A 47,997-nucleotide genomic window follows, 5' to 3' on the forward strand; every position below is an offset into this window, starting at 1 on the left:
CGACGGTCGCGCCGCCCGCCGCGACGCCGGCGCCCACCACCGCGGCGCCCGCGCCGACCGCCGTCGCCCCGACGCCGACGCCCGACCCGAGCGAGGGCCTGCTCGACTTCCTGTTCGGAAAGGACGGGGGATGAGGGGCCGCTCGTCAGGGATCGCCGGCAACCCGGTCCTGATCGGCGCCGCGACGGTGCTCGTGATCCTCGTCGCCGTCTTCCTGTCCTACAACGCGAACAAGGGCCTCCCGTTCGTGCCGACCTACACGGTCGAGGCGGAGCTCCCGAACGCCGCCCAGCTGACGATCGGCAACGACGTCAAGGTCGGCGGCTCCCGGATCGGCGCGGTCACGCGGATCAAGCCGCGCCAGCTCGAGAACGGCCAGGTCATCGCGGTGGTCCGGCTGACGCTGGACAAGGACGCGGGCCCGCTGCCCGAGGACTCGACGCTGCTGGTGCGCCCACGCTCGGCGCTCGGCCTCAAGTACGTCGAGATCACGCGCGGGCGGTCCCGCGAAGGCTTCCAGGACGGGGACACGATCCCGCTCGCGCGCGCCGAGACGCCGGTCGAGCTCGACGAGTTCCTGAACATGTTCGACGAGGACACACGCGCGGCGTCGCAGACCAACCTCGAGGGCTTCGGCACCGCGTTCGCGGGCCGCGGCGAGTCGATCAACACCGCGATCGGCGCCTTCCGCCCGCTCCTGCGCGACGTCATCCCGGTCATGCAGAACCTGTCCGACCCGCGCACCAACCTCGAGCGCTTCGTGGTCGAGACCGGGGATACCGCCGCGATCGTCGCGCCCGCCGCCGAGACGCAGGCGTCGCTGTTCCGCAACCTGGACACGACGATGGCGGCGCTGAACGCGGTCGCGCGCCCGTACATCCAGGACTCGATCACGCGCGGCAAGCCCGCGCTGGACGCCGGCATCGAGTCGCTGCCCAACCAGCGCCCGTTCCTGGTCAACACCGAGGGCCTGATGCGTGAGCTGCGCCCGGGCATCCGCGCGCTGCGCACCGCCGCGCCGGAGCTGTCGGCCGCGCTCGGCGCCGGCATCGACGTGCTCCCCAAGACGCCCGCGCTCAACCGGCGGCTGGACTCGCTGCTGGGCGAGGTCCAGACGTTCGCCAACGACCCGCTCGTCCCGCGCGGCATCCAGTCCTCCACCGCGCTGGTCAAGTCCGTGGACCCGACGCTCGCGCACCTCGCGCCGGCCCAGACGGTCTGCAACTACATCACGCTGTTCTTCCGCAACATCGGGTCGCTGCTGAGCGAGGGCGACCGCAACGGCACGTGGCAGCGGTTCATCATCGTCGCCACGCCGCAGGGCCCGAACAACGAGGGCGGGCCGTCGTCCGGGCCGGCCAACGGGCCGACGGTCGACAACCACCTGCACACGAACCCGTACCCGAACACCGCCTCGCCGGGGCAGCCGCGCGAGTGCGAGTCGGGCAACGAGCCGTACCTCGCCGGGCGCACGGTCACCGGCAACGTGGCGGGCACGCAGCAGCCGCGCACCGAGGGCTACGCGAGCCAGGGAGACGCGCGCTGATGGCTCGCCGCCCCCGCCGCGGCCCGCGCCGCTCCGACGCGTTCGTCGGCCTGATCGCCTTCGTCGTGGTCGGCCTGGTCATGTACTTCGGGTTCACCAAGGACATCCCGCTGCGCTCGGGCTTCGAGCTGCGCGCGCAGTTCCAGTCCGCGAACTCGATCCGGCCGAACTCGCCCGTGCGGATCGCGGGCGTGGAGGTCGGCAAGGTCAAGGCGGTCGAGCCGGTCGAGGGCTCCAACGACGCGATGCTGGTGATGGAGCTCTCCGGCGACGCGCTGCCGCTGCACGCGAACGCGACGGCCAAGGTCCGCCCGCGCATCTTCCTCGAGGGCAACTTCTTCGTCGACCTCAAGCCGGGCACGCCCGACTCGCCGCGGCTCGAGTCCGGGGACATGATCGCGGTCACCCAGACGGCCACGCCGGTCCAGCTCGACGAGGTCCTGACGTCGCTGCAGAGCGACTCGCGTGAGGACCTCAAGCAGGTGCTGGACGGGCTGAGCACGGCGCTGATGTCCGAGCCGACGGCCGAGGAGGACGAGGACTCGCACGAGCTGGCCCGAGGGCAGACCGCGGCCGAGTCCTTCAACGACGCGCTCGACGACATCCCGGCCGCGGAGCGCTCGTCCGCCGAGGTGTTCGAGGCGCTGCTCGGCACCGAGCCGGCGCGCGACGTCCAGCGGCTGATCCGCGGCACCGCGCGCACCGCCGACGAGCTGGGCCGCTACGAGCAGTCGCTGCAGGACCTGATCACCAACCTCAACGTCACCACCGCAGCGCTGGCGGGCGAGTCGACGAACCTGCGCGCGTCGATCCGGGAGCTGCCGGGCACGCTGGCCGCCGCCAACCGCGCGTTCGACTCGCTCAACGCCGCGTTCCCGCCGACGCGGGCCTTCGCGCGCGAGATCCGGCCGGGCGTGCGCGAGACGCCCGCAACGATCGAGGCCGCGTTCCCGTGGATCGAGCAGACGCGCGCGCTCGTGCAGCCGGAGGAGCTCGGCGGGCTGGTCGAGGAGCTCTCGCCCGCGACCGTCGACCTGGCGCGCCTGATCGACCGTGCGACCGAGCTGCTGCCGCAGGCCGACCTGCTCGGCAAGTGCATCCGCGACGTCGTCCTGCCGGCCGGCGACATCGTCGTCCAGGACGAGTTCGCCAACGGCGTGGAGAACTACAAGGAGTTCTTCTACGCGCTCGTGGGCATCGCCGGCGAGGGCCAGAACTTCGACGGCAACGGCATGTACGTGCGCTTCCAGACCGGCGGCGGCTCGCAGACGCTCTCGCTCGGCCCCAACAGCACGAACCTCGGCGAGCTGTTCGGCAGCTTCATCGAGGCGCCGCTCGGCAACCGGCCCGCGATGCCGAGCAAGAAGCCGACGTACAAGGACGACGTCCCCTGCCACACGCAGCCGCTGCCGAACGTCAACGGGCCGCTCGGGCAGAAGTCCCAGCCGGGCGGCGGCACCGCGGTCGCGGCGACGGTGAAGTCGGCCACGAAGGAGGACAAGCTCCGGCGTGAGGTCGAGCTGAACGTCGTCCGCAAGAAGCTCAACCCGTTCGGCGCGGCGCAGAAGGTCGGGAAGACCAAGTGAAGACCGCGATCCGCAAGCACCTCCCGGACTTCCTGGCCATCCTCGGCCTGCTGGTCGTCGCGCTCGTCGTGTCGGTCTACATCCTCGACAAGCAGCGGCTCTCGCTGCCGGCGGGCGTGCCCGTCCTGGGCAAGGACTTCTTCGAGGTCGAGGCCGAGATGAGCACCGCGCAGGCGGTCACGCCGGGCCAGGGCCAGACGGTCAACATCGCCGGCGTCGAGGTGGGCGAGATCTCCTCGGTCAAGCTGCGCGACGGCAAGGCGATCATCGGCATGCGGATCCAGCGCAAGCACGACCGGATCTACAAGGACGCCTCGATCCTGCTGCGCCCGAAGACAGGCCTGAAGGACATGGTCGCCGAGCTCACGCCGGGCACGCCCGAGGCCGGGCGGATCGAGGAGGGCGGCGTGATCCCGATCGCGCAGACGCTCCCGGACGTCAACCTGGACGAGATCCTCGCCTCGCTGGACGCGGACACGCGCGACTACCTGGTGCTGCTGCTCAACGACGGCGCGCAGGGCCTCGGGTCCGAGCGCAAGGGCCGCCAGCTCGCGCAGGCCATCCGGCGCCTGGAGCCGACCGCCAAGTACGCGCGCGAGATCAACGAGGGCCTGGCCGAGCGGCGCGTGAACCTCGCCCGCGTCGTGCACAACTTCTCGCTGCTGACCGACGAGCTCGGCAAGCGCGACACGCAGCTCGCGAACTTCGTCCAGAACTCCAACGCGGTGTTCGCGACGCTCGCCGAGCAGGACTCCTCGCTGCAGGCGATCCTCCAGCGGCTGCCGGGTACGCTGCAGACGACCGAGACGACGCTCGGCAAGGTCGAGACGCTGGCCGACACGCTCGGCCCGACCCTGCAGTCGCTCCGGCCGGCGGCCCGCGCGCTCGCCCCGTCGCTCCAGAAGACGCGGCCGTTCCTGCGCGAGTCGACGCCGATCATCCGCGACGAGATCCGCCCGTTCACGCGCGCCGCGCTGCCGACGGTGAAGGAGCTGCGCCCGGCGATGCGCGACCTCGCGGCCACCACGCCCGACCTCACGCGCTCGCTCACGGTCGTCAACCAGCTGCTCAACGCCGCCGCCTACAACCCGCCCGGCGCGGCGGAGGAAGGCCTGCTGTTCTGGCAGTCGTGGCTCAACCACACCGGCAACTCGGTGTTCTCCACGGCGGACGCGCACGGCCCGATCCGGCGCGGCCTGTTCCTCGTCTCCTGCAACTCGGCGCAGCTGCTGGAGGCGGTCGCCCAGGCCAACCCGCAGCTCGGCACGCTGGTCCAGCTGCTCAACAAGCCTGCGTCGGAAGAGATCTGCCCGACCTCGACCCAGGGACCCGCCGCGGGCGGCGGCGCCCCGGCGGGAGGCTGATCGAGCATGGTCAAGGACGCTCCCTCCTTCGGCAAGATCGCGGCGATGGTGCTGTTCGCGCTGTCGTGCTTCGGGCTGCTGCTGTTCCTGTGGCTCGCGTTCGGCGGCCCGGTGCCGCTGAAGCCGAAGGGCTACCGCTTCCACACGTCCTTCACCGAGGTCGGCCAGCTCTCCCAGGAGGCCGACGTGCGGATCAGCGGCGTGCCGGTCGGCAAGGTCAAGGAGATCACGCCGAACAAGCGCACTGGCCGCGCGGACGTCGTCATCCAGCTCCAGTCGCGCTACGCGCCGCTGCCGTCGGACGCGCGGGCGATCCTGCGCCAGAAGACGCTGCTGGGCGAGACCTACGTGGAGCTGACGCCGGGCAGCAACGACGCGCGGGCGATCGCCGAGGGTGGGGCGCTCGCGTCCACGCAGGTGTCCGAGACGGTCGAGCTGGACGAGATCCTGCGGTCGTTCGATCCGCAGACGCGCGCGAACTTCCAGCAGTGGATGCAGACGCAGGCCGAGGCGATCGGCGGCAACGGCCAGGATCTCAATGACGCGATCGGCAACCTCGCGCCGTTCGCCGAGGACACCGCGACGATCGTGGACGTCTTGAACCGCCAGGAGGCCGCGCTCTCGCAGCTCGTCGCCAACACCGGCATCGTCTTCCAGGCGCTGAGCGAGCGCGACGGCCAGCTGCGGTCGCTGATCGAGAACTCCAACTCGGTGTTCGCGGCGACGGCTTCGCGGGACAGCGAGCTCCAGGCGGCGTTCCGCGCGTTGCCGACGTTCGAGGACGAGTCGCGCAAGACGTTCGAGCGCCTCGACGAGTTCCAGCGCGAGACCGACCCGCTGATCACGCAGCTGCGGCCCGCGGCGCGCGAGCTGTCGCCGACGCTGCAGGACCTCGAGGACATCGCGCCGGACCTGCGCAACCTGCTCCAGCAGCTGCAGCCGCTGATCGACGCGTCCAAGGAAGGCTTCCCGGCCGCCGAGCAGGTGCTCGAGGACACGCGGCCGCTGCTCGGCCAGCTCGTCCCGGCCACCGCGCAGCTGACGCCGGCGGTCGACTTCATCGGCCAGTACAAGCGGGAGCTGACGTCGTTCTTCGCCAACGCGGGCTCCGCGACGCAGGCCCGCGACTCGCGCACCGGCCTGCACTACCTGCGCACGAGCAACCCGCTGAACCCGGAGAACCTCGCGGTCTATCCGAACCGGCTCCCGACGAACCGGCCGAACCCGTACACCCAGCCGGGGAACTTCGACCAGATCAACAGCGGCCTGCCGGTCTATGAGGATCGCCAGTGCACGGCGGCGAACCTGATCCCGTCGGTCGTGAACACGCCGATCGACCTCGTCAACGACGTCATCGCCCCGGTGGTCTCCCCGGTGCCGACGGTCCAGCCGGTGATCCCGGGGCTGCCGCTGCCGCCGATCAACCTGCCGCCGATCCCGCAGATCCCGCTCACGCCCGAGCAGGCCGCGGCGCTCATCCCGACCGAGCTGCTCAACCAGATCCAGCAGTACGCGTTCGGGGGCGTGGGCAACGCGGGGCTCGTCTCGCCGCCGTGCCGCAAGCAGGGGCCGTTCGAGTTCGGGGGCGAGCGCACGCAGTACCCGCACGTGAACGCCCGCGACGACGGATAGCGCATGGGGGTCGTGCGCAGGCATCCCGGTCGGGTGCTGCTGGTGGCGGTGCTGGTAGTGCTCGCGGGTGCGTTCTTCGCCTCCCGGCTGTCGGTCAGCGCCTCGACGGGGTCGCTGGTCGGGGGCGGGAGCGACGCGGGGCGCGCGACGAAGGTGGCCAAGGAGCGCTTCGGCGACGACGCCGTGTTCGTGCTCGTGCGGGGCGACCTGCCGCGGCTCGTCCTGACGTCGGACCTGAACCGGCTGCTCGGCCTTGAAGGGTGCTTGAGCGGGAACGTGCCTGAGGGGGCGGCGCCTCCGGGTGGTGCGGGCTCGGCGTGCGGACAGCTCGCCGCGATGAAGCCCGTGCACGTGGTCTACGGGCCGGGCACGTTCATCAACTCGTCGGTCAACGAGCTCACCGCGCAGCTGCAGGACCGCACGCGCGAGCGGGCCGCGCAGGCCGACCGGGCGCGCGAGGCGGCGGAGCAGCTGGCGCGCGCTGACGGGCGGTCGGTGGCCGAGTCGAAGCGGCTGGGGAAGGAGGCGGAGAAGCTCGTCTACACGCAGTTCGCGTCCGAGCTGATCGCGATGAACGCCAAGTACGGGCTGAACCTGACCGGCGCGCCGAAGCTCAACGACCCCGACTTCGTCTACCAGCTCGTGTTCGATCCCGCGCGCGGGGAGCGCACGCCGAAGGCGCGGTTCGCGTACCTGTTCCCCTCTTCTGAGTCGGCGCTGATCTCGGTGCGGCTGAAGGCGGGCTTGTCGGATGCGGATCGGGCGCGGGCGGTGGACCTGGTGCGCGCCGCGGTGCGGATGCCCGAGTTCAAGCTCGACGGCGGTGGGACGTACGTGGTCAGCGGTGTGCCGGTGCTCGCGGAGGAGCTCTCGGGCGTGCTGGCGGGCTCGACGCTGCGGCTGCTGCTCGTGGGCGTGGCGGTGATGGCGCTGGTCTTGGCGCTGCTCTTCCGCGCGCGGCTGCGGCTGTTGCCGTTGGGCGTCGCACTGGGGACGGTCGCGGTCGTGTTCGGCGGGCTTGCGGTGCTCGGGCTTCCGTTGACGATGGCGTCGATCGCGGTGCTGCCGGTGCTGCTCGGGTTGGCGGTCGACTACGCGATCCAGTACCAGGCGGGCAACCGACTGCGGGTGATCGCGACGGCGGCTCTGGCCACTGCGGTCGGATTCCTCATCTTGCTGTTCTCGCCCGTGCCGATGGTGCGCGGGTTCGGCGCGCTGCTGGTCGTGGGCGTCGGCGTGGCGTTGCTGCTGACCGTCACGGCGGGGCAGGCGGTGCTGCTCTTGGCGGCGCGGCGGCGGTCCTCGGGCGGCGCCTTGGCTCGATCCTTCCGCGGGGCGGGCGATCTCGTCGACGCGGTGCGGCTGCCGCGGGTGCGGTCGGGCGGCGCGTTGCCGTGGGTGATCGGGAACGCGCGGGCGGTGCTCGTCGCGGCGGTGCTGCTCGCGGTGTGCGGCTGGGCGCTGGACTCGCGGATCTCGATCGAGTCCGAGCTGCCGAAGCTCGTGCCGCAGTCCTTGCCGGCGGTCGCTGATCTGGGCGCGCTGCAGAAGGCCACCGGCACGGCGGGGGAGATCGACGTGCTCGTCGAGGGGCGCGATTTGACCGACCCGAAGGTCGTGCAGTGGATGCGCAACTACCAGAGCTCGGTCCTGCTGCGGCAGGGGTACAGCGCGGAGCGGGGCTGCGGGAGCGCGACGTTGTGCCCGGCGCTGTCGCTGCCGGACCTGTTCCGCACACCGGAGCTGTCGGCGACGCGCGAGCAGGTGCGCGCGCTGCTCGACGCTGTGCCGCCGTACCTGTCGCAGGCGGCGATCTCGTCCGACCGGCGGACGGCGGTGCTCGCGTTCGGCGTGCGCGTGCAGTCGCTGGAGGGGCAGCGCGAGGTGATGGAGCAGATGCGCTCGCGTTTGAACCCGCCGGAGGGTGTCCGGGCGACGCTGGCGGGCTTCCCGGTGCTGGCGGCGGACGCGAACCACGCGATGAGCGATCCGTTGCGGCGGCTGCTCGTCGCTCTGGCGGGGTTGGCGCTCGTCGCGCTGGCATTGTTCCTGGTGTACCGCTCGTGGGCGCGGGCGTGGGTGCCGCTGGTGCCGATCGCGCTGGCGACGGGCTGGTCGTCGCTGGTCCTGTACCTGGTGGGTGTGCCGCTGAACCCGATGTCGGCGGCGCTCAGCGCGCTGGTGATCGCGATCTCGACGGAGTTCTCGGTGCTGCTGAGCGCTCGCTACCACGAGGAGCGGGCGGCGGGCTTCGAGCCGGGCGAGGCGCTGGCCCGGACCTACGGCTCGACGGGCGCGGCGGTGTTCGCGTCCGGCGTGACCGCGTTGGCCGGCTTCGCGGTGCTGATCGCGTCCGACATCGCGATGCTTCGTGACTTCGGGATCGTCACGGTGCTGAACCTGGCGGTGTCGCTCGTGGGCGTGCTGGCCGTGCTGCCCGCGGTGCTCGTGCTGGCCGAGCGGGGCGCGCTCGTGCCGCGCCGTCGCCGCCGCCGCGCCGTGGCCGCGTGAAGCGCCCCGGCATCCTGATCGTGGTGTTCATCGGAGCGCTGCTCCTGTTCATCACGTTCAACACGATCGTCACCGAGTCCGAGGGCTCCAAGGGGCTCGAGGCGGGCGAGGCGCTGCCGCCGTTCGCGATGCCCCTGTCGACCTCCTCGTGCGAGGGCCGCTGCGACGCGAACGTCGCCACCGATGCGGGCCAGGGCGCCGCGGGCGCTCGACCCGCCTGCGAGGTGCGCGGTCCCGAGATCCTGAACGTGTGCGAGCTGCGTGAGCAGGGCCCGTTCGTGCTCGCCTTCGTCTTCCACCCGGTCGACCGCTGCCGCGAGCAGCTGCCCGTGCTCGAGCGCGTGGCGGCGCGGCACTCTGGCGTGGCGTTCCGCGTCGTGGCCGTGCGCGCGGACGCCGGCGAAGCGCGCGGGTTGAAGTCCGCGTTGCCCGTCGGCTACGACCACGACGGCGCCGTCGCGAACGAGTACGCCGTCGTCGTCTGCCCGACCATCACCTACGTCGGCCGTGACGGGCGCGTGGTGGGGTCGACGGTCGGCTCCCAGACCGAGGCTCAGCTCGAGTCCTGGGTGCGCCGCCTTGAGTGACCTCCGCGTGGTTTGGGAGACCTTCGAGACCGCGTTGACCGGCGACCTCCGCCCGCGCTTGCGCTCGTTGTCGGACCGCGTGCCCCGTGTGGCCGAGCTGGACCCGTACCGGATCGCGATGAATCGGTTGGGGTTGGACGAGCCGACGCCGGCCGAGGCCGCATTGAAGGCGCGGTTGATCCGCGGTGGTTACCGCTCGCGCGGCGTACTCGCGGACGCGCTGCTGGTCGCGACCGTCGACACGGGCGTGGGCGTGTGGGCGACGAACGACGTCGGCCCGTTGCGCGTGGAGGGTATGGACGTGGTCGGTGCGACGCTGCGCGTGCGGGTCTTCGCGGCGCCGCCGGTCCCGGTCTCGGCGGGGTCGGTGACCGTGTTCGCGCTGGTGGTGCCGGGCGTTTCGGAGCTCGAGGTCCGCGAGGCCCTCTGGATCGTGCGCGACGCGCTGGCCGCGTGAACGGCGAGCACACCGTCGGGCCGCGTGTCAAGCACCTCGCGCTGCGCGGCGAGCCGCTTGACACGCGGCGGCCGGCGCGCTCTTGTGCGGGTGAGCGGCTGCGCCGGGGTGCGCCCGGGCGCGGGCCGAGTGCGCTCGTTCGGTCCTGATGCCACGCGAACCGCGAGTTTTGTACCTATGCGGTCGTTTTCTCGAGGTTCGCGTGGCGTCGGCCGCGCGAGCGTCGGGTTTCTGGTCGCTGCGCCCAGAAACCCAGCGCTCGAGTGCACGTGCGCACTTGGCCCGCGCCCGGGCTCGCCGGCCCCAGCCGGCTTGACCAGCCCAAGAGCGCGCCGGCCGCGTCGGGTCAAGCGGCTCGCCGCGGAGCGCGAGTTGCTTGACGCGACGCCCGACGGTGTGCTCCCCGGACGCGGCGGCGCAGCGAGACGCGTCATGCGCGGAGCTCCACGCGCGCCGAGCGCGACGGCCGCACCAAAGACGCGACCGCCGCGTTCCGGGCGCGGACACGCGGCGCAGGCCGCGCGCACCCGGAACGGTAGAGCTACGCGGCGGCGAGCGCGAGCTCGGCCGCGCGCAGGCGCAGGCCGCCCGACAGCGCGACGCGCAGCTCGTCCGCGTCGTAACGCGCGAGCTGGCCGGTCACCCAGGGGATGCCGAAGCCCGGGACGGTCATCGCCTCGGCGGTGGTGATCCAGACGTAGCCCAGATCGCCGACGAGGAAGCTCTGCACCATCGGCTCGCCGTCGAACCGGTGGGCGTGATCGGTGTTCGGAAGCTCACGAATCAGATCCACGCGCGGAGCCTCTCGGGCGTGGGCGCTCGCGTCAACGTGCCAAGGGGGCAGAACCCCCCGGACGACCTAATGCGCGCTATTCCGACTGTCGGAGCAGGTAGTCGATGTAGATCGGGCGGCGCGCGTCCAGGGCGGCGTCGTCGTGGCGCAGGACGTCCAGCACCTGGCGACTCCAGTGCGCGACCTCCTCCTGGCCCTGCGCGGCGTCCCCGTCGGCCGCCTCGGCGGCCGGGGTCTCCGACAGCAGCCGCCAGAAGAACTTCACGTCGAGGTGGTGCTCGGCGCGCTTGACGGCGCGGTCGTGCAGCTCGCGGGAGGACAGCGCGTCGAGCTCTTCGAAGGTGGTCACGGATCGGAGGTTATCCGCGGACCGGGCGCGCCGAACAGGTAGCCCTGCGCGAACGGGCATCCGAGCGCGAGCAGCTGCGCCGCCTGCTCCTCGGTCTCCACGCCCTCGGCGATCGCGTGGATGCCGAGCGCGGACGCCAGGGAGACGATCGCCGCCACGATCGCCGTGTCGCCCGGCGAGGACTCCAGCGCGGCGACGAACGAGCGGTCGATCTTCACCGCCCGCACCGGCAGGTCACGCAGCGAGGAGTACCCGGTGCCGAAGTCGTCCAGCGCGAGCCCGACCCCCAGCTCGCGCAGCGCCGCGACGTTCGCCCGCGCCGTCTTCGGCGCGCCCTGGAGCACGCGCTCCTGCAGCTCCAACCGCAGGCGCGAGGCGGGCAGGCCGCTCGAGTCCAACGCGTCCGCGACGACGGCCGGCAGGTCCGGCTGGGCGAGCTGACGCGGCGAGAGGTTGACCCAGATCGCCGGCCCGTCCTCGTCCTGCCCGAACGCCGCCGCGCTCTCATGGCAGGCCTGCAGCAGCGTCCACGCCCCGATCTCGACGATCAGCGCGCTCTCCTCGGCGACCGGGATGAAGTCAGCGGGCGCGCTCATCACGCCGCCCGGCGAGTCCCAGCGCAGCAGCGCCTCGTGGCCGATCACCGAGCGGTCGGCCAGGGCGACGATCGGCTGGAACGCGAGCCGCAGCTCCCCCAGCGACAGCGCGCGCTCGAGCGCGGCCGCCGTGCGCAGCCGCTCGCGCGCGTGCCGGCGCAGGCGCGTGTCGAAGACCTCGACCCGGCCGCGGCCCTCCGCCTTCGCGCGGTAGGCGGCGGCGTCCGCGTCGGCCAGCAACGCGTCCGGGTCCTGCCGGCCGGCGGCGCCCAACGCGATCCCGATCGAGGCGGAGAGCCGGTGCTCGATCCCGTCGACGTCGAGCGGCTCGTGGATCGCCTCCGTCAGGCGATGCCCCAGCGCGATCGCCGTGTGCTCGTCGATGTCCTCGCAGACCACGACGAACTCGTCGCCGCCGAGCCGCGCGACCGTGTCCGCCGGGCGCACCGTCGCCACGAGCCGGCGCGCGAGCGCGATCAGCAGCGCATCGCCCGCGGCGTGGCCGTACAGGTCGTTGACGGCCTTGAAGTCGTCGAGGTCGATGAACAGCACGCACGCCGAGCCGTCGTCGCGGGCCGTGCGGGCGAGCGCGTGGATGAGCCGCTCGCGGCAGAGCGCGCGGTTCGCCAGCCCGGTCAGCGGGTCGTGCAGCGCCTCGTGGCGCATCCGCTCGTCCCCGCGCAGGCGCCCGAGGGCGGTCGCGAGCACGTTGGCCATCGCGCGCAGGAAGCTCTCCTCGTCGACGCCGAGCTCACCCTCCACGCCGATCTCGCCGAACACCTCGTCACCCGACGCGATCTCGAAGACGGTCAGGTCGTCCCCGTCACCACCCCAGCCCGCGAGCACCTCGCCCGCGCGCCGCACGACGACGTACTCGAGCGCGAGCGTCTCGCGCATCCGCTCGACCGCCTCGACCGCGAGGTCACCGACGTCGGCGCCCGACAGCGCGCGCCCGCCCAGCGCGGCGATCGCGGCCTGCTGGCGCGACTGGCGCTGCAGCCGCGCCATCGCCTCGCGGTGCACGGTCATGTCGCGCCCGATCGCGAGCAGCAGCGGGCCCGCCTCGGTCTCGACGATGCCCCAGCTCATCTCGCCGACGAACTCCGAGCCGTCGCGGCGCAGGCCGTCGGCGCGGATCGTGAAGCGCAGCGGGTGCTCCGTCGCGAAGTACAGGTCCATGTTGCGCGTGTAGCGCGCCCGCACCGGCTCGGGCCAGAGCACCTGGACCGGCTGGCCGATCAGCTCCCCATGCTCGTAGCCGAACAGCGTCTCGGCGTGTGCGTTGACGAACACGATCCGCCCGTTGCGACCGGTCGCGACCGTGGCGTCCGGCAGCCCTTCGAGCACGGCCCGCAGCGCCTTCTCCCCGAAGAGCAGCCGCTCCAGCTCGCTGGATTCCGTTCCCCCGCCATCGTGCTTCTCGACATCCATCAAACGGCTCGCCGAGAGCCTATCCGGCTAGAGCAACCCCTTATCGCGCAATTGTGCGAGCGCCTCGGCGGACTTCTCGAGCTCGAGCCCCATGCCGGCCAGTACGACGGGGTCCTTCGTGAACTGGATGTCCCGGTAGTCGACGATCTCGACGCGGTTGCCCCACGGGTCGCGGAAGTCCAGTCGCGATCCCGGCTCGATCGGCACCTCGGCGGCCTCCAGCGCGGCGCGCACCGCGGCCTTGTCGTCGACGACGAGCCCGAAGTGGCGCCCGTGGTCCGGCCCCTGCTCGCGGCCCTCCGAGAGCGCGAGGAACTGGTCGCCCATGTCGATGAACGCCATGCCGGGAGCGACGCCGCGCAGGTGCAACTCGAAGAAGCGGCCATAGAACTCCAGCGCCTCGTCGATGCTGTCGACCTCGAGCGCCACATGGTTGATCCCGACGAGTTTGGAGAGCATCGCGTGATCACATCACGCGCGGCTGTGCGATGCCTCCGCCCGGACTCGCTTGACGGCGTACATGGCGCGATCGGCGGTGTCCATGAGCGCGTCGCGGTCACCGCCGTCCTCCGGGAAGACCGCGACGCCCGCCGAGGCGGTGACGGGCGTGACCGACAGCGCGAGGGACAGGCGATCGACCACCCGCTGGGCGACGAACCGGCCCGCGCCGGGCAGCGCGACCATGAACTCGTCGCCGCCGAGGCGGCCTGTGAGGTCGCAGCCGCGGACGACCGAGCGGATCGCGTCCGCGACCGCTTGCAGCGCGGCGTCACCCGCGGCGTGGCCGCAGCGATCGTTGACGAGCTTGAAGTTGTCGACGTCGAGTGCGATCAGCGCGACCGACCCGTGCTCGCGCAACGCGACTTCCAGTCGCTCCTGGAACGCGGTGTGGTTGAGCAGGCCGGTGAGCGCGTCGGTCTTCGTCCGGAGGGTGAGCGCCTGGCGCTCGCGGCTGTGCTCGCGCGCCTGCAGGAAGCCGACGCACGGCGCCAGCGCGAGCGAGGCCGCGCCCATGAAGACGCGCGCGCCGTCGGGATCGGGCGTGAGCGCGAGCCCCACGAGCGCGTAGGAGCCCAGCGCGGCGGCGTACACGATCGCGATCGAGCGCGGCGGGTACGAGAGGCTCGCGAACAGCAGCGGGAAGAGGTAGATCAGCGTGGTGGGGCTGTTGACCCCACCGTCGGCGGCGACGACGGTCGCGATCAGCACGATCGTGCCGACGTTCCAGCCGACGAAGAAGAGCTCGCGCCAGCGGCTCGTCACGATCCGCTCCATCGGGAGCCGTCCGAGCACGAAGGCCGAGACGGCGCCGACGGCGAACATCAGCGCCATGAACACGCGGTGTGGCTGCTCCCAGGTGAGCGCCACGTACAACCATCCCACCAGGCACAGGCCATAGCTGGGAACGAAGGAGGCCCGGACGGACCGTGCACGATGACGCAGCTCCGCGTCCATGCTCACCTCATCGGCCGATCAGTCAAGACCCTTAGTCCGGTCGGTCGCCACTGCGCTTAGAACTTGAAGCCCATGGTGTGTACTCCAGGTAGGGGAAGTCGGCACCCCATAAGGGCGCAATTTGCAGGGATTTTCCGGCCAGTCTCGCGCCGTGCTCCGTTCATCGGTCAGGGCGGCTTCACCCTGTAGCAATTCGGACGGAGTTACCCCGTTCGGGGGAGGGCGTGCGCGTGGACGCGACGCCCGAACGCGAGCTCGGCCTCGAAGTCGGCGTCGTCGCCGTGCGCGAACCGCAGGCCCCCGGCGGTCAGCAGGCCGATGAAGACCTCGACCACGGCCGGGTCGAGCTGGTGACCGGAGACGCGGCGCAGCTCGGCGACGGCGTCGGTGGGGGAGATCGGCTTGCGGTAGGAGTCGCGGGCGGTGATCACGTCGTAGGTGTCGGCGACGGCGATCAGCCGCGCACCGATCGGGATCGCCTCGCCCGCGAGGGCGCGCGGGTAGCCGCGGCCGTCCCAGCGCTCGTGGTGCGCGTGCACGATCTCGGCGACCGGTCCGTAGCCGTCGATGCGCCGGACGATGTTCGCGCCGTCCTCCGGGTGCTGCTTGACCGCCTCCCACTGCTCGTCGGTGAGGCGGGCGTCGGCGAGCAGGATCGAGTCCGGGAACGCGAACTTGCCGATGTCGTGCAGCAGCGCGGCGGTGTGCACCAGCTCCTGCTCGTCCTTGCTCCAGCCGAGCGCGACCGCCATCGCGCGGGCGTAGCGGGCGACCGCGGCGCTGTGGCGGGCGGTCATGCGGTCGCGCAGCGCGAGCGTCTCGATCATCGAGACGAGCACGCCGAGCTGCAGCGCGGCCAGCCGCTCCGCCCGCTCACGCGAGAGCAGCAGCTCCCGCAGCAGGTACTGGAACACGAGCAGCACGAGCAGCATCAGCGCGATCGCGGCCACGCCCGTGCGGACGTAGAGGGCGGCGACGAGCGCGCACAGCGCCGCGCTGAGGATCTCGCTCGGCAGGACCGGGATGAAGATCTTGCGGAACTCGCCCGCGAGCGACACGTGATTGGCGAACGCGTGGTGGCCGCCGATCATCACGAAGTTCAGGAGGTTCGTCAGCAGGAAGACGCCGATCACCAGCAGCGGGAACGCCGCGGAGGTCGGGTCGAGGCCGGCGGCGTCGATGATCAGCCCGCCGATCAGCGGGAAGCTCGCGAACGTCGCCAGGTTGGCGAGCAGGAGCCGGCCGGGCGTGCGAGCGCGCAGCTGGTCGGCCACGACGCTGGCGATGCCGATCGCCGCCGCGGGCGCCGGGCCGAGCAGCGCCATCGCGAGCACGAGCGCAAGGAACGAGCCGCTGATGCGCTGGCCGTGGTGGCTGACCGCGAACAGGTCGCTGGTCAGCGCGAGCGCGAGGATGACGACGACGAGCGCCGCCGGATCCCACTGGTCGGCGGTCGAGGTGAGTGCGGCCACGGCGACGGAAGCCGCCAGTACGGCGGCTTCGGCGATGACCAGCAATGTCGAGCGGGTCGACATCCGACGACCGAAGCCTAAGCCGTTTCACGCTCCTAGCGGCGAACTTGCATCCACTTGGACGCCCAGTCGGGCAGGCGCGAGCCGCCGTCGTTGAGCGGCTCGACGGCGAGCGTGGCGCGCGTATGGCGCCGGAAATGGCGGCGCAGCCGCGTTATCCCGTCGTCGCTGAGCCGGACGCGCACGGTGCGGGTGCGGCCGGACGGGATCGAGAAACGGGTCCCGGCGGTGACACGCACGGTGCGTCGTTGCACGTCGCCTTGCGTCCAGACGAGGTCCACGGTGCCCGTGCAGCGCTTCGGCGCGGTGATGCAGCGCAGCCGCACGGGGATCCGGCGGGCGAACTTCGCCTCGTCGTTCTTGTCCCCGAGGTCGACCTCGCCGCGCGCGCAGGGGCCGGGCCCGATCGCGCGGGCCATCGGCGCGGTGACGGGCGCGACGAGCAGGCAGTCGTTGGCGACGAACGCCACGTTGGTGCCGTCGACGGCGAACCCCATCGGGCTGCGCGTGCGCACGCCGAACGGGCGCACGGTGCCGTCGGGGTCGATGACGTAGGGGTGCAGGGTCGTGTCGTTGGCGAAGACGATGTGGTCGCCGGCGAAGCTCGGCTCCTGGCCCTGGACGCGGTACCGCTTGGGCTTGCGCCCGGGGCGGATGTCGTAGAGCGCGCCCGGGTCTCCGGCGGTGACCGCGACGCGCCCGTCGGGCCGGAGCGCGTACTGCCCGATGATGCCCGGAAGGTCGACGGTGCGCCGGACCGCGCCGGTGCGCCAGTCGGCGATCACGAGCCGCCGGGGGCCGAGCTCGTCGTCGCCGGGACGCGTGGCCGCGTACGCCACGAGGTCTCCGGCGAAGACCGCCAGGGCCGCGTCGCGTCCCCGCAGCGGCACGTCGTGCGGGTCGGGGTCCCGCGCGACGACGGTCGTCTCCCGAGTCGGCTCTCGGACCTCCCACGTGAACACGCGGTCGCCGTCGACCTGCTGCCTGTGCGGATACGGCGGCGTGGACGCGGGCGGCGCGACCGCCGTCCACGGGCCGAGCGGGGGACCGGTGACCATCTGGAACGTCGACGGCAGATCGCCGTCCTCGGGCTCGGCCTGGATCGTCGCCGCGGCGCGCGTGGCCGACGCGGAGAAGCGGATCCTCGCCCACGTGTCCGGCGGGCCGTCGAACGCGAACACGGGCTTCGCCGGGCCACCCGCGAGCGGGATGGCAGAGACGCGCAGCTGGTGCTCACGCTCGGTGTCGACGGTGGCGAGCAGGGCGTGGTCACCCGCGAGCGCGAAGCCGGCGTTCGGCGCGGGGCCCAGCGGCGTGGGCGTCGCGGCGGCGAGCACCGTCAGCGCGGTCGCGATCATCGCACCACGGTTCCGCTGCCGGACGTGGAGACGGTGCGGCCGCCGACCGTCGCGCGGCCGTAGACGATCACCCCGCGGTCGCGGCGGATCGCCTTCGCCAGCAGACGCCTGCCGGCCTTGGTCACACGCACCCGCACGGGGCGTTGCTCACCGACGGGGATGGAGAAGCGCTGCGCGCGCGTCACCACGGGGCCGAACCCGGCGGTGAGCCGCAGCGTGCCCTCGCACGCGCCGGGGGCGGACACGCAGCGGATCGTGACGCGCAGGGTGGACTTGAGCTTCTGGGGGGCCTGCTCGTCGAGCTCCAGCTCGGCGGGCGCGCACGGACCCGGCGCCGGGCCGAGGGCGAGCGGCGACTCGATCGGTGCGACGAGCAGGCAGCCGTTCGCGTTCCACAGCACGTGGCGCTCGTCGGCGGTGAACGAGTCCAGCTGGCGGGTCGCGATGCCGAACGGGCGCACCGTGCCGTCGGGCTCGAGGAGCTGCAGCCCGCGGTTGTCGCGGTAGACGACCCGCTGGCCGGCGATCACCGGCTGCCAGCCGATGCCCGGGATGCGGCGCGGGACGCCTCCCGGAAGGACGTCGTGGAGCGACTCCGGGCCGGTGACCACCGCGGCGTGGCCGTCGGCGCCGAGCGCGACCCAGTCGGGGAAGCCCGTGAACGTGGGCGTGGCGACGTCCGCCCCGGTGCGCCAGTTGCGGATGACGACCCGGTGCTCCTCGACGTAGGCCATGAGGTCGCCGGCGACCGTCGCGGATTGCGAGCCGCTGTCCTGATCGGGAATCGGAAGCTGGTGCACGCCCGCGGCGTCGCGCACGACGAGCACGTCCCGCTTGTCGACGCGCTCGAGCGTGATCAGGCGGTCCCCGTCGACGCTCACTGTCGGCGGGATCGATTGCCGAGCCACGATCGGGTCGACTCGCGTCCACGGGCCGGCGGGCGGACCGCTGAAGACGCGCGAGTCGAACTCGCCCCCCGACGTCTCGTACTCGACCGACAGCGCGACCCGCTGCGGCGACGCGGACAGCTCCGGCCGTGGCGTGGTCTTGCGTGGCACGCGGTAGGAGAACACCTGGCGCGGTGTCCCGCCGGTGATCGGCAGGGCGTACACGCGGAGCTCGCGCCCGCGGGTGCGCGTGAAGAACGCGGTGTCGCCCGAGAGCGCGTACGCGTCGCCACCGCCGTACAGCGGGTCGTCGACGGTCATCGTCGTGAGCGGCGTGGGAGCGGCCAGTGCGCTCACAAGCGCGAGAGTGGTGAGCATGCTCGACCCGAATACCCCGCCGGGGGCTAGCCGTACCGGACTCGGGGGAGGGCGGTAGGTCGGAAAGCCAGCAGCCTCCACGGAAATAAGGCCTCGCTAAGCCGAACATCTTGAGCGTGACCGAGAACAAGAACTTCGCCGCCCGGATGGGCCGCTGGAGCGCCCAGCACCGCAAGAAGGCCATCTTCGGGTGGCTCGCGTTCGTCGTCGTCTCGCTGGTGGTCGGCAGCGCACTCGGCGTCAAGGCCCCCGAAGACGACACGACCTACGTCGGGGACTCCGGCAAGGCCCACCAGCTCGTCGACGAGCACTTCCCGTCCGAGAACACCGAGAGCGTCCTCGTCAAGGGCAAGGATGCAGGCGCGGTGCGCGCCGCGGTCGACGACACGCTCGCCGCCGTCTCCGAGCAGAAGGGCGTCTACGCCGTCGAGTCGCCCTACGAGAAGGGCAACGAGGGCCAGCTCGCAAAGGACGGCGCGGCGCTCGTGAACTTCAAGCTGCGCGGCGACGAGACCGCGGCCGAGGAGTCGGTCGCGCCCGTGCTCGCGGCGGTCGAGCGCGTGCAGAAGGCCAACCCGTCCGTGTTCGTCGGCGAGTTCGGGATGGCCTCCGCGAACAAGGCGCTCTCGAAGGCGTTCGAGGACGACTTCAAGAAGGCCGAGACGCTGTCGCTGCCGATCACGCTGCTCATCCTCGTGCTCGCGTTCGGCGCTCTAGTCGCCGCCGGCGTGCCGTTGCTGCTGGGTTTGTCCGCGGTGATGGCGGCCTTGGGGCTCGTGGCGCTGCCGTCCCAGCTGTTCCCGCTCGGTGACGAGGCGTCCTCGATCATCCTGCTCGTCGGCCTGGCCGTGGGCGTCGACTACACGCTCTTCTACCTGCGCCGTGAGCGTGAGGAGCGGGCCCGCGGCGTGGGCCATCGCGAAGCGGTCCAGATCGCCGCCGCCACGTCCGGTCGCGCGGTGCTCATCTCCGGCATCACCGTGATCGTCGCCATGGCGGGCATGTTCTTGGCCGGCGACCAGACGTTCACCGGGCTCGCGGTCGGCGCGATCACGGTCGTGCTCGTGGCCATGATCGGCTCCGTCACGGTCGTCCCGGCGCTGCTGACCGTCCTCGGCGACAAGGTCGAGAAGGGCCGCGTGCCGTTCCTGCACCGCCTGCGCCGTCAGGACGGCGAGAGCCGCGTCTGGAGCAAGGTGCTCGACCTCGTGCTGCGCCGCCCGGCGATCTCGGCCGTGCTCGCGACCGCGGTGCTGCTCGTCATGGCCTTCCCGGCGGTCGGCATGAAGGCCGTGCTCTCCGGCACGGACGACCTGCCGCGCAACCTGCCGGTCATGCAGGTCTACGACAAGATGGAGGCCTCGTTCCCGGGTGGCCAGATCCCGGCCGTCGTGACCATCAAGGCCGACGACGTGACGTCACCCGCGGTGACCGCCGCGGTGAAGGACCTCGAGACGCGCGCCGTGGACTCCGGTCGCTTCAACGCTCCCGCGGACTTGACCGTTTCGCAGGACAAGCATGTGGCCCAGATCGCGATTCCGATCAAGGGCTCCGGCACCGACACCGTCTCCAACGAGGGCCTGGCCGACCTGCGCCAGTCGCTCGTCGGGCAGACCGTCGGACGTGCGGACGGCGTGTCCGCGGCCTACGTGTCCGGCATGACCGCCGAGACCAAGGACTACGTCGACTTCCTCAAGAGCCGCGCGCCGCTGGTCGTCGGGTTCGTGCTCGTGCTCGCGTTCCTGCTGCTGCTCGTCACGTTCCGCTCGATCGTGATCCCGATCAAGGCGATCGTGCTCAATCTGCTGTCGGTCGCGGCGTCCTACGGCGTGCTGACCTGGGTCTTCCAGGACGGCCACTTCGAGAAGACGCTCGACTTCAGCTCCAACGGCGGCATCACCGCGTGGCTGCCGATCTTCCTGTTCGTGATCCTCTTCGGCCTCTCGATGGACTACCACGTGTTCATCCTCAGCCGGGTCAAGGAGGGCGTGGACCGCGGCATGAAGACCGAGGACGCCGTCGCGCACGGCATCAAGGCCACGGCCTCGACCGTGACCAGCGCCGCGATCGTCATGGTGGCCGTGTTCGCGATCTTCGCGACGCTGAGCTTCATCGACTTCAAGCAGATGGGCGTCGGTCTCGCGGTCGCGATCCTCATCGACGCGACGCTGGTGCGGGCGGTCCTGCTGCCGGCGACGATGAAGCTGCTGGGCAAGTGGAACTGGTACCTGCCGAAGCGGCTGCACTGGCTGCCCGAGTTCCGCCACGAAGCAGCGCCCGAGCCCGCCCGGGGCTAGCGCCCAGCGCGATGCCGATGGCCACGAGCGCCGTCCCCGCAAGGTCTGCGGTGGACGGCGTTCGGCCGTTGAGGGCGGTGTCGGCGGCCACGGCGGCGATCGGCATGAAGCCGACGAGCAGGCCGGCGCGGCCGCTGCCGAGCTGCTGGACGGCGCTGAACCAGAGCACGAACGCGAACGCGGTCGTGACGACGGCGAGGTAGAGGATCGCGGCCGTGTGCGTGACGGTCGGGGTGGGAATCTGGCCTCGCGTCAGGAGCGCGAGCTGGAGCGTGGCAAGGATCGAGGTCCAGGCGGCGACGCGCATCGGGCCGAGGCGGGGCAGCAGCGGCGCGGCGAGCAGCGTGAAGCCGACCTCGCCGACGAGCGCGGCGATGGCCAGGGCGGCGCCGAGGAGCGTGACGGTGGAGTCGGCGCCGTTGACGATCGCGGCGCCGGCGACGACGACCAGAGCGGCGGGCAGCACCTGGCGGTGGCCCGTCGCGAGCGCGAGGATCACCGGGCTCGCCCCGATGATCACGCCCGCGTTGGTCGCGCCGATGTGGTCGACGGCGGCGAGTACGGCGAGGTTGAAGCCGACCATGCCGACGGCGGCGGTCGCGTTCAGCAGCGCGAGCTCCTTCAGCGTCGGCTTGCCGATCCGGCCCTTGAGCAGCGCGACCAGGATCAGCGCGCCGATCGCGTAGCGGATGAACTGGCCCGCCGTGTACGAGTAGTCCGTGAGGGCATCGCTGACGGGAAACGACGCGCCGACGACGCTCGCCGCGATCGCCCCCTTGATCCATCCGTTCATGGTCGCTGACGGTACGGTCGCACTGGCCCGGGTGTAAGGTCCAGATCGGTGTCCGAAAACCAGGCCAGAGAGCTGCTGGTCGGCCTGCAGCGCGGAGCCGGCCCACTCCAGCGCCAGGTCGAGGACCAGCTCCGCGCGCTGATCCGCGACGGCCGCCTGGTGGCCGGCGAGCGCCTTCCGTCCTCCCGCGCCCTGGCGTCCGACCTGTCGGTCTCCCGCGGCGTGGTCAGCGACGCCTACGCCCAGCTCGCCGCCGAGGGCTGGCTCCTCATCGCCCCCCGCTCCGGCCCCCGCGTGGCCGACGCGAACCTAAAGGGGTCAGACCCCTTCGCGCGACAACTGTCGCGTAAAGGGGTCAGACCCTCTCACGCGACAGATGTCGCGGTGCGGTATGACCTGCGGCCCGGGCGGCCTGATCTGGCGCGCTTTCCGCGGGCGGATTGGTTGCGGTCGCTGGGGGTGGCCGTGCGTGGGGCCGGGGACGCGGAGCTCGACTACCCGCCGACTGCAGGGTCGACGCGACTACGGGGCGTGCTCGCGGCCTACCGCGGGCGGGTGCGGGGGACGCTCGCGACGGCCGACGACGTGCTCGTATGCCTCGGCGCGGCGCAGGCGTTCATCTCGCTCGCGGTGGCGATGCACGGCGCGCGGGTCGCGGTCGAGCGCCCCGGGCACGTCGGGATCCGCGAGCTGTTGCGCGTGCGTGGACTGCAGCCGGTGCCCGTGCGCGTGGACGACGAGGGGATCGTCGTCGACGAGCTGCCCGACGACGTGCGCGCGGTGCTCGTCACGCCCGCGCACCAGTTCCCGACGGGCGTGGTGATGTCGGCGGCGCGGCGCGCGGAGCTGCTCGCCTGGGCCGAGGCGCACGACGCGGTGATCGTCGAGGACGACTACGACGCCGAGTACCGCTACGACCGCGCACCCGTCGGCGCGCTGCAGGGGCTGCGGCCGGACCTCGTCTTCCACATCGGGTCGGTGTCGAAGACGCTCGCGCCGGCGCTGCGACTCGGCTGGCTGATCGCCCCCGCCGCCTGGCACGCGCGGCTGCTGGAAGCCCGCGAAGGGCTGGACCACGGGCTGCCCGCGCTCGAGCAGCACGCGCTCGCCGACTTCATCGAGCGCGGCGCCTACGACCGCCACATCCGCCGCAGCGCCCGCGCGTACCGGCGCCGGCGCGACGCGCTGCTGGAGGCGCTCGCCGCGCAGCTGCCGGACGCGACCGTGAGCGGCGCCGCGGCGGGCCTGCACGTCGCCGTCCACATCCCGGACGCCGACGAAGCCGCGCTCGTCGCCGCCTGCCGCGCACAGGGCGTGATCCTCGACGGCGCCGCGCAGCACGGCGCGGAGCCGCGCACGGGAGCCGCCGCCCTCGACGAGGCCGCCGGCCACGGTGCGGGCGCAATGCGCATGGGCGGCGCCGCCCTCGACGGCGCCGCGCAGCACGACACGGGCGCGCCGCGCACCGCCCGCCCAGCCTCACCGGGCTCGACGCTGTTGATCTCGTTCGCGGCCGTCCCCGACGCCGCCGCCGGGCACGTCGTCGAGCTGATCGCTAGGGCGCGGGGAGCCTGAGCACGGAGTCGCCGACTTGGACGCTCGCCAGCGGTTCCGACTGGCGCCACCGGACGCGCGCGGTGACCCCTGCGACGTGCAGCGTGGCGTCGACGCCGCTCGTGACCGGGTCGTAGGTGCCGGTGCCGTTGACCGGGGCGTCGGCGACGAAGCGGACGTTGATCAGCCGGAAGGCCGTGTCGCCGTCCTGCTCGGTCGCGGTGAAATGGCCGCCGCGCAGGCCCGGGCCGCGGTTGCCGGCCGAGTAGAGCCAGCGTGCGATCACGTCACCGAAGGCCTCGGCGGCGACGGTCGCCGCGCGCCGGGCGGGCTCGCCGGGATCGGGACCCGAGAAGAGCGTGGCGGGAGCCGCGTCGGCGAACGTGAGGGGGTACGCCCCCGCCGTGTGCGGGCGCGGGATGCCGGCGGCGCAGCTGTCCTTCAGCCGGCCGCCCACGAACGAGCGGATGACGATCCGGGCGCAGCGCATCCCCTCGACCAGGTGCGTGCCGCCCTGGGAGGTGACGTGGACGGTGTTGCGCAGGACGACGGTGCGGACGTTCGCGCCGAGCGCCTGCGCGATGACGGGGGCGTCGGAGACCGGCGTGAGCGAGTCCAGGTCGCCGCCGACGATCAGGACCGGGACGGACGCCGGCAGCCGGCGGTCGGGGAGCGCGGGCGGCGCACGCCGGGGACGCGGCCAGTCCGCGCACACGTCGTAGGGCTGCGTGAAGCCGCTCACGCTCGTCCACTCGGCGAGCGTGAACGGCGCGAAGGTCGACGGCGCGGGCTCGTCGAGGCCGAACACCTGCGGGTAGTCCGCGCACGCGACCGCGAGGTAGGCGCCGCGCGAGAAGTACGCCGCCTCGGTCGGCGTGTGGCTCCAGGTGTTCGCCTGGCCGACGAGCCGCAGCAGCGGCGCGCTGTCACCGCTCAGCGCGGCGCGCACCGAGGCGTCGAGCTCGCGCAGGATGAGCGGGTCGGAGGCCGAGTCCTGGACGAGGTCCGACAGCGTGCGCGGGTCGACGCGCACGCGCAACGGCGTGCCGTCCGAGTCCTTGGTCGCCCCGCTGATGGGCGTGATGCGCACCCGCTGCAGCAGCTGGTCCAGCCGCGCGACCGAGCCGGGCGAGACGAGCTCGAGGGCGCTGCGCAGCGTCGCGGCCGACGACGCGTACCACGGGTCGGTGTCGCGCCGCGGGTACGCGGAGTCGAGCGTCACCGAGTGCAGCAGTGACGGGTGGCGCGCGACGAAGTCCTGCACGAAGTACGTGCCGTAGGAGTCGCCGTAGAGGTCGACCCTGCCGAGCTTCAGCGCGCGGATGACCGCGGCGAGGTCGTTCACGGCGTACGCGGTGGCGAACAGCGACGGGTCGCCGTAGCGGCGCTTGATCTGCGCCGCGCAGCGCGCCGCCCGGCGCGCGAACGCCGGGCCGCTCGTCCGCCCCACGTACGACTGCACGGACGGGCAGTCGATCAGCGCCGACTCGCCCGTCCCGCGGTTGTCGACGAGCAGCAGGTCACGCGTGCGCAGCAGCGGCCCGAAGATCGCGCGGTACTCGGCGCGCGTGCCCGTCGAGGGATAGCCCGGCCCGCCCTCGACCGCGACGATCGCCGGCCCGGTCGCACGCTCCGTCGCCCGATAGAGCCGGAACGCGACGTCGATGCCGCGCCCGCGCGGCCGCTCCGGATCGAGCGGCCGCCGCAGCTCGCCGCACACCGCGCCACCGCACGGCCGCACCTCGACCGCGGCCTCCGCCGGTGCGGCGAGAGCCAGGACGAGGATCGCGGCGATGCCGACCCGGTACGCCATCACCGAATCGTACGCGTCTCGAGATAGCGAGCGTTCACGTTTTGGTGATCACCACGAAGACACACTTGAGAGACCAACGTCCGTTTAGCTCCTGATCACCAAAATCCGACAGGGGAGACTGGGATGAGTCGTGCACACCGGCGCTTGCGGCGCTGGGTCGTGGTCACGTCCTGCGTGCTGGGCGCCGCGGGGGCGCAACCGGCGCTCGCGGCGACGGGGATCGGGCAACCGGGCTACTACACGTACTACACCGTCACGCCGGCGGCCGGCACGAGCGTGGGCGTCAACGTCGCCAACGGCAACCTGCTGGTCAGTGAGCTCGACCTCGACCGCGGCGACGAGGGGCCGACGGGCGAGGGCACGTCGATCCGGCGGTACTACAACAGCCAGGGTGGAACGACCAAGAGCGGTCTCGGCGCACGCTGGACGCTGTCGACCGGGCCTGACATCAGCCTGCTCGTCACCAGCTCGGGGCAGACGGCGACGTTGAGCGGTCCGACGGGCTACGTCGAGACGCTCACGCTCGAGGATTACGAGTGGGTGGCGCCTGCCGGCTTCGAGGGGTACCTCACGGGATCGTCCAGCAGCCGCTCATTCCGCCGTCCTCGCGCGAACGCGTATCGCGAGTACTACACGCACATCTTCAATGGCCCGGCCGGAACCGTCCAGCCCGTGCGGTCTCACTACGACGAGTGGGGACGTGACTTCCATGTGGCCTACGACACGATCGCGGGCCAGCAGCGAGTGACCCACTACGGGACCCTCGAGGACCAAGCGGTGCACTTCGCCTACGACAGCGCGGCACGGCTGTCGTGGATCGATGGCTACTGGCAGGGCTTCTCGCCCACGCCGGAGCGGACGTACAGCTACGACCCGATCAGCGGGCGGCTGAACGGCACCCAGCTGGTCGGGCAGACGGGGGCGACGGAGTACGGCTACGACGCCAACGGGCTGCTGAACCGGATCGAGCTCCCGGGCGGCGAGCTGGTCGAGGTCGTCTATGACACGTCGGGGCGCGTGCAGCAGCTGACGACGACGCCTCCGGGCCAGGCAGCCGAGACCTTGGCGTTCGGCTACGAGTCGGGCGCGACGCTCGTGACCCGCCCCAGCGGGCACCGCGTTCGCTACCACTACACGACCGATCTCCGCGTGACCGGGGTCGACAACGTCGACCCCGGTGGCTTCACGTGCGGGCCCATGGTGGTCGGGGCACCGCCTGAGGCGTTGGACGCGGACGTCGACGAGCCGGTCGACGGCGCGCCGTCGACGCTCTGCCCGCCGGGACAGCAGGCGTTCCCGGTGCCTTCCTTCGGCCCGAAAGACTTGCCACCCGACGACGAGGAGCCCGCCCTCGGACGGGCCGCGGCCGATGGGTGCATCAAGCGGCTACAGGATCCCACCCAGCCGTTCTACTGCTGGGCGGGCTACCGGCACAAGTTCACGAACGCCAACGACGAGGACCCGATCACGGGCAGCCGTGCGCTGATCAGCGTGCATCAGCAGACCGTCGAAGCGGCCGTCCCGATCTCCAGCGATCCCCAAGACGGAACGCGGCTCATGCACACGGTCGCGGAGATCGCACTCCATGACCGCCGTGGCAACGTGGTCGAAGTTGGATGGAAGGTGGACAGCGGCCAGACCCGGCCGACGATGTTCGTCTACCACTGGGTCCACAACGTCGGCAAGGGCTACTCCGTCGGCTGCGAGATGGCGCCCGGCTCGCCGATCGTCCTCGAAGAGACGCCGCTGCCGTTGACGTCGGCCACGTCCGGCCGCACCTTCGGGTTGCGTTACCGCCCCGCGTCGCAGGTCTCGGACGGGAACCCCGAAGGCTGGGTCGCGTACTACGGCACCAAGGCGGTCTGCACGTTCCCGACGGTCGACATCTCGGAGGACAAGCCCGCGCTCTGGCCTGCCGCCGACGAGTTCCACGACGCGCACCAGGCCGACTGGTTCGGCGAGATCACCACCGCGGTGTCCGACGAGCCGTGCTCCACGATGGGGAACGGCGTGCGCGGAACCACGCAGGGCTCGGCGCGCTTCTCGCGGGTCCGCGTCTACCGTGGCTCCACCCTCTCGACGATCCCGGAAGCGAAGCTGAACACGCTCAGCTCGGAGGCGGTCAATGACTTCTACGACGAGGAAAAGCTCGACGACGGCGTCTTCCGGTACGGCGGCGCGCCTGTGCCGAGTTGCGATTAGCGGCACGGCATCGATGCTGATCTGCGCCGCGGCTCCAGCCGCGGCGCAGGGCGCCTGCGGGGACGGCGCGCCGCCGGCGGCGCGGCTCGAGCCGGCGGTCCTGGCTGACGAGTGGGTGCAGAGCAGCCTTCGACCTCCGCGCGTGCGGATGCGCCTGGAGGGCACGGTGAGCGCGGACCGTCCCGTCGAGGCGTGGTTCCGGTACGGCACGCACGGGCTCGGGCGGCGCACGCCGCGCCAGTGCGTCGGGCCGGGCGAGAACGTTCCCGCCACGGCCGTGGTCCCGCTCAAGACGCCCGTCGATCTGCTGATCATCCAGCTGGTCGTCAGCGACGGGATGCGCGTCGTCGAGACGGAGGTCCTGACGAGCGCGCACTTCCAGCCGAAGGGGCTGCCGCCGGGCTACTGAAGGCTCATGTTCGGCTCACCCTTCGCGTTCAGGCCGTTGCCGCGCGCGCACGACCCGCCGCGGGGCGCGCCGCCGTTGTAGGCCTGGCGGAAGCAGTTGCGCAGCGCGAGCTGACCCCAGTAGTTCGGGTGTCCGTCCTCCTGCAGCTGGTACGGGCCGAAGATCGTCGAGACGGTGCGGATCTGGTGCACCCACTCGGTCTTGTCGACCGCGCCCGGCGACTGCCAGGTCGCGATGCCCTTCTCCTCGAGCACGCCGACCGTGTTCTCGCACAGGCGGCGGCCGTACAGCGCGCCGACCGCGTCCAGCAGCTGCACGTTCGACATGCCGGCGACCGCGTTCTTCACGCTGGTGTTGAGCGTCTCCACGACCGTGTTGCGCGCCCAGTTGATGTCGGCGTTCCAGGCGCCGCAGCCGCCGACCGACTGGCGCGACCAGCCCGACTCCGGGTAGCGCATCCCGCCCGACAGCGGCAGCGGCGCGGAGTAGGTCTGGGCGAGGATCTCGTAGCGCGACTCGCTGTAGCCCGCGTTGGCCATCGCCTGCTTGATCCGGGTGAACGCGGCGCGCACGTTCGCCGTGATCGCGTTGATGTTCGCGGCCGAGAACATCGCGGTCATGCTCGCGTCGTCGTGGCAGTAGTTCTTCCACCACGACGGGGACGTGATCCAGTTGGTCACGCACGTCTCGAGGATGTCCGCGAAGCCGTAGTCGTTGGCGCCGATCAGCACCACGACGGCCTTGATGTTCTGATCCGTGGTCGCGAGGTCCTGCAACATCCGCGCCTGGCCCTTGTTGGCGCCGCTGACGGCGAAGTCGATCCCGGGCTTCCACTTGCCGTCGCTCGTGCGCGAGTACGTCCGCGCGCCCGAGCAGGCGAGGTTCACGGACCGAAGGCCGTCCCCGATGTGCACCTCGGCGGCCTTGGAGCGATGGCAGCCCGGCGTCGCCTCGGCCCCACCCGCGTCGTTGTAGGCGGAAGCGCCCAGCGCGTCGGTCTTCGACGCCGCCTGGTTCGTGTTGCCCGCCCAGCGCCCAGCCTCGCCGGAGATCGCCGAGTCGCCCATGGCGACGACGGTGTCGGCGCTCGCCACCCCCGGGGCAGCGAGGGCGATGGAGACGGCGGCCAGCGGGATCCAGCGCATAGGGACTCTCCTCATGGTGCGGACGAACCGGATCAGACCACGCCCGCGTTGGTGAAAGCTTGGGCGCTTCTATGCGCCAGTTCTCGGTCGAGCACCTCGTCGTCCTCGCGCTCACGGTCGCCGCGATCGTCGTCGCCATCAAGGCCCCGAAGGCGATCCCGCCGAAGGTCCTCGCGGTCGCGATCGGCGGCGCGTTCGCGATCGAGTTCGCCGTCCGCGCGACCGACGGGAGTTGGAACTGGGGCTTCGACCTGCCGCTGCACCTCTCCGACGTCGTCTCGCTGCTCGCGCCCGTCGCGCTCTGGACCCGCAAGCCGCTGCTCGTCGAGGTCCTCTACTTCTGGGCGCTGACCGCGTCGCTGCAGGCCGTGATCACGCCGGACCTCTACCAGACGGTCCCGAGCGTCTTCTTCTTCACCTACTTCCTCACCCACAGCGGCGCCGTGATCGCCGCCTGCCTGCTCGTCTTCGGGCTGAAGCTCAAGCCGAGACCCGGCGCCGTGAAGCGCGTCTTCGGCGTCACGCTCGGCATGGCCGCCGCGGCCGGCCTCGGCGACGTGCTCACGGGCGGCAACTACATGTACCTGCGCGCGAAGCCGTCCCAGGCCTCCCTGCTCGACCAGATGGGACCGTGGCCGCTCTACATCGTCATCGCGGCGGTGATCGCGGTGATCCTCTTCGCCGCGCTCGACCGGCTGGCAAGATCCCCCCGGTGCTGAACGCCGAGATCGACCCCGCCGAAGCCGGCTTCGACCCCCAGCGCCTCGCGCGCATCGACACCCACTTCGCCCGCTACGTGGACGAGGGCAAGCTGCCGGGCTACCTCGCCGTGATCGCCCGCGACGGCAAGGTCGTGCACGTCGCCAAGGCCGGCCAGGCGGATATCGAGGCCGGCCGCGCCGTCGCCGACGACACGCTCTGGCGTATCTACTCGATGACCAAGCCGATCACCTCAGTCGCGCTGATGCTGCTGTGGGAGGCGGGCGCGTTCGAGCTCAAGGACCCGATCGAGACCTACCTCCCGGCCTTCAAGGACGCGCGCGTGTGGGCGGGCGGGAACCAGAACAAGCCGATCACGCGCCCCGCCGTCGAGCCCATCCGCATCTGGCACCTGCTCACGCACACCGCCGGCCTCACGTACGGCTTCCACTACGCGCACCCGCTCGACGGCGTCTATCGCGACCACGGCTACGAGTTCGGCAGCCGCGCCTCGCTCGCGGACACGGTCGACGCCTTCGGTCAGCTCCCACTGCTGTTCGAGCCGGGCACGGAGTTCAACTACTCCGTCGCCACGGACGTCCTCGGCCGTCTGATCGAGGTGCTCTCCGGCCAGTCGCTGGACGTCTTCCTGCAGGAGCGGATCTTCGCCCCGCTCGGGATGACCGACACCGCGTTCAGCGCCGTCGACCCCGACCGGATGGCCGCGCTCTACCAACCGGGCCTCAAGCGCGACGACCGCATGGGGCAGGTCGCGCTGCACACGCCGGCGATGCTCTCGGGCGGCGGCGGGCTCGTCGGCACGGCCGCCGACTACCACCGCTTCACGAGCATGCTGGTGGCGGGCGGCGCGCCCCTGCTCGCACCGCGTACGCTCCGCCTCATGGCCCGCAACCACTTGCCCGGCGGCGCCGAGCTGAAGGACATCGCGCGCCCGACGATCTCCGAGACGCAGAACGACGGCATGGGCTTCGGCCTCGGGTTCTCGGTCGTGCTCGACCCCGCCGCGACCAAGCTCGCCTCCCCGGCCGGTGAGCTCGCCTGGGGCGGCCTGGCCTCCACCGCGTTCTTCGTCTCGCCGCAGGACCGACTCAGCGTGCAGTTCTTCACGCAGATGATCCCGTCGAGCGCGTACCCGCTGCGCTCGCAGCTGCGCCAGCTCGTCTACCAGGCGATGACGGACTGATGCGCGCGAAGCTGATCGGCGTCCCCGGCTCGCACCCGTGCCTGAGCGCGGAGCTGATGCTGCGCCACAAGGGCGTCGAGTTCACCCGGTTGGACCTGCCGAACATGACGCACAAGGCGATCCTGCCGCTGATGCGCTTCCGCGGCTCGACGGTGCCGGTCATGCGCATCGAGGGCAAGCGCGTGAGCGGGACGATGAAGATCGCGCGGGCGCTCGAGGCGCTCGTCCCGAACCCGCCGATGCTGATCGCGGACGAGGGCGAGGAGGCGTGGGCCGACAGCGTCCTCCAGGACGGCGTGCGCCAGCTGGCGCGCACGGCCATCAGCCTCGACAAGGAGGCGATGGGGAGCTTCCTGCACGACCCGCTGCTCGGCATCCCCGCGAACCTGGTCAAGCCGACGCTCCCGGCGATCCGGCCCGTCGTCGCGCGCCAGATGCGGCCCAAGCCCGGCACCGCCGAGGCGTGCCTGCAGGCGCTGCCCGGCCAGCTCGATCGCGTCGACGCGTTGCTCGAGCAGGGCGTGATCGGCGGTGAGCAGCCGAACGTCGTCGACTTCCAGGTCGCGCCGTCGGTGCGGCTGATGCTCAACTTCGACCAGCTGCGCGAGCACATCGACGGCCGGCCCGCCGCCGCGCACGCCCGCCGGTTCGTGCCCGATTATCCCGGCCGGTTCCGGGCAGTATTCCCGGACGCATGGCTGCCGTTCTGAGACAAGACATCACGCTCGGGGGCGAGGTCGCGGCCTGGCTGTGGCATCCCGAGGGCGCGACGGGCGCCGTCGTGCTGGGCCACGGCTTCTCCGCCGTGCGCGACCAGCGCATCGACGCCTACGCCGAGCGCTTCGCGGAGGCGGGGCTCGCGGCGCTGCTGTTCGACTACCGCCACTTCGGCGCGAGCGGGGGCCAGCCGCGCCAGCTGCTCGACATCAAGCGTCAGCTCGAGGACTGGCGCACCGCGATCGCCTACGCCCGCGGGCTCGACGGCATCCAGCACGTCGGCCTGTTCGGCTCCTCCTTCGGCGGCGGGCACGCGCTCCAGGTCGCTGCGAGCGACCCGAACATCAGCGCCGCCGTCGCGCAGTGCCCGATGACGGACGGGCTGCAGGCCGCGCTGCGGATGCCGCCCAAGACCGCCGTGCGGGTGGCGAAGGTCGCGCTTCAGGACGAGCTCGGCTCCCGGCTCGGGCGCAAGCCGAAGTACATCCAAGCCGTCGGCCGGCCGGGCGAGGTGGCGATCATGTCCGCCCCGGACTCGCAGCCCGGCTTCGAATCGCTGACGCCGGAAGGCTCGCAGTGGCGCAACGCGGTCGCGGCGCGGATCGGCCTCTGGGTCGGCACGTACCGGCCGGGCCGGCACGCGGCGTCGATCACCTGCCCGGTGTTGATCGCCGTCTGCGAGCAGGACTCGCTGGTGAGCGTGGACGCCGCGGCCAAGGTCGCGGACGACGCCCCGCAGGGGGAGCTCGCCCGCTATCCGATCGGCCACTTCGACATCTACACGGGCGAGTGGTTCGAGCGCGCAGTGACACGCCAGGCGGAGTTCCTGGCGCGCCACCTGACCGCGACGACTACTCCGTGATCGAGATGTAGACGCGCTTGCGCGGGTTCACGGGCGTGCCCGCGGTCGCGGTGCCGTCGCTGTTGCGCGGGCTGACCACGAGGGCGTTGGCGCTCTTGGAGTTCGCCGGCGCGCACTCGACGGCGACCGTCTGGCAGCGCGCGACGCTGACCTCGCCACCGAAGTTCGGCTCGGCGCCCGCGGCGCCGTCCGTGTCGATCTTGTTCTGGATCGCGATCGTGGCCTGCAGGCCCTTGCCCGCGAGCGTCGCGCCCGAGTCGATGTAGACGTTCTGGTTGGTCTGGTAGGCGTCGAGGATCGCGAAGCCGCCCGACTGCTCCTCGATCTGGCCCGCCTCGTTGATCAGCAGCCAGCGCGTCTTGAGCGACGCGGCGTCCGCGCCGTCCACGCGGTCGGCGTTCAGGCCGGTCGCGACGCCGGTGGCGTTGGTCGTGAACGGCTTCTTGGTGTCGCCGCCGGCGCCGACGGTGATCGAGCCGGCGCTCTCGGCGCCGACGGCGTTGAACTCGAACGCGAAGCCGGTGGACAGGTTGTTCGCGCGGATGCACGGGTTCTTGGGCGGGGTGGCCGTCGAGCCGCCCGCGGTCGAACGACAGCCGTAGATCGCGCCGCCGCCGCTGGTGGACTTGTTGGACTGGCGCGTCGTGTAGCCGGTCGCGTTGTTGGAGATGATCTCGGTCTCCTTGGTGGCGGTGCCGTTGCGCGCGCCTTCACGCAGCGCATCGCCGGTCGCCGCGACCCCGAGCGGCGCGATCCCGAGGACGAGGATCGTGGAGGCGATGACGACGTGACGGACACGCGTGTGAGATGAACGCATGGTGAGGCCTGCGCCGCGGATCGCCCGGCGGATGACTCAGTTGGCGCCGTCACGGTGCCCGACGCGCAACTGAGAGATTGCTCAACACCCACTGGTCGAACACGAATCCGACATCCGGTCCAATGTGAGACGCCAATGGGGCCGCCAGTCTCCCGACCATGGAGAAACCTGCTCGAGCCGCGTCGCGGCTGGCGGCGGTCGCGTGCGCGCTCGGTCTGATGATCGCGGCGCCGGCGTCTGCTGCCGACCTCGACCTTGAGACGCTGGACGGGCCGACGGCGGTCAAGCTGATGGACGAAGGCAAGCTGACGTCCGTCGAGCTCACCCGCGCGTACATCGCCCGCATCGCCGCGCTGAACAAGCGCGGACCCGGCCTCAACGCCGTGTCGCAGCTCAACTCGCAGGCCATCAAAGACGCGGCGCTGCTCGACAAGGAGCGCAAGGAAGGCAAGCTGCGCGGGCCCGCGCACGGCCTCCCGGTCCTGCTCAAGGACCTGATCGACGTCAAGGGCATGTACACGTCGGCGGGCAACTTCTCGCTGCGCAACTCCTTCCCGGCGATCGACTCCGGCGTGGCCAAGAAGCTGCGCGAGAGCGGCGTCGTGATCCTCGGCAAGCTCGGCCTCTCCGAGTACGCCAACTACTTCGGCAACCAGCCGTCGGGCTTCGCGAACCTCACGGGCCAGGTGCTCAACGCGGTCGACGCCGACCAGAACCCGTCGGGCTCCTCGTCCGGCTCGGGCTCCGCGTCCGCCGCCGCGCTGTCGACGCTCGTCGTCGGCACGGAGACGTCCGGCTCGATCATCTCGCCCTCGCAGGCGAACGGGCTCGTCGGCCTGCGCCCGACGGTCGGGCTCGTCCCGGGCTACGGCATCGCGCCGATCTCGGCCTCGCAGGACACGGCCGGCCCGATGGACCGCACGGTCGCCAACGCGGCGCTCACGCTGCAGTCGATCGCGGGCTACGACGCCCACAACGCGGAGTACTACAAGGGCATCTGGGGCGCGGGCGTGCCCGACGAGGAGATCATCCCGCCGGTTCCCGCCACGGTCCCGAACTACGTCTCCGCGCTGGACCTGAACTTCGTGCGCGGCAAGCGCATCGGCTACAACGGCACGCTCACCGACGGCACGCCGCTCAAGCAGGCCTACGACGCACTCGCCGCCGCCGGCGCGATCCTCGTCGAGCGCCCGGTGATCAGCCCGAGCGGCATTCCCGGCGGCGTGCTCGCCTACGAGGCCAAGCGCGACATCGGCTCCTACTACAAGCACCTCGGCCCGGACGCGCCCATCAAGTCCGTCGAGGAGGAGATGGCCGACAACACGCTCAACGCCCACGAGGCGCTGAAGTTCGGCAACGCGACGCACGCCAGCGCGTTCGCAATCGATATCTCGCCCAACTCGCCAGCCTCAGTCCAGTACCGCAGTGACGTGCTGATCGGCAAGCAGCTCAGCCACTCCGGCATCGACCGGATGATGCAGAACGACACGCCCGCCGACCCCAGCGACGACTTCATCGCGATCCTCGGCAGCGTCTCCAACGGGGCCCGCGCCGGCTACCCGCAGATGACGATCCCGATGGGCTACAACGACACGCTGCGGCGCACGCTGAACGTCTCGATCCACGCGAACGCGTACAAGGAGCGGGACCTGATCGGCGTCGGCTACGTGATCGAGCAGGGCACCAAGCTGCGCAAGCCGGTCTCGCAGATCAACCCGAGCATGTACCGCTGCGCCGACACGACGCCCAAGCCGGCGTTCGCCGAGCGCGGTGCGTGCAACCCGGACTACAAGTCGGCCCTGAAGCTCGCGGGCGGCGCGGAGACGATCCTGCCGTTCTCGCTCGAGACGGAGTCCGCGTCCTCGCTGCGTGACCGGCTGGCTTCCGGCACGCTGACGAGCGAGGCGCTGACGAAGGCGTACCTGACGCGGATCGCGCTCGTGAACGCCGAGGGTCCCGCGCTCCAGGCCGTGCGTTCGCTGAACGCCGATGCGGTCGCGCAGGCCAAGACGCTGGACACGGAGCGCGCTGCCGGCACGGTCCGCGGCCCGCTGCACGGCCTGCCGGTCCTGCTCGACGACACGATCGACGCCGCCGGGCTCCCGACGACGGGCGGCTCGATCGCGCTGCAGAACGCGAAGCCGGCGGCCGACGCGGCGCTCGTGACCAAGCTCAAGGCGGCCGGCGCGATCGTGCTCGGCAAGACGAATGTCACCGAGCTCGGTGGCCTGTTCGACGCCAACCTGCCCGAGGGCTACTCGTCGCTCGGTGGCCAGGTGCTGCTGCCGTCCGACACGGACAAGACGCCGGCGGGCTCGTCGGCGGGTAGCGCCGCGGCCACGGCTTCCGGCCTCGCCGCGCTGACGATCGGCACCGAGACCTCGACCGACACGGCTCAGCTGATCGCGCCCGCGGGGGTTGCGGGTGTCGTCGGCCTGAAGCCGTCGGTGGGCGCGGTGTCCACCGCGGGCGTGTTGCCGATCGCGAAGGCGCAGGACGCGGCCGGCCCGATCACCCGCACGGTGGCCGACGCGGCGACCGCGTTCGAGGTCCTCTCCGGCAAGACGGTGAGCCTCAACGCCTCCGCCACGGGCACGAAGGTCGCGGTGATCAACAGCACCGCTGCCCCGTACCCGGCCGCGATCACGGCGCTCACGGGCGTCGGCGCGACCACGGTCACCAAGACGATCGGGACGCCGGCCAACGTGCCGAGCATCGTCACGCGCTCGTTCGAGAAGGACCTGAACGCGTACCTGGGTGGGAAGAGCTCGCTGGCGCAGATCGTCGCCTACAACACCGCCAACCCGGTCGAGGGCCTCAAGTACCAGCAGCGGGAGCTGACGGCGGCGCTGTCGCCCGATCTCACGGGGCTGGAGGCCGACACGACCGCGGGCCAGACCGCCAACGCGGCCGTGATCGACGCGCTGCTCGCCGACACCGACGTGATCATGGTGCCGTCCGGCAACGCGCTCGTCGGCTACGCGGACCGCGCGGGCTACCCGGTCCTGACCGTCCCGGCCGGCTTCGGCACGGGCAGCACGGGCCGCAACCCGATCGGTGTGACCTTCGTCGCGGCGAAGGACGCGGAGGCGAAGCTGCTCTCCGCGGGCTACGCGTTCGAGCAGGCCACGAAGGTCCGCCAGGCGCCGTCGTACACGAACCCGAGCATGTTCCGCTGCGTCCCCGGCTCGACGTTCTTCTCGCCGCACCACTGCCACCCGGGCGACCTCGAGTCCCCGACGGCGGCCGGTCCGAACGAGACGGCGGTCGCGGGTGACGTGGGCGGCACGGTGCCGGCGACGCTCTCGCTCACGCTGGGCACGCCGCCGACGTTCGGCACGTTCATCCCGGGCGTCGCGAGGACCTACAGCGCCTCGACGAAGGCCACGGTCATCTCGACCGCGGGCGACGCGACGCTGACGGTCGCCGACCCGAGCGCGACGGCGACGGGCCATCTGGTCAATGGCTCGTTCTCACTGCCGAAGCCGCTCGGCGGGCTGGGCGTGGTCAAGACGTACACCGGGCCGGTCTCCAACGACGAGGCGACGGTGACGTTCACGCAGGAGATCGGTGCGAACGACGCATTGCGCACCGGGACGTACTCGAAGACGCTGGTCTACACGCTGTCGACGACTACGCCATAGGGGTTGCGCGTTCACTGGGTGCCGTTGAGGGGCGGCCGGGGGAAGTGAGCGCGGAACGCGGACGAACAGCTGGCGGGTGACGTGAGGGGAAGAGGGAAGCCACGTCACCCGCCGCGCCCGCGTTCGATCACGCCGTGCTCGTAGGCGTAGATCACGGCTTGGACTCGGTCGCGGAGTCCGAGCTTGCCGAGGAGGTTGGAGACGTGGCGCTTGGCGGTCGGCTCGGCGACGACGAGCGCCGCGGCGATCTCCGCGTTGGAGAGGCCACCGGCGATGAGCTGCAGCACTTCGCGCTCACGGTCGGTGAGGTGGGTGAGGTCTTGGGTGGGGGTCGCCTGAGGGAGGCGGTGGGCGACGCGGTCGAGCAGCTGGCGGGTGACTTTCGGGCTGAGGACCGCGTCGCCGTTCGCCACGGCCTTGACCGCGGCGACCAGCTCCTGGCGCGGCACGTCCTTGGTCAGGAAGCCGCTCGCGCCCGCCCGGAGCGCTTCGACGATGTACTCGTCGAGGCCGAAGGTGGTGAGGACGAGGACTTTGTGGCGCGGGAGCCTGCGCGTCGCCTCGATCCCGTCCACGCCGGGCATGCGGATGTCCATCAGGATCACGTCGGGATGGTGCTGGTGCGCTGCGTCGATGGCTTGAGCACCGTTGTCGGCCTCGGCCACCACCTGGAACTGGCCGGTGGCCTCGAGCACGGTCTTGAAGCCGGTGCGCATCAGCGGCTGGTCGTCGGCGATCAGGACGCGGATCATGTGTACGGCAGCTCCGCGCTGACCACGAAGCCCTCCTGGCCCTCTTTGACCACGAGCGAGCCGCCGAAGGCCGACACCCGTTCGCTGATCCCGATCAGCCCGTGCCCGTGGCTCATCCCGATCGACCGTCCGCCCGCATCGGCGACTCTGAGTCCCAGCTGCTCCTGGCCGTAGTCGATCGTGACCGTGGTCGGCGCGCCGTTGGCGTGCCGGATCACGTTCGTCACGGCCTCCTGCACGATCCGGTAGGCCGACGCGTCGAGGCCTTTGGCGAGTGTCCGCGGCGTGCCTTCGATCGCGAGCGTGATCGGGATCCCCGCCCCGCGGGCGCCGTCGAGGATCTCCTCCAGCGCGTCGAGGCCTTTGCGCTCGGGATCGTCGTCGCGCAGCACGCGATGCAGCTCGGCCATGGTCCTGCGACCCTGGGCCGCGATGGCGTCGGCGCGCTCGTCGCCGGTCACGGCCGCGAGCGCCTCCGCCTGCACGACCATCAGCGTCACGTCGTGGCCGACCGCATCGTGCAGCTCGCGCGCGATCCGCAGCCGCTCCTCGGCGGCGGCGTTGGAGGCCAGCAGCTCGCGGCGCATGGTCGTGAAGCGCGCGGCCGTGACCGTGGCCGCGGCCAACACCGCGGTGGACACGGGCTCGAGCCAGTGGTTGAGCGAGACGAGCTGCGCGGCGACCATCAGCGCGGCGCCGGCGACCGCCCACCTGAGGCCGCGGTCGGCGGCGAGCCAGTACAGCGGCACCAGCGCCAGCAGGGCCAGGAACGGCAGCATGACGCTCGCCACGGTGATCGCGACGAGCACCCCGATGGCGTTCCAGCGGAGCGGCAACATCAGATTTCTTGCGTGCGAGTTCTCCATAGTCCAGCGCCGAGCGCGGCGGCGGCCCAGGCGAGGATGATCCCGACTGCGCCGAGCAGGGGCAACGTCGCGACGAGGCCGTCGGCGTTGTCGAGGCGGCTGATGGCCACGGCGGGGATGGCGAAGCGGCCGTCGCCGAGCACGTCGAGCTGCGCCAGCAGCGGCGCGACGCCGAGCTGGAACGCGAGCACGAAGCCCATCACCTGGCCGGAGCGACCGGTCAGCGCGGCGAGGCCGACGCACACGGCGGCGGTCAGCGCGCCCGACACGAGGACGGTGAGCGTGCCGCGGAGCGCTTCGGTCGCCGGCGGCGTGGCGACGATCGCGGCGGCGACGAGCGCGACGAGCAGGATCGTCAGCGTGATCGCCCACGCCGCGGGGACGCGGGCGAAGAAGAGCGCGGAGCGGTTGCGGCCGGTGGCGACGAGGTCGCGGAAGACGCCGCTCTCGATGTCGGCGCCGCCCGCGGTCGCGCCGATGATCGCGCCCGTCACCGCGGCGAGCAGCGTGAGGATGCCGACGGCGCTCGCGAAGTCGGTGTCCTTGTCGAGCGCGGCGCCGATCCCGAAGTAGAGGGCGACGGCGCCGAGGGTGAGCGCGGCGGTGACGATGAGCATCCCGCGACGGCGCTGGAGCTTGAGCACGTCGGCTTCGATCAGGCGCAGCATCACGCGTTCTCCAACCGGGTCGTCATGGACAGGAACTGGTCCTCGAGGCTGCGCTTGACCGGGTTCACGCGCTCGATCGCGATCCCCTCGGCGATCAGGCGGGTGAGCAGGGCGGTGACGACGTCGGCGTCGCGCGGGGCATCGGGCGCCAGCGTGGCGCGGATCCCGCCGTCGTGCTCGACCGCCCGCTCGATGGTGGGGGCGGCGGCGAGGATGTGGGTGGCGCGCACGGCGGGCGCGGCGATGATGTCGATCGTGCGCTCGTCGCTCATCGCGGTGAGCTCTTCGATCGTGCCCTGGGCGACGACGCGCCCGTTGTCGACGATCGCGGCGCGGTCGCACGTCTTCTCGACCTCGTCGAGCAGGTGGCTGGAGAGCAGGACGGTGCGGCCCTCGTCGACGAGGCTGCGCACGAGGTGGCGGAACTCGAGGATGCCGGCGGGATCGAGCCCGTTGACCGGCTCGTCGAGGATCAGCAGCTCCGGGTCGCACAGCAGGCAGCGCGCGATCCCGAGGCGCTGGCGCATGCCGAGCGAATAGCCCTTGACGACGTCATCGGCGCGGGCGGCGAGGCCGACGCGCTCCAGAGCCGCGGGGATGCGCGCCGCGGCGTACCGGTCGCGGGCGGCGGCGTGGACCAGCAGGTTCTCGCGCCCGGTCAGGTGGGGATGGAAGCGCGGCTCCTCGACGATCGCGCCGACGCTCGCGAGGGCCTTCGCGCGCTGCTGCGGGAGGTCGTGACCGAGCAGGCGCATCGTTCCCGACGTGGGGGCGGCGAGCCCGAGCAGGAGCCGCACGAGCGTCGTCTTGCCGGCGCCGTTGCGGCCCAGGAAGCCGAACGCGGTCCCGCGCGGGACCTCCAGGTCGATCGACTCCAGGGCGGCCCGGGCGCCGAAGCGCTTGCCGAGGCCGTGGGTCTCGATGGCGAGCGATGTCATGGGAGGATCGTCCGCCGGACCGGCGGTCCTGTCGTCGTCCGAGCGATCCATCCGTGAGGTGGCACTGATCCGATCGGATCAGTCCTATTCTTGGAGCCATGCCGCTGACCGTGGAGATCTGGTCCGACGTCGTGTGCCCGTGGTGCTACATCGGCAAGCGGCGCTTCGAGAAGGCGCTCGAGCAGTTCGAGCACCGCGACGAGGTCACGATCATGTGGCGCTCCTTCGAGCTGGACCCGGACGCTGCGCGAGACGTGCCCGGCACCGCCGCCGAGCGCCTGGCCGGCAAGTACGGGATGAGCCTCGAGCGCGCGCAGCAGATGCACGCCGAGATGGAGGAGCGCGCCACGGCCGAAGGGCTCGAGTACCACCTCGACCAGTCCAAGGGCGGCAACTCGTTCGACGCGCACCGGATGATCCACCTCGCCGCGACTTACGGCCACCAGGCCGACGCGCAGGAGCGGCTCATGCGCGCCTACTTCACCGAGGGCGAGTCGCTCGGCGTGTGGGACACGCTCGTGCGGCTGATGGAGGAGATCGGCGTAGACCCGGTGGAGGCGCGCGAGGCGCTCAAGCTGGACAAGTTCGCCGAGGACGTGCGTGAGGACGAGGCGCTCGCGCAGCAGCTCGGCATCCAGGGCGTGCCGTTCTTCGTGTTCGATCGCCGCTACGGGCTCTCGGGCGCGCAGCCGCCGGAGACGATGCTCGCCGCGCTCGAGAAGGCGTGGGACGAGGCGGTTAACCTCCAGGCGTGATCCTTGCCGCAGTCGCCGCTCTCGCCTCGTGGGCGCAGGTCGCGCCCACCGAGCAGGCGGCGATGGCGCGCACGCCTGACAGCGTCGTCCAGCTTGCGTACGCGCAGGGCGGGCAGCTCTTCTATTCCCGGCCGGGTGCGAGCTTCGTGGCCCCGATCGGCCTCGGGCCGGACGTGCGGCCGACGCTGCTGGCGGACGGGGGCGGGTTGCGGCTCGTGACCGGCGGCGTCTCGGCCACGTCGCTGGACGGTGCGTCGTGGCAGGTCGGGACGAACGGCGCGTCGGGCGAGGTGAGCGCTTCCGGGGACCTCCTCGCCTGGGCCGACACGTCGGTGCACGTCGGAGCCTCGTCGTACGGGCCGGGCTCGGCGCCGGTCGTCGCCTCGGGGTACGCCGCGTGGTCGGTCGGTGAGGCGGTGCGGGTGCAGCCCGTCAACGCCGACGGCTCACCCTCCGGTGAGGCGGTGACGATGCCGGACGGCACGGGTCGGCCGTCGCTCGTGGTCCGCGGCGGGGAGGCGTTCGTGGCGGCGGGTCCCGCGCTGTGGCGCGTGGGGTCGTCGACGACGCTGGCGCTCGAGGACGCGGTCTCGTCTTCGGTGGCGGCCGATGCGCGCGGCCGGGTGTGGGCGACGTGGACGGACGGCGCGCGGGTGTTCGCGGCGCGGTCGAACCGGGACGTGTCGGAGCTCGGGGCGTCCGTCGACCTCGGCGCGCTGGCGGCCACGCGGGTGCAGGTCAGCGCGACCAACACGGCGGCACACGTGCTGGCGGCGGCGAACGGTGTTTCCTACCTCAAGCGCACGCTGCCGGGGCTGACGCTGGACGAGCGGCACCGGCGGGAGATCTTCACGTTCTCGGTGACCGACGCCGGCGATCCCGTGCGCGGCGCCGTGGTGAAGGTGGGCGGGCGGTCCGGCAAGACGGACCGCAACGGGCGTGTCACGCTCCGGGTGTCAGACCGTCGGTTGCGGGTGACGGCGACTTTGAAGGGCTACTCGAACGCAAGGTTGACGCTGAAGTGAGCTACTCGGTGCTGGGCGGAGGCGAGGCGTTCTGGCGCCCGTCGAACCAGATGGGCGTGCTGAACACGGACCTGGCGAACCAGCTGGGCGTGTCGGAGTTCGGGGCGCGGCTGTGGCGGCTGCGGCCGGGGCAGGCGTCCACGAAGCATCGTCACCGGTTGACCGCGGAGCTCTATGTCGTCCTGGACGGCGAGGGCCGGATTCGCGTCGACCAGGACTCGCTGGTGCTGCCGCGGCTGTCGGCGGTGTACGTGTCGCCGGACTCGGTGCGCCAGCTGTTCAACGACGGCGAAGCGGACGTGCTGTGGCTCGTGTTCGGGGCGCCGGGAGAAGCGGCCAACACGCTCGAGATGGACGACGAGACGATCGCGTTCCTGTATCCGGACGGGCCGAAGGCGCTGCCACCGGAATTGAGTGGCGATGGTTGATCGACTGCACTTCACGGGCGTCGAGGAGGCCGACCGGCTGTTGGTGGCGGATCCGTTCGCGTTGCTCGTGGGGTTCGCGTTGGATCAGCGCGTGCCGGTGCCGAAGGCGTTCATGGGGCCGTGGGTCTTGCGCGAACGACTGGGGTCGTTGGAACCGGCGGTGGTGGCGGGCGCCGACCTCGATCCGATCTTCCGGCAGGTGCCAGCGATCCATCGCTTCCCGGGGATGATGGCCAAGCAGGTGCATGCGTTGGCGGTGCATGTGATGGACGTGTACGACGGCGATGCCGCGCGCGTGTGGACGGGCGCTTCGTCCTCGGAGGAGCTGCGCGCGAACATCGACGCGCTGCCCGGGTTCGGGACGATGAAGGTCAAGGCGCTGGGCTCCGTGCTCTTCAAGCGCTTCGACGTGGCTCTAGCCGAGCCGCTCGTGCCGTGGCATCCCACCTTGGGGGATGTGGACTCCGCGGACGCTTTGAAGGACTACCAGACCGCCAAGAAGGCCAACAAGTCCGTCTGGGAGTCGTCGTAGCGCCCGAGCGTGGCGAACGCGCTCTCGCCCGGCTTCTTGCAGTCGCCGTTGGGCTTTGACCCGTACGCGCAGAAGTGCCGGATGCGCTCGCAGTTGCGGACCTTGTAGTCGTCGCGCTGCCAGCGGGTCTGGGCGTAGTCGTTCTTCCCAGGCCCGCAGTCGATCAGGCCGTGGCCGTAGTAGGCGATGATCCGGTCGTTCCCAGGCCCGCCGTACATGTTGTTCTTCCCGTGGCTGGGATAGATGAAGTCGTTCCCGTCACCGCCGCGCATGACGTCGGTCTGGTTGCTCGGGTTGTCCTTCTCCCAGTCGCCCCACAGGACGTCCTTGCCGTCCAGGCCGTAGAGCGTGTCATCCCCGTGGTGGCCGAGGAGCTCGTCGTTGTCCTCGGTGCCGGTCCGCTCGTGATCGCCGCTGTCCAGGACCTTCCACAGGATGCCGGTGATCTTCGGCCAGCCCTTGTGGCTGACGTTGCCCGTGTCCCCGCCGCCCGGCGTCTGGCGGCCGTTGCCTTCACCGCACTGCTCGCCTTGCTTCTTCGGGCCGCAGCGGTCTTCGTCTTGCGCTCGGGCCGTTGCCGGGACGAGCAACAACGCAGTGAGGAAGATGAGCGCCAGCCGCATTGGCCGACATTACCCGCTCGCCCGCCACGCGAGGATGCGAAGTGGTGAGAGCGTGATGAGCGGTCCCGTCAGCGGGGTCGTCTCGTACTGCGGGTAGCGGGCTCGTAGCGCTGCGCGGGCTTCGTCGTGGAGCGGGCCGATCGTCGCCGTGGCGAGGATCTGCACCCAGGCGAGGCGGGTCCAGTCGTCGTCGTAGTGGTCGACCGTGAGCGTGGCGCGTGGGTTGGCTTGCAAGCGCTCGACTCGCGCGGGCGTGCCCGACCGCTTTGGCTTGCCGTCCACGGCGCTCACCAGCGTCGTGGCGAGCCGCGCGAACGTGACCGGCTGCACGCGAGGGTGTCCGTCTGCATCGAGAAGCGCGAGATGGCCCACGGGCGTGGTCTCGAGCAGCTCGGCCGCCCAGTCAGGCAGTTCGCTGAGTCGGTGCACAGTTGGCACAGTCTCGCCGCAAACGCGTCTTGTTTCGTCGCGACGACCTGCGCGAACCTCGAGTCATGCACGCGATCCGTCAGTTACCGCCCCTGAGGGGCGTCAAGTGACGGATGACCCGAAGCGTGCGCTCGCGAAGTTCGCGGCGGGGCAGTGGGGAGTCGTTTCATCGGCCGAGTTGACCGCGTGCGGCCTGTCCGAGAAGCAGGTTCGGACACTCGTGCGAAATGGGCACTTGCACCCCCTTCACCGGGGTGTTTACGCCGTAGGCCATCGCAACGTGACCACGGAAGGCCGCTTCCTCGCCGCCGTCAAGGCCTGCGGCGACGACGCCGCGCTGAGCCACTACGCCGCCGCGTGTTTCTATGGCTGGCTCAAGTACAACGGTCGCCCCGTGGACGTGACTTGCCGTACTCGCAGAAGGCGACCGGGCATCAAGACGCACGAGACAGACGTGCTCGAGCGCGAGCTCGTCCGCCAGATCCTCGTCACGCCCCGCCTGCGCACGATTGTGGACCTCTCGCGCGTCGAAGACGAACGCACCGTCAAGCGCGCGCTCAGACAGGCCAAGTTCACCGAGGACGAGCTCCAGCAACTCCCACGCACCGGCCTCATCGGCGGCATCGTCGACCTCTCCGCCGCGCACACCGCCAGCGGCAACGAGGACTTCGTCCTGGACCTCGTGCTCAAGGCGGGCTTCGTCCATCCCCGAGTGAACGCGCCGTACCAGCTGCCCGGCCAGACCTACTATCCGGACCTCTGGTGGCCCGACGTGCGGCTCATCGTCGAGGTCGACAGCCGCGAGTTCCACGACGGCCCGATCGACCAGCGCGACGACCTGGACCGCCAGGCGTGGCTGGAAGCCGAAGGCGAGCGCGTCCTACGCACCACGAAGGCGCAGGTCGAACGCGACCCGCCGCGCTTCCTCGCGCGGCTGACCCAGGCCGGCGCGCCTCAGACGAGACCGGCGCAGACCCAGTTGTGACGTCCCGCGCCGCCTGCCCACAGCTTCGCCGCGAGGCGGTCCTGCTCGGCCTTGGGCGCCTGGTACGCGTGCGGCGTCGAGCCGCCGAGGCCGCGCCAGGTGTCCGGCATGAACTGGTAGTAGCCGGAGGCGCCGGCGTGGTTCGGCGGGAGGTTCTGGCCGCCGGACTCGCACTGGACGATCGCCCACGGGATCGCCCAGGGGCCGCCGGGACCGGTCGCGCGGGCCGCCTTCGCGCGTGCGGCCAGCAAGCGCTTGAGCACGCGCTCGGCGCGCTGGCGGCCGGAGCGGGTCGCCTGCAGCGCCGCCTGGCGGGCCGCGCGAGCGCGTGTGAGCGTGTCGCGGCGCTCGCGCAGGCCGGCGGTGATGTTCGCGAGCGCGTCGCGGCGGGCGCGCGTCGCGCGCGTCTCCTCCTCGCGGCGTACCGCGAGCCTCTCCAGCGTGCGCTGCTGCGTGCCGGCCTCGCCGCGGGCGTCGCGGACGAGGTTGAGCACGCGGGTGTCCGCGCGCTCGACGCGCTTGACGAACGAGAGCGTCTGCAGCAGCTGCGGGAAGCCGTCGCTGTGCAGGACGACGGTGACGAAGTCGGGCCGGTCGCTCATGTACCGCTCCTTGAGCAGGCCCGCGAGCTTCACGCGTACCTCGGAGAGCCGCTTGCGCAGCCGGTTCACGCGGCGCCGGGCCTCGGTCTCGCGCGCCTCGGTGGCGGCGAGGCGGGTCTCTGCCGCGTTGAGCTCGGTCTGGGCGGCGCCGAGGCGGCCTTCGAGGATCGCGACCTCACGGGCGGCTTTGCGCTCGAGGTCGGCGAGCCGGTCGGCGGCGCTGGCCAGGGACCGCTCACGGGCCTTGCCGGAGCCGATGCGGTCGCGGAGGGTGCCCTCGTCCTGCGCCGACGCGGACGGGACGAGCAGCAGGAGGGCACAGACGATCAACACCAGACGGCGCACGACGGGATCAACCTAGAAGGGAGCCGGGGACCATCGTGCAAGGGCGCTCTCACGGGTAGCCTGGCCCGTCATGGCGACCGTCTTCACCATCGGCTACGAGCGCCTCCTGCCGGCCGAGCTGGTCACGGAGCTGGAGGCCGCGGGCGTCAAGCGCGTGATCGACGTGCGCTTCCGGCCACAGTCGCGCCGGCCGGGCATGTCGAAGACGCGCCTGGGACAGCTGCTCGGCGACCACGACATCGCCTACGAGCACCGGCGCGAGCTGGGCACGCCCGCCGACCTGCGCTGGCTGTTCCACGCCGGGCGTGTGCAGGAGGGCGCGACGGCCTTTCTCGCCCACATCGAGGCGTCGGCCCCGGACGCGCTGGACGCGCTCGCGCGGGAGCTCGAGCACGCCCCGCCGACCGCGCTGCTGTGCCTGGAGGCCGATCCCGCGGGGTGCCACCGCCGCGTGCTCACCGACGCATTGCAAGCCCGCAAGACCGACCTGCGGGTAGTTGATCTCTAGACCCTCGATCGGTGCAGAGCGCCTGAGCGTGCCGTTACTCTCTACCTCGGCGTGTGCCCCCGGAACGGAGTCGGGGGCACACGATCCGTCTTCCGGCGTGGCCAGCCACTAGCGTCTAGCCCACAGATGCGCGGTCCCGCTTTGACCCCCGCGGCGCTGCGGGGCCTGCTTGACGCGACCCCCGCGGCGATCGGCTGCTTCGACGAGCGGCTCCTCGCCGTGTACGCGAACACGGCGTTCACGATGGCGACCGGCGTGCAGGCGGGGCGGGTGCTCCAGGACGGGCCGCTCGCGGCTGAGATCCGTGCGATGACGGGTGGGACGGGCGCGCCGCGGCGGGTGCGGATCGCCGCTCCGCACCGGATGCCGATCTCGGGCACGCTGTTCGCGCTCGAGGACGGGCTGATCGGCTTCGTGCTCGACGCGGGCGCGTACGAGGCGCTGGCGCAGCTGGCCGAGGAGCAGTCGGCGCTGCGGCGGGTGGCGACGTTCGTCGCCTCCGACCCGGAGCCCGAGGCGCTGTTCCGGGTCGTCGCGGAGGAAGCTGGGCGGCTGCTGCACGCGCGCAGCGCGGCGACGATCCGCTACGAGGGCGACTTCGCGCTGACCGTCGGCCGCTGGGCCGACGACGACCTCGGCGGGTTCGAGGTGGGAACGGTCGTGCCGCTCACCGACAGTGACGGGCTGACCGCGGTGGTCGCGCGCACCCGCGAGCCGGCGCGGATCGAGGACTACCGCGGCGTGCGCGGCTTCGCGGCCGAGCTGATGGTCAAGCGCGGGTACCGGTCCGCGGTCGCCGCGCCCGTGGTCGTCGCGGGCCGGCGCGTGTGGGGGCTCGTCCTCGTCGCCTCCGCGGGCTCGCTGGGCGAGGACGCCGAGCACCGCCTCGCCGGCTTCGCCGAGCTGGTGGCGCTGTCGCTGGAGTCGACGGACGCGCGCGCCGAGCTCAAGGCCTCCCGCATCCGCATCCTCGAAGCGGGCGTGACCGAGCGCCGCCGACTCGAGCGCAACCTGCACGACGGCGCGCAGCAGCGGCTCGTCGCGATCGCCGTGCAGCTCCGCGTGCTGGAGAAGCGCCTCGGCGAGCCCGACAAGGCGCTCGCGCTGCTGCGCTCCGCCGCGAACGAGCTCGAGCAGGCCCTCGCGGAGCTGCGCGAGCTCGCCCGCGGCCTGCATCCGGCCGTGCTCGCCGATCGCGGGCTCGCCGCCGCGCTCGAGACGCTCTCCTCACGCTCCCCACTGCCGCTGCGGCTGGAGGGCGTGCCCGAAGGTCGCCTCGCGGAGCCGCTGGAGGCCGCCGCCTACTTCGTGGTCGCCGAAAGCCTGACGAACGCGGTCAAGCACGCCGAGGCGACCGAGCTGCACGTGCGCATGGCCACCGAGCACGGTGAGCTCCGCGTCGAGATCCGCGACGACGGCCGCGGCGGCGCCGACCCCACGGCCGGCAACGGCACCGGCCTGCGCGGCCTGGCCGACCGCGTCGAGGCGCTCGGCGGGCGGCTGGACCTCGAGTCGCCGCTCGGCGCCGGCACGACCGTCCGCGCCGCGCTTCCGATCAGCCAGCCGTAACACTCGGTCGGGTGCCGGACACAGGCGTCCATGTGACCCAGTTCGACGACGTGTACGCCGCGCATCGCGACGCGGTGTGGCGCTACTTCCGGCGCCGGTCGGCGGCCGACCATGAGGACCTCACGACCGAGGTGTTCCTGGTCGCCTGGCGCCGGCGTGAGGAGCTGCCCGCGGAGCCGCTGCCGTGGTTGTACGGCGTGGCCCGCAAGGTGCTCGCGAACCATCGCCGCGCCGGCGACCGCCGCGACGCGCTGACCGAGCGCGCCGCCGCGCACGCGCTGCCGGCCGCGCCCGACCTCGCCGGGACCGAGCTGCTTGGCCGGCAGCTGGGCGGGCGTGAAGAACCCGATGTCG

Annotated in this window: 42 protein-coding genes and 1 pseudogene; 24 read left to right on the forward strand and 19 right to left on the reverse strand. The window is 71.7% G+C overall.

What is annotated here, in order from left to right:
• The first annotated feature begins 130 nt into the window (after positions 1 to 130).
• From OJ997_RS25505 to OJ997_RS25535, 7 genes are read left to right on the forward strand one after another with little or no spacing between them, the layout of a single operon-like run.
• The gene (locus OJ997_RS25505) at positions 131 to 1,546 is read left to right on the forward strand and encodes an MlaD family protein (protein ID WP_270028113.1); all 1,416 of its coding nucleotides are present in this window, start codon (positions 131 to 133) and stop codon (positions 1,544 to 1,546) included.
• Positions 1,546 to 3,132, forward strand: a complete 1,587-nt coding sequence (locus tag OJ997_RS25510; RefSeq protein ID WP_270028114.1) for an MlaD family protein — start codon at positions 1,546 to 1,548, stop codon at positions 3,130 to 3,132. Before OJ997_RS25505 ends, OJ997_RS25510 begins: the two co-directional genes overlap by 1 nt.
• Positions 3,129 to 4,496 carry an MlaD family protein gene (locus OJ997_RS25515; protein ID WP_270028115.1) on the forward strand — a complete coding sequence of 456 codons (1,368 nt, stop codon included), beginning with the start codon at positions 3,129 to 3,131 and terminating at the stop codon, positions 4,494 to 4,496. Before OJ997_RS25510 ends, OJ997_RS25515 begins: the two co-directional genes overlap by 4 nt.
• A gap of 6 nt (positions 4,497 to 4,502) precedes the next feature.
• Positions 4,503 to 6,128 carry an MlaD family protein gene (locus tag OJ997_RS25520; protein ID WP_270028116.1) on the forward strand — a complete coding sequence of 542 codons (1,626 nt, stop codon included), beginning with the start codon at positions 4,503 to 4,505 and terminating at the stop codon, positions 6,126 to 6,128.
• A gap of 12 nt (positions 6,129 to 6,140) precedes the next feature.
• The gene (locus OJ997_RS25525; RefSeq protein ID WP_270028117.1) at positions 6,141 to 8,639 is read left to right on the forward strand and encodes an MMPL family transporter; all 2,499 of its coding nucleotides are present in this window, start codon (positions 6,141 to 6,143) and stop codon (positions 8,637 to 8,639) included.
• Positions 8,636 to 9,226, forward strand: a complete 591-nt coding sequence (locus tag OJ997_RS25530; protein WP_270028118.1) for a TlpA family protein disulfide reductase — start codon at positions 8,636 to 8,638, stop codon at positions 9,224 to 9,226. The genes OJ997_RS25525 and OJ997_RS25530 overlap by 4 nt, the downstream gene beginning before the upstream one ends.
• Before the next feature lie 7 nt (positions 9,227 to 9,233).
• Positions 9,234 to 9,683, forward strand: a complete 450-nt coding sequence (locus tag OJ997_RS25535) for a hypothetical protein (protein ID WP_270028119.1) — start codon at positions 9,234 to 9,236, stop codon at positions 9,681 to 9,683.
• 541 nt (positions 9,684 to 10,224) lie between these two features.
• On the opposite strand, the gene OJ997_RS25540 is transcribed toward OJ997_RS25535, so the two are convergent.
• The 8 genes from OJ997_RS25540 to OJ997_RS25575 form a co-directional block, all read right to left on the reverse strand.
• Complete coding sequence (locus tag OJ997_RS25540) at positions 10,225 to 10,476, reverse strand: hypothetical protein (RefSeq protein WP_270028120.1); 252 nt, start codon at positions 10,474 to 10,476, stop codon at positions 10,225 to 10,227.
• Positions 10,477 to 10,552: 76 nt separating this feature from the next.
• Complete coding sequence (locus OJ997_RS25545; RefSeq protein ID WP_270028121.1) at positions 10,553 to 10,825, reverse strand: hypothetical protein; 273 nt, start codon at positions 10,823 to 10,825, stop codon at positions 10,553 to 10,555.
• A complete protein-coding gene (locus tag OJ997_RS25550) occupies positions 10,822 to 12,852 on the reverse strand; it encodes a putative bifunctional diguanylate cyclase/phosphodiesterase (protein ID WP_270028122.1) in 2,031 nt (676 codons plus the stop codon). Before OJ997_RS25550 ends, OJ997_RS25545 begins: the two co-directional genes overlap by 4 nt.
• A 27-nt stretch (positions 12,853 to 12,879) precedes the next feature.
• Positions 12,880 to 13,311, reverse strand: a complete 432-nt coding sequence (locus OJ997_RS25555) for a VOC family protein (protein WP_270028123.1) — start codon at positions 13,309 to 13,311, stop codon at positions 12,880 to 12,882.
• Positions 13,312 to 13,323: 12 nt separating this feature from the next.
• Positions 13,324 to 14,235, reverse strand: a complete 912-nt coding sequence (locus OJ997_RS25560; RefSeq protein WP_270028124.1) for a GGDEF domain-containing protein — start codon at positions 14,233 to 14,235, stop codon at positions 13,324 to 13,326.
• 275 nt (positions 14,236 to 14,510) lie between these two features.
• On the reverse strand, positions 14,511 to 15,842 hold the full coding sequence (locus tag OJ997_RS25565) for an HD-GYP domain-containing protein (protein ID WP_270028125.1): 1,332 nt from the start codon (positions 15,840 to 15,842) through the stop codon (positions 14,511 to 14,513).
• Between the two features lie 32 nt (positions 15,843 to 15,874).
• Complete coding sequence (locus tag OJ997_RS25570) at positions 15,875 to 17,197, reverse strand: TolB family protein (RefSeq protein WP_270028126.1); 1,323 nt, start codon at positions 17,195 to 17,197, stop codon at positions 15,875 to 15,877.
• The gene (locus OJ997_RS25575; protein ID WP_270028127.1) at positions 17,194 to 18,462 is read right to left on the reverse strand and encodes a hypothetical protein; all 1,269 of its coding nucleotides are present in this window, start codon (positions 18,460 to 18,462) and stop codon (positions 17,194 to 17,196) included. Before OJ997_RS25575 ends, OJ997_RS25570 begins: the two co-directional genes overlap by 4 nt.
• A gap of 116 nt (positions 18,463 to 18,578) precedes the next feature.
• On the opposite strand from OJ997_RS25575, the gene OJ997_RS25580 reads away from it, so the two are divergent.
• Positions 18,579 to 20,759 carry an MMPL family transporter gene (locus OJ997_RS25580; protein WP_270028128.1) on the forward strand — a complete coding sequence of 727 codons (2,181 nt, stop codon included), beginning with the start codon at positions 18,579 to 18,581 and terminating at the stop codon, positions 20,757 to 20,759.
• Between the two features lie 16 nt (positions 20,760 to 20,775).
• On the opposite strand, the pseudogene OJ997_RS25585 reads toward OJ997_RS25580, so the two are convergent.
• Positions 20,776 to 21,552, reverse strand: a pseudogene (locus OJ997_RS25585) (EamA family transporter); the annotation flags it as partial.
• A 48-nt stretch (positions 21,553 to 21,600) separates the two neighbouring features.
• Here OJ997_RS25585 and pdxR point away from each other — a divergent pair.
• The gene (gene pdxR, locus OJ997_RS25590) at positions 21,601 to 23,127 is read left to right on the forward strand and encodes a MocR-like pyridoxine biosynthesis transcription factor PdxR (protein WP_270028129.1); all 1,527 of its coding nucleotides are present in this window, start codon (positions 21,601 to 21,603) and stop codon (positions 23,125 to 23,127) included.
• On the opposite strand, the gene OJ997_RS25595 is transcribed toward pdxR, so the two are convergent.
• Positions 23,108 to 24,919: an alpha/beta hydrolase gene (locus OJ997_RS25595; protein ID WP_270028130.1), complete on the reverse strand. Its 1,812-nt coding sequence runs from the start codon at positions 24,917 to 24,919 to the stop codon at positions 23,108 to 23,110. The genes pdxR and OJ997_RS25595 overlap by 20 nt on opposite strands.
• A 123-nt stretch (positions 24,920 to 25,042) precedes the next feature.
• On the opposite strand from OJ997_RS25595, the gene OJ997_RS25600 reads away from it, so the two are divergent.
• Together OJ997_RS25600 and OJ997_RS25605 are read left to right on the forward strand one after the other, a co-directional pair.
• The gene (locus OJ997_RS25600; RefSeq protein WP_270028131.1) at positions 25,043 to 27,121 is read left to right on the forward strand and encodes a neprosin family prolyl endopeptidase; all 2,079 of its coding nucleotides are present in this window, start codon (positions 25,043 to 25,045) and stop codon (positions 27,119 to 27,121) included.
• Between the two features lie 13 nt (positions 27,122 to 27,134).
• Positions 27,135 to 27,530, forward strand: coding sequence for a hypothetical protein (locus OJ997_RS25605; RefSeq protein ID WP_270028132.1), 396 nt, complete (start codon positions 27,135 to 27,137; stop codon positions 27,528 to 27,530).
• Here the strand turns inward: OJ997_RS25605 and OJ997_RS25610 are convergent.
• Positions 27,524 to 28,675 carry an SGNH/GDSL hydrolase family protein gene (locus OJ997_RS25610; RefSeq protein ID WP_270028133.1) on the reverse strand — a complete coding sequence of 384 codons (1,152 nt, stop codon included), beginning with the start codon at positions 28,673 to 28,675 and terminating at the stop codon, positions 27,524 to 27,526. The two genes, OJ997_RS25605 and OJ997_RS25610, sit on opposite strands and share 7 nt — an antisense overlap.
• A 71-nt stretch (positions 28,676 to 28,746) precedes the next feature.
• Here OJ997_RS25610 and OJ997_RS25615 point away from each other — a divergent pair, with 71 nt between their 5' ends.
• From OJ997_RS25615 to OJ997_RS25630, 4 genes are read left to right on the forward strand one after another with little or no spacing between them, the layout of a single operon-like run.
• Positions 28,747 to 29,394 (forward strand): YwaF family protein, encoded by a 648-nt coding sequence (locus tag OJ997_RS25615; protein ID WP_270028134.1) that lies wholly within the window; start codon positions 28,747 to 28,749, stop codon positions 29,392 to 29,394.
• Positions 29,388 to 30,578, forward strand: coding sequence for a serine hydrolase domain-containing protein (locus OJ997_RS25620; protein WP_270028135.1), 1,191 nt, complete (start codon positions 29,388 to 29,390; stop codon positions 30,576 to 30,578). Before OJ997_RS25615 ends, OJ997_RS25620 begins: the two co-directional genes overlap by 7 nt.
• On the forward strand, positions 30,578 to 31,288 hold the full coding sequence (locus OJ997_RS25625) for a glutathione S-transferase family protein (RefSeq protein ID WP_270028136.1): 711 nt from the start codon (positions 30,578 to 30,580) through the stop codon (positions 31,286 to 31,288). The genes OJ997_RS25620 and OJ997_RS25625 overlap by 1 nt, the downstream gene beginning before the upstream one ends.
• On the forward strand, positions 31,273 to 32,157 hold the full coding sequence (locus OJ997_RS25630; RefSeq protein WP_270028137.1) for an alpha/beta hydrolase: 885 nt from the start codon (positions 31,273 to 31,275) through the stop codon (positions 32,155 to 32,157). Before OJ997_RS25625 ends, OJ997_RS25630 begins: the two co-directional genes overlap by 16 nt.
• Here OJ997_RS25630 and OJ997_RS25635 read toward each other — a convergent pair.
• Positions 32,147 to 32,974 carry a hypothetical protein gene (locus OJ997_RS25635; protein ID WP_270028138.1) on the reverse strand — a complete coding sequence of 276 codons (828 nt, stop codon included), beginning with the start codon at positions 32,972 to 32,974 and terminating at the stop codon, positions 32,147 to 32,149. The two genes, OJ997_RS25630 and OJ997_RS25635, sit on opposite strands and share 11 nt — an antisense overlap.
• 158 nt (positions 32,975 to 33,132) lie before the next feature.
• Here OJ997_RS25635 and OJ997_RS25640 point away from each other — a divergent pair, with 158 nt between their 5' ends.
• A complete protein-coding gene (locus tag OJ997_RS25640; protein WP_270028139.1) occupies positions 33,133 to 36,618 on the forward strand; it encodes an amidase family protein in 3,486 nt (1,161 codons plus the stop codon).
• 104 nt (positions 36,619 to 36,722) lie between these two features.
• Here the strand turns inward: OJ997_RS25640 and OJ997_RS25645 are convergent, their stop codons facing one another.
• From OJ997_RS25645 to OJ997_RS25660, 4 genes are read right to left on the reverse strand one after another with little or no spacing between them, the layout of a single operon-like run.
• Entirely contained in the window at positions 36,723 to 37,370 is a 648-nt protein-coding gene (locus OJ997_RS25645; protein WP_270028140.1) for a response regulator, read from the reverse strand.
• Positions 37,367 to 38,209 (reverse strand): sensor histidine kinase, encoded by an 843-nt coding sequence (locus tag OJ997_RS25650; protein WP_270028141.1) that lies wholly within the window; start codon positions 38,207 to 38,209, stop codon positions 37,367 to 37,369. The genes OJ997_RS25645 and OJ997_RS25650 overlap by 4 nt, the downstream gene beginning before the upstream one ends.
• On the reverse strand, positions 38,209 to 38,904 hold the full coding sequence (locus OJ997_RS25655; RefSeq protein WP_270028142.1) for a hypothetical protein: 696 nt from the start codon (positions 38,902 to 38,904) through the stop codon (positions 38,209 to 38,211). Before OJ997_RS25655 ends, OJ997_RS25650 begins: the two co-directional genes overlap by 1 nt.
• Positions 38,904 to 39,842, reverse strand: coding sequence for an ABC transporter ATP-binding protein (locus OJ997_RS25660; protein WP_270028143.1), 939 nt, complete (start codon positions 39,840 to 39,842; stop codon positions 38,904 to 38,906). The genes OJ997_RS25655 and OJ997_RS25660 overlap by 1 nt, the downstream gene beginning before the upstream one ends.
• A 98-nt stretch (positions 39,843 to 39,940) precedes the next feature.
• Here OJ997_RS25660 and OJ997_RS25665 point away from each other — a divergent pair, with 98 nt between their 5' ends.
• From OJ997_RS25665 to OJ997_RS25680, 4 genes are read left to right on the forward strand one after another with little or no spacing between them, the layout of a single operon-like run.
• On the forward strand, positions 39,941 to 40,597 hold the full coding sequence (locus tag OJ997_RS25665) for a DsbA family oxidoreductase (protein ID WP_270028144.1): 657 nt from the start codon (positions 39,941 to 39,943) through the stop codon (positions 40,595 to 40,597).
• Complete coding sequence (locus OJ997_RS25670) at positions 40,594 to 41,622, forward strand: hypothetical protein (RefSeq protein WP_270028145.1); 1,029 nt, start codon at positions 40,594 to 40,596, stop codon at positions 41,620 to 41,622. The genes OJ997_RS25665 and OJ997_RS25670 overlap by 4 nt, the downstream gene beginning before the upstream one ends.
• Positions 41,619 to 42,050 carry a cupin domain-containing protein gene (locus OJ997_RS25675; RefSeq protein ID WP_270028146.1) on the forward strand — a complete coding sequence of 144 codons (432 nt, stop codon included), beginning with the start codon at positions 41,619 to 41,621 and terminating at the stop codon, positions 42,048 to 42,050. The genes OJ997_RS25670 and OJ997_RS25675 overlap by 4 nt, the downstream gene beginning before the upstream one ends.
• Complete coding sequence (locus tag OJ997_RS25680) at positions 42,043 to 42,582, forward strand: HhH-GDP family DNA glycosylase (protein ID WP_270028147.1); 540 nt, start codon at positions 42,043 to 42,045, stop codon at positions 42,580 to 42,582. The genes OJ997_RS25675 and OJ997_RS25680 overlap by 8 nt, the downstream gene beginning before the upstream one ends.
• Here OJ997_RS25680 and OJ997_RS25685 read toward each other — a convergent pair.
• Together OJ997_RS25685 and OJ997_RS25690 are read right to left on the reverse strand one after the other, a co-directional pair.
• A complete protein-coding gene (locus tag OJ997_RS25685; protein WP_270028148.1) occupies positions 42,534 to 43,205 on the reverse strand; it encodes a calcium-binding protein in 672 nt (223 codons plus the stop codon). The genes OJ997_RS25680 and OJ997_RS25685 overlap by 49 nt on opposite strands.
• A gap of 9 nt (positions 43,206 to 43,214) precedes the next feature.
• Positions 43,215 to 43,634: a pyridoxamine 5'-phosphate oxidase family protein gene (locus OJ997_RS25690; protein ID WP_270028149.1), complete on the reverse strand. Its 420-nt coding sequence runs from the start codon at positions 43,632 to 43,634 to the stop codon at positions 43,215 to 43,217.
• Between the two features lie 106 nt (positions 43,635 to 43,740).
• Here OJ997_RS25690 and OJ997_RS25695 point away from each other — a divergent pair, with 106 nt between their 5' ends.
• Positions 43,741 to 44,619 carry a type IV toxin-antitoxin system AbiEi family antitoxin domain-containing protein gene (locus OJ997_RS25695; RefSeq protein WP_270028150.1) on the forward strand — a complete coding sequence of 293 codons (879 nt, stop codon included), beginning with the start codon at positions 43,741 to 43,743 and terminating at the stop codon, positions 44,617 to 44,619.
• Here OJ997_RS25695 and OJ997_RS25700 read toward each other — a convergent pair.
• Positions 44,589 to 45,566 (reverse strand): transglycosylase family protein, encoded by a 978-nt coding sequence (locus OJ997_RS25700; protein WP_270028151.1) that lies wholly within the window; start codon positions 45,564 to 45,566, stop codon positions 44,589 to 44,591. The two genes, OJ997_RS25695 and OJ997_RS25700, sit on opposite strands and share 31 nt — an antisense overlap.
• Before the next feature lie 70 nt (positions 45,567 to 45,636).
• On the opposite strand from OJ997_RS25700, the gene OJ997_RS25705 reads away from it, so the two are divergent.
• The 3 genes from OJ997_RS25705 to OJ997_RS25715 all read left to right on the forward strand — a co-directional run.
• Positions 45,637 to 46,074, forward strand: coding sequence for a DUF488 domain-containing protein (locus OJ997_RS25705; protein ID WP_270028152.1), 438 nt, complete (start codon positions 45,637 to 45,639; stop codon positions 46,072 to 46,074).
• A gap of 126 nt (positions 46,075 to 46,200) precedes the next feature.
• Positions 46,201 to 47,643, forward strand: a complete 1,443-nt coding sequence (locus OJ997_RS25710) for a GAF domain-containing sensor histidine kinase (protein ID WP_270028153.1) — start codon at positions 46,201 to 46,203, stop codon at positions 47,641 to 47,643.
• 32 nt (positions 47,644 to 47,675) lie between these two features.
• Positions 47,676 to 47,997, forward strand: a 322-nt coding sequence (locus OJ997_RS25715) for an RNA polymerase sigma factor (protein WP_270028154.1), incomplete at its 3' end; no start/stop codon positions are given.

It is taken from the genome of Solirubrobacter phytolaccae (assembly GCF_027587195.1).
Lineage (GTDB): Bacteria > Actinomycetota > Thermoleophilia > Solirubrobacterales > Solirubrobacteraceae > Solirubrobacter > Solirubrobacter phytolaccae.

Bases quoted from the DNA above. Each gene is read 5' to 3' on its own strand.
- OJ997_RS25505 (WP_270028113.1), top strand. From the start codon at position 131: ATGAGGGGCCGCTCGTCAGGGATCGCCGGCAACCCGGTCCTGATCGGC.
- OJ997_RS25510 (WP_270028114.1), top strand. From the start codon at position 1,546: ATGGCTCGCCGCCCCCGCCGCGGCCCGCGCCGCTCCGACGCGTTCGTC.
- OJ997_RS25520 (WP_270028116.1), top strand. From the start codon at position 4,503: ATGGTCAAGGACGCTCCCTCCTTCGGCAAGATCGCGGCGATGGTGCTG.
- OJ997_RS25550 (WP_270028122.1), bottom strand. From the start codon at position 12,852: ATGGATGTCGAGAAGCACGATGGCGGGGGAACGGAATCCAGCGAGCTG.
- OJ997_RS25555 (WP_270028123.1), bottom strand. From the start codon at position 13,311: ATGCTCTCCAAACTCGTCGGGATCAACCATGTGGCGCTCGAGGTCGAC.
- OJ997_RS25565 (WP_270028125.1), bottom strand. From the start codon at position 15,842: ATGTCGACCCGCTCGACATTGCTGGTCATCGCCGAAGCCGCCGTACTG.
- OJ997_RS25570 (WP_270028126.1), bottom strand. From the start codon at position 17,197: ATGATCGCGACCGCGCTGACGGTGCTCGCCGCCGCGACGCCCACGCCG.
- OJ997_RS25575 (WP_270028127.1), bottom strand. From the start codon at position 18,462: ATGCTCACCACTCTCGCGCTTGTGAGCGCACTGGCCGCTCCCACGCCG.
- OJ997_RS25595 (WP_270028130.1), bottom strand. From the start codon at position 24,919: ATGGCGTACCGGGTCGGCATCGCCGCGATCCTCGTCCTGGCTCTCGCC.
- OJ997_RS25600 (WP_270028131.1), top strand. From the start codon at position 25,043: ATGAGTCGTGCACACCGGCGCTTGCGGCGCTGGGTCGTGGTCACGTCC.
- OJ997_RS25605 (WP_270028132.1), top strand. From the start codon at position 27,135: ATGCTGATCTGCGCCGCGGCTCCAGCCGCGGCGCAGGGCGCCTGCGGG.
- OJ997_RS25610 (WP_270028133.1), bottom strand. From the start codon at position 28,675: ATGCGCTGGATCCCGCTGGCCGCCGTCTCCATCGCCCTCGCTGCCCCG.
- OJ997_RS25615 (WP_270028134.1), top strand. From the start codon at position 28,747: ATGCGCCAGTTCTCGGTCGAGCACCTCGTCGTCCTCGCGCTCACGGTC.
- OJ997_RS25625 (WP_270028136.1), top strand. From the start codon at position 30,578: ATGCGCGCGAAGCTGATCGGCGTCCCCGGCTCGCACCCGTGCCTGAGC.
- OJ997_RS25630 (WP_270028137.1), top strand. From the start codon at position 31,273: ATGGCTGCCGTTCTGAGACAAGACATCACGCTCGGGGGCGAGGTCGCG.
- OJ997_RS25635 (WP_270028138.1), bottom strand. From the start codon at position 32,974: ATGCGTTCATCTCACACGCGTGTCCGTCACGTCGTCATCGCCTCCACG.
- OJ997_RS25640 (WP_270028139.1), top strand. From the start codon at position 33,133: ATGGAGAAACCTGCTCGAGCCGCGTCGCGGCTGGCGGCGGTCGCGTGC.
- OJ997_RS25645 (WP_270028140.1), bottom strand. From the start codon at position 37,370: ATGATCCGCGTCCTGATCGCCGACGACCAGCCGCTGATGCGCACCGGC.
- OJ997_RS25650 (WP_270028141.1), bottom strand. From the start codon at position 38,209: ATGTTGCCGCTCCGCTGGAACGCCATCGGGGTGCTCGTCGCGATCACC.
- OJ997_RS25655 (WP_270028142.1), bottom strand. From the start codon at position 38,904: ATGCTGCGCCTGATCGAAGCCGACGTGCTCAAGCTCCAGCGCCGTCGC.
- OJ997_RS25660 (WP_270028143.1), bottom strand. From the start codon at position 39,842: ATGACATCGCTCGCCATCGAGACCCACGGCCTCGGCAAGCGCTTCGGC.
- OJ997_RS25665 (WP_270028144.1), top strand. From the start codon at position 39,941: ATGCCGCTGACCGTGGAGATCTGGTCCGACGTCGTGTGCCCGTGGTGC.
- OJ997_RS25680 (WP_270028147.1), top strand. From the start codon at position 42,043: ATGGTTGATCGACTGCACTTCACGGGCGTCGAGGAGGCCGACCGGCTG.
- OJ997_RS25685 (WP_270028148.1), bottom strand. From the start codon at position 43,205: ATGCGGCTGGCGCTCATCTTCCTCACTGCGTTGTTGCTCGTCCCGGCA.
- OJ997_RS25705 (WP_270028152.1), top strand. From the start codon at position 45,637: ATGGCGACCGTCTTCACCATCGGCTACGAGCGCCTCCTGCCGGCCGAG.
- OJ997_RS25710 (WP_270028153.1), top strand. From the start codon at position 46,201: ATGCGCGGTCCCGCTTTGACCCCCGCGGCGCTGCGGGGCCTGCTTGAC.